52 protein-coding genes (2 of these 52 running past the window's edge) are annotated in these 56699 nt (G+C 65.9%); 27 read left to right on the top strand and 25 right to left on the bottom strand.

What is annotated here, in order from left to right:
• Window positions 1-666: the 5' portion of a two-component system response regulator OmpR gene (gene ompR / locus DXK93_RS20625; protein ID WP_013392162.1), read on the bottom strand. The gene continues 69 nt to the left of window position 1, outside the view; the window shows 666 of its 735 coding nt (coding positions 1-666); it begins with the start codon at window positions 664-666; its stop codon lies off the left edge, out of view.
• Between the two features lie 142 nt (window positions 667-808).
• Here ompR and tsaB point away from each other — a divergent pair, with 142 nt between their 5' ends.
• Together tsaB and DXK93_RS20615 are read left to right on the top strand one after the other, a co-directional pair.
• The gene (tsaB, locus tag DXK93_RS20620) at window positions 809-2059 is read left to right on the top strand and encodes a tRNA (adenosine(37)-N6)-threonylcarbamoyltransferase complex dimerization subunit type 1 TsaB (RefSeq protein ID WP_054450515.1); all 1251 of its coding nucleotides are present in this window, start codon (window positions 809-811) and stop codon (window positions 2057-2059) included.
• Complete coding sequence (locus tag DXK93_RS20615; protein ID WP_119450990.1) at window positions 2056-3039, top strand: uracil-DNA glycosylase; 984 nt, start codon at window positions 2056-2058, stop codon at window positions 3037-3039. Before tsaB ends, DXK93_RS20615 begins: the two co-directional genes overlap by 4 nt.
• 75 nt (window positions 3040-3114) lie before the next feature.
• Here DXK93_RS20615 and lplT read toward each other — a convergent pair whose 3' ends face one another.
• The gene (gene lplT, locus DXK93_RS20610) at window positions 3115-4428 is read right to left on the bottom strand and encodes a lysophospholipid transporter LplT (protein WP_054450519.1); all 1314 of its coding nucleotides are present in this window, start codon (window positions 4426-4428) and stop codon (window positions 3115-3117) included.
• Window positions 4429-4726: 298 nt separating this feature from the next.
• Between lplT and smc the strand changes: the two genes are divergently transcribed.
• From smc to ligA, 3 genes are read left to right on the top strand one after another with little or no spacing between them, the layout of a single operon-like run.
• Window positions 4727-8260, top strand: a complete 3534-nt coding sequence (gene smc, locus DXK93_RS20605; RefSeq protein ID WP_054450521.1) for a chromosome segregation protein SMC — start codon at window positions 4727-4729, stop codon at window positions 8258-8260.
• Between the two features lie 46 nt (window positions 8261-8306).
• Window positions 8307-9386, top strand: coding sequence for a cell division protein ZipA C-terminal FtsZ-binding domain-containing protein (locus tag DXK93_RS20600; protein ID WP_054450522.1), 1080 nt, complete (start codon window positions 8307-8309; stop codon window positions 9384-9386).
• Window positions 9387-11495, top strand: a complete 2109-nt coding sequence (gene ligA / locus DXK93_RS20595) for an NAD-dependent DNA ligase LigA (RefSeq protein ID WP_119450989.1) — start codon at window positions 9387-9389, stop codon at window positions 11493-11495. It abuts the gene before it with no gap.
• Between the two features lie 22 nt (window positions 11496-11517).
• Here ligA and DXK93_RS20590 read toward each other — a convergent pair whose 3' ends face one another.
• A complete protein-coding gene (locus DXK93_RS20590) occupies window positions 11518-12312 on the bottom strand; it encodes an IclR family transcriptional regulator C-terminal domain-containing protein (protein WP_082400663.1) in 795 nt (264 codons plus the stop codon).
• Between the two features lie 149 nt (window positions 12313-12461).
• On the opposite strand from DXK93_RS20590, the gene DXK93_RS20585 reads away from it, so the two are divergent.
• From DXK93_RS20585 to DXK93_RS20570, 4 genes are read left to right on the top strand one after another with little or no spacing between them, the layout of a single operon-like run.
• Window positions 12462-13442, top strand: a complete 981-nt coding sequence (locus tag DXK93_RS20585; protein ID WP_119450988.1) for a tripartite tricarboxylate transporter substrate binding protein — start codon at window positions 12462-12464, stop codon at window positions 13440-13442.
• Between the two features lie 21 nt (window positions 13443-13463).
• Window positions 13464-14612, top strand: coding sequence for a Xaa-Pro peptidase family protein (locus DXK93_RS20580; protein WP_054450530.1), 1149 nt, complete (start codon window positions 13464-13466; stop codon window positions 14610-14612).
• A 20-nt stretch (window positions 14613-14632) separates the two neighbouring features.
• Complete coding sequence (locus DXK93_RS20575) at window positions 14633-15475, top strand: TauD/TfdA family dioxygenase (RefSeq protein ID WP_054451310.1); 843 nt, start codon at window positions 14633-14635, stop codon at window positions 15473-15475.
• Window positions 15476-15484: 9 nt separating this feature from the next.
• The gene (locus DXK93_RS20570; RefSeq protein WP_119450987.1) at window positions 15485-16474 is read left to right on the top strand and encodes an alpha/beta fold hydrolase; all 990 of its coding nucleotides are present in this window, start codon (window positions 15485-15487) and stop codon (window positions 16472-16474) included.
• Window positions 16475-16558: 84 nt separating this feature from the next.
• Here DXK93_RS20570 and DXK93_RS20565 read toward each other — a convergent pair whose 3' ends face one another.
• Genes DXK93_RS20565 through msrB form a run of 4 tightly spaced genes read right to left on the bottom strand, consistent with a single transcriptional unit; the run spans window position 16559 to window position 18654 of the window.
• Entirely contained in the window at window positions 16559-17335 is a 777-nt protein-coding gene (locus tag DXK93_RS20565) for a peptidylprolyl isomerase (protein WP_054450534.1), read from the bottom strand.
• 17 nt (window positions 17336-17352) lie between these two features.
• A complete protein-coding gene (locus DXK93_RS20560; RefSeq protein ID WP_082400667.1) occupies window positions 17353-17622 on the bottom strand; it encodes a BolA family transcriptional regulator in 270 nt (89 codons plus the stop codon).
• 54 nt (window positions 17623-17676) lie between these two features.
• Window positions 17677-18255, bottom strand: a complete 579-nt coding sequence (locus DXK93_RS20555) for a septation protein A (RefSeq protein WP_119450986.1) — start codon at window positions 18253-18255, stop codon at window positions 17677-17679.
• The gene (gene msrB, locus DXK93_RS20550) at window positions 18256-18654 is read right to left on the bottom strand and encodes a peptide-methionine (R)-S-oxide reductase MsrB (RefSeq protein ID WP_054450538.1); all 399 of its coding nucleotides are present in this window, start codon (window positions 18652-18654) and stop codon (window positions 18256-18258) included.
• A gap of 52 nt (window positions 18655-18706) precedes the next feature.
• Here msrB and DXK93_RS20545 point away from each other — a divergent pair, with 52 nt between their 5' ends.
• The 7 genes from DXK93_RS20545 (at window position 18707) to DXK93_RS20515 (ending at window position 25762) form a co-directional block, all read left to right on the top strand.
• Window positions 18707-19384, top strand: a complete 678-nt coding sequence (locus DXK93_RS20545; RefSeq protein WP_054450540.1) for an energy-coupling factor ABC transporter ATP-binding protein — start codon at window positions 18707-18709, stop codon at window positions 19382-19384.
• On the top strand, window positions 19381-19977 hold the full coding sequence (locus DXK93_RS20540; RefSeq protein ID WP_054450543.1) for an energy-coupling factor transporter transmembrane protein EcfT: 597 nt from the start codon (window positions 19381-19383) through the stop codon (window positions 19975-19977). The genes DXK93_RS20545 and DXK93_RS20540 overlap by 4 nt, the downstream gene beginning before the upstream one ends.
• Window positions 19978-20016: 39 nt before the next feature.
• Window positions 20017-20574, top strand: a complete 558-nt coding sequence (locus DXK93_RS20535; protein ID WP_054450544.1) for a biotin transporter BioY — start codon at window positions 20017-20019, stop codon at window positions 20572-20574.
• Window positions 20575-20816: 242 nt separating this feature from the next.
• Window positions 20817-21980, top strand: a complete 1164-nt coding sequence (locus tag DXK93_RS20530) for an ABC transporter substrate-binding protein (RefSeq protein ID WP_054450546.1) — start codon at window positions 20817-20819, stop codon at window positions 21978-21980.
• A gap of 151 nt (window positions 21981-22131) precedes the next feature.
• Window positions 22132-23169 carry a branched-chain amino acid ABC transporter permease gene (locus DXK93_RS20525; RefSeq protein WP_054450548.1) on the top strand — a complete coding sequence of 346 codons (1038 nt, stop codon included), beginning with the start codon at window positions 22132-22134 and terminating at the stop codon, window positions 23167-23169.
• A gap of 5 nt (window positions 23170-23174) precedes the next feature.
• On the top strand, window positions 23175-25010 hold the full coding sequence (locus DXK93_RS20520) for an ATP-binding cassette domain-containing protein (RefSeq protein WP_054450549.1): 1836 nt from the start codon (window positions 23175-23177) through the stop codon (window positions 25008-25010).
• Complete coding sequence (locus DXK93_RS20515; RefSeq protein WP_054450551.1) at window positions 25010-25762, top strand: ABC transporter ATP-binding protein; 753 nt, start codon at window positions 25010-25012, stop codon at window positions 25760-25762. Before DXK93_RS20520 ends, DXK93_RS20515 begins: the two co-directional genes overlap by 1 nt.
• Window positions 25763-25812: 50 nt before the next feature.
• Here DXK93_RS20515 and DXK93_RS20510 read toward each other — a convergent pair whose 3' ends face one another.
• The 14 genes from DXK93_RS20510 to fdxA form a co-directional block, all read right to left on the bottom strand.
• Window positions 25813-26211 (bottom strand): ASCH domain-containing protein, encoded by a 399-nt coding sequence (locus tag DXK93_RS20510; RefSeq protein WP_054450553.1) that lies wholly within the window; start codon window positions 26209-26211, stop codon window positions 25813-25815.
• Window positions 26208-28352, bottom strand: a complete 2145-nt coding sequence (locus DXK93_RS20505) for a phosphocholine-specific phospholipase C (protein ID WP_119450985.1) — start codon at window positions 28350-28352, stop codon at window positions 26208-26210. The genes DXK93_RS20510 and DXK93_RS20505 overlap by 4 nt, the downstream gene beginning before the upstream one ends.
• Window positions 28353-28423: 71 nt before the next feature.
• On the bottom strand, window positions 28424-29269 hold the full coding sequence (locus DXK93_RS20500) for a branched-chain amino acid aminotransferase (RefSeq protein ID WP_054450557.1): 846 nt from the start codon (window positions 29267-29269) through the stop codon (window positions 28424-28426).
• 86 nt (window positions 29270-29355) lie between these two features.
• Window positions 29356-30381: an ABC transporter substrate-binding protein gene (locus DXK93_RS20495; RefSeq protein WP_054450558.1), complete on the bottom strand. Its 1026-nt coding sequence runs from the start codon at window positions 30379-30381 to the stop codon at window positions 29356-29358.
• 106 nt (window positions 30382-30487) lie between these two features.
• Complete coding sequence (locus DXK93_RS20490; RefSeq protein WP_054450559.1) at window positions 30488-31471, bottom strand: branched-chain amino acid ABC transporter permease; 984 nt, start codon at window positions 31469-31471, stop codon at window positions 30488-30490.
• Window positions 31468-32355: a branched-chain amino acid ABC transporter permease gene (locus DXK93_RS20485; RefSeq protein ID WP_054450560.1), complete on the bottom strand. Its 888-nt coding sequence runs from the start codon at window positions 32353-32355 to the stop codon at window positions 31468-31470. Before DXK93_RS20485 ends, DXK93_RS20490 begins: the two co-directional genes overlap by 4 nt.
• Window positions 32356-32452: 97 nt before the next feature.
• Window positions 32453-33667, bottom strand: a complete 1215-nt coding sequence (locus DXK93_RS20480) for an ABC transporter substrate-binding protein (protein ID WP_054450561.1) — start codon at window positions 33665-33667, stop codon at window positions 32453-32455.
• A 62-nt stretch (window positions 33668-33729) separates the two neighbouring features.
• On the bottom strand, window positions 33730-34440 hold the full coding sequence (locus DXK93_RS20475) for an ABC transporter ATP-binding protein (RefSeq protein WP_013392192.1): 711 nt from the start codon (window positions 34438-34440) through the stop codon (window positions 33730-33732).
• The gene (locus DXK93_RS20470; protein ID WP_054450562.1) at window positions 34437-35210 is read right to left on the bottom strand and encodes an ABC transporter ATP-binding protein; all 774 of its coding nucleotides are present in this window, start codon (window positions 35208-35210) and stop codon (window positions 34437-34439) included. The genes DXK93_RS20475 and DXK93_RS20470 overlap by 4 nt, the downstream gene beginning before the upstream one ends.
• A 356-nt stretch (window positions 35211-35566) precedes the next feature.
• Entirely contained in the window at window positions 35567-36202 is a 636-nt protein-coding gene (gene nth / locus DXK93_RS20465; RefSeq protein ID WP_054450563.1) for an endonuclease III, read from the bottom strand.
• The gene (gene rsxB / locus DXK93_RS20460; RefSeq protein ID WP_119450984.1) at window positions 36199-36843 is read right to left on the bottom strand and encodes an electron transport complex subunit RsxB; all 645 of its coding nucleotides are present in this window, start codon (window positions 36841-36843) and stop codon (window positions 36199-36201) included. Before rsxB ends, nth begins: the two co-directional genes overlap by 4 nt.
• A 175-nt stretch (window positions 36844-37018) precedes the next feature.
• Window positions 37019-38245 carry a polyhydroxyalkanoate depolymerase gene (locus DXK93_RS20455; protein ID WP_119450983.1) on the bottom strand — a complete coding sequence of 409 codons (1227 nt, stop codon included), beginning with the start codon at window positions 38243-38245 and terminating at the stop codon, window positions 37019-37021.
• A gap of 212 nt (window positions 38246-38457) precedes the next feature.
• Window positions 38458-39258, bottom strand: a complete 801-nt coding sequence (locus tag DXK93_RS20450; RefSeq protein WP_119450982.1) for a ferredoxin--NADP reductase — start codon at window positions 39256-39258, stop codon at window positions 38458-38460.
• Window positions 39259-39307: 49 nt separating this feature from the next.
• Complete coding sequence (fdxA, locus tag DXK93_RS20445) at window positions 39308-39631, bottom strand: ferredoxin FdxA (protein WP_006389264.1); 324 nt, start codon at window positions 39629-39631, stop codon at window positions 39308-39310.
• A gap of 156 nt (window positions 39632-39787) precedes the next feature.
• On the opposite strand from fdxA, the gene pncB reads away from it, so the two are divergent.
• Entirely contained in the window at window positions 39788-40963 is a 1176-nt protein-coding gene (gene pncB / locus DXK93_RS20440; protein ID WP_054450570.1) for a nicotinate phosphoribosyltransferase, read from the top strand.
• 72 nt (window positions 40964-41035) lie between these two features.
• Entirely contained in the window at window positions 41036-41386 is a 351-nt protein-coding gene (locus DXK93_RS20435) for a RidA family protein (protein ID WP_042796825.1), read from the top strand.
• 95 nt (window positions 41387-41481) lie between these two features.
• Here DXK93_RS20435 and DXK93_RS20430 read toward each other — a convergent pair whose 3' ends face one another.
• Window positions 41482-41991: an NAD(P)H-dependent oxidoreductase gene (locus DXK93_RS20430; protein ID WP_119450981.1), complete on the bottom strand. Its 510-nt coding sequence runs from the start codon at window positions 41989-41991 to the stop codon at window positions 41482-41484.
• Window positions 41988-42821: a zinc-dependent peptidase gene (locus DXK93_RS20425; protein WP_119450980.1), complete on the bottom strand. Its 834-nt coding sequence runs from the start codon at window positions 42819-42821 to the stop codon at window positions 41988-41990. The genes DXK93_RS20430 and DXK93_RS20425 overlap by 4 nt, the downstream gene beginning before the upstream one ends.
• A 105-nt stretch (window positions 42822-42926) precedes the next feature.
• On the opposite strand from DXK93_RS20425, the gene DXK93_RS20420 reads away from it, so the two are divergent.
• Entirely contained in the window at window positions 42927-45194 is a 2268-nt protein-coding gene (locus DXK93_RS20420) for a bifunctional (p)ppGpp synthetase/guanosine-3',5'-bis(diphosphate) 3'-pyrophosphohydrolase (RefSeq protein WP_054450575.1), read from the top strand.
• Window positions 45195-45234: 40 nt separating this feature from the next.
• Here DXK93_RS20420 and DXK93_RS20415 read toward each other — a convergent pair whose 3' ends face one another.
• Window positions 45235-46548, bottom strand: coding sequence for an MFS transporter (locus DXK93_RS20415; RefSeq protein ID WP_059374811.1), 1314 nt, complete (start codon window positions 46546-46548; stop codon window positions 45235-45237).
• 120 nt (window positions 46549-46668) lie between these two features.
• Between DXK93_RS20415 and argE the strand changes: the two genes are divergently transcribed.
• The 7 genes from argE to DXK93_RS20380 all read left to right on the top strand — a co-directional run bounded on the left by argE (window position 46669) and on the right by DXK93_RS20380 (window position 54612).
• Entirely contained in the window at window positions 46669-47820 is a 1152-nt protein-coding gene (gene argE / locus DXK93_RS20410) for an acetylornithine deacetylase (RefSeq protein WP_119450979.1), read from the top strand.
• A 131-nt stretch (window positions 47821-47951) separates the two neighbouring features.
• Complete coding sequence (gene trpB / locus DXK93_RS20405; protein WP_054451311.1) at window positions 47952-49151, top strand: tryptophan synthase subunit beta; 1200 nt, start codon at window positions 47952-47954, stop codon at window positions 49149-49151.
• A 10-nt stretch (window positions 49152-49161) separates the two neighbouring features.
• Window positions 49162-50025 carry a tryptophan synthase subunit alpha gene (gene trpA / locus DXK93_RS20400; RefSeq protein WP_054450579.1) on the top strand — a complete coding sequence of 288 codons (864 nt, stop codon included), beginning with the start codon at window positions 49162-49164 and terminating at the stop codon, window positions 50023-50025.
• Window positions 50026-50060: 35 nt separating this feature from the next.
• Window positions 50061-50936 (top strand): acetyl-CoA carboxylase, carboxyltransferase subunit beta, encoded by an 876-nt coding sequence (accD, locus tag DXK93_RS20395; RefSeq protein WP_054450581.1) that lies wholly within the window; start codon window positions 50061-50063, stop codon window positions 50934-50936.
• 234 nt (window positions 50937-51170) lie between these two features.
• Window positions 51171-51719, top strand: a complete 549-nt coding sequence (locus DXK93_RS20390; RefSeq protein WP_054450583.1) for an acyloxyacyl hydrolase — start codon at window positions 51171-51173, stop codon at window positions 51717-51719.
• A gap of 291 nt (window positions 51720-52010) precedes the next feature.
• Window positions 52011-53018 carry a tripartite tricarboxylate transporter substrate binding protein gene (locus DXK93_RS20385; protein WP_119450978.1) on the top strand — a complete coding sequence of 336 codons (1008 nt, stop codon included), beginning with the start codon at window positions 52011-52013 and terminating at the stop codon, window positions 53016-53018.
• 46 nt (window positions 53019-53064) lie between these two features.
• Window positions 53065-54612, top strand: a complete 1548-nt coding sequence (locus tag DXK93_RS20380; RefSeq protein ID WP_119450977.1) for a UxaA family hydrolase — start codon at window positions 53065-53067, stop codon at window positions 54610-54612.
• 122 nt (window positions 54613-54734) lie between these two features.
• Here the strand turns inward: DXK93_RS20380 and DXK93_RS20375 are convergent, their stop codons facing one another.
• Complete coding sequence (locus DXK93_RS20375) at window positions 54735-55670, bottom strand: dihydrodipicolinate synthase family protein (protein WP_054450588.1); 936 nt, start codon at window positions 55668-55670, stop codon at window positions 54735-54737.
• A gap of 175 nt (window positions 55671-55845) precedes the next feature.
• Here DXK93_RS20375 and DXK93_RS20370 point away from each other — a divergent pair, with 175 nt between their 5' ends.
• Window positions 55846-56699: the 5' portion of a LysR family transcriptional regulator gene (locus tag DXK93_RS20370; protein ID WP_054450590.1), read on the top strand. The gene runs 43 nt beyond the window's last position; 854 of the gene's 897 nt are visible here — the first part of the coding sequence; the start codon lies at window positions 55846-55848; the stop codon falls past the right edge of the window.

Here is a 56699-nt window from a genome sequence, read left to right as displayed (position 1 = left end):
CGGATTCGGTTCGATCAGCTTGCGCAGGCGCGAGATCTGCACGTCCAGGCTACGATCGAAGGCTTCGTATTCGCGGCCGCGCGCCAGTTCCATGAGCTTGTCGCGCGACAGCGGGATCTTGGGGTGGCGCGCGAACACCTTCAGCACCGAGAATTCGCCGGTGGTGATGGGCACCTGTTCGCCGTTGCGCGTGAGCGTGCGGGTGGACAGGTTCAGCGTGTAGGGGCCGAAGGCGATGGACTCGTTTTCCTGGCTGGGGGCGCCGGGATGTTCCTCGGTGCCGCGGCGGCGCAGGATCGCGTTGATACGCGCCAGCAGTTCCCGGGGGTTGAACGGCTTGGACAGGTAGTCGTCCGCGCCCATTTCCAGGCCGACGATGCGGTCGATTTCTTCCGCCTTGGCCGTCAGCATGATGATGGGGGTATTGTCGTGACCACCGCGCAGCCGGCGACAGATGGACAGGCCATCTTCTCCAGGCAGCATCAGATCCAGCACGAGCAGGTCGAAATGCTCGCGTTGCCAGAGTTTGCCCATCTCTTTGGCGTCTTCGGCAACGAAAACGTTGAATCCCTGCTCGGATAAGTACCGACGCAGCAAATCGCGCAAGCGCGGATCATCGTCGACGACGAGGATTTTTCGGGTGGGGGTGGTGTTTTGCGTATTCATGGCCGGAAATGTAACAGTGGCAAGAACCAGCGGCTAGTGGGCGTTCACAAGATATTACACATTGCGAACCATGGTTGAAATCCCCCTCGCATCCCCCTGATAACCGGGGGCGGAGTCGCGGTATTTCGTACAATCTGCATCTATGGAACTAAACCTGCTGGCTTTGGAAACTTCTTCGTCCCGTTGCGGCGTGGCCCTGTTGCGGGCGGCCGATGGCCGCCTGGAGGTCAGCGTCAGGGAACACGAGGGTTCCCAGGAGCACGCGGAAAGGCTCTTGCCCATGGCCAACGAACTGCTGGCGGCGTCCGGACTGGCGCCAGCCGCCTTGCACGCCGTGGCTTTCGGCCAGGGGCCGGGCGGATTTACCGGCCTGCGGGTGGCCTGCGGAGTGGCGCAAGGCATGGGCCTCGGCCTGGGCATCCCCGTACTTCCCATTGTCTCTCATCAGGCGGTCGCCGCACAGGTGGAGGCCACGCCGGCGGACGCGATCGTGGTGGCGCTGGACGCCCGCATGAATGAGGTCTATCTGGCCGTCTACCGCCAGACGGACGTTTCAGATGGCGAAATCTCTTGGGAAGTCCTGCAGGCGCCGTTGCTGATCGCGGCGGCTGAAGTGGTGCCATGGACCGCCCATCACCTGCCGGCATGGTCGGCGCGCGCGGGCCGGCCGCTGGAACCGGTATTGGCCGGCGATGCCTGGGACGCCTACGCGTCCGAAATGGAATATCCCGGCGCCTGGCGCCGCGCCGACGCCAGGCGTCCGGAAGCGGCCAGCGTTGCCCGTTTGGGCCGGCAGGGCTGGCTGCGGGGCGAAGCCGTGGCGCCCGAGTTGGCCGCGCCGCTGTACGTGCGCGACAAGGTGGCGTTCACCACTGCCGAGCGCATGCGGGGCGAGGGCGGCAATCCGAAAGCCCAGCCTTCGCTGGTTCCCGCGGTGCCTCAACCGATGACCGACGCCGACCTGGACGAGGTCGTGGCGTTGGAAGCGCACGTGCAGGCCTTCCCCTGGACCCGTGGCAATTTCGCGGACGCCCTGGCGGCAGGCTACGGCGCCTGGGCGCTGAGGCGCGAGGGCAAGCTGGCGGGGTTCTGCGTGCTCATGTTCGCGCCCGACGTGGCGCACCTGCTGGTGATCGCGGTCGCCAAGCCGCTGCACCGCCAGGGCCTGGGCGGCGTGCTGCTGGACTGGTGCGAGCAGCAGGCGCGTGAGCGCGGCATGGAGGGCGTGCTGCTGGAAGTGCGCCCGTCCAACGAGTCGGCCGTCAGCTTCTACAAACGGCACGGGTATCTGCAGATCGGCGTGCGCCGGGGCTATTACCCGGCCGAGAAAGGCGGCAGGGAAGATGCCCTGGTCATGCAGAAGCGCTTTGCGGCGGATGGAGCGGCGGCATGAGCCAGCCCAACATAGCGCCGCCGCCGGCCGCGCCCCGGGTCAATCCGCTGCAGCGCATCTGGCTGCGCGAGATCGGCATGGAGCGGCTGTGGCTGCGTCCAGCCCCTGCGCCCGGCAAACCGGCGGCCGAGGCGCAAGCCCTTGTTTCCAAGCCGGTTTTGCCGGCTGCGGCCCAGGATCCCGTCGCCGAGGCGCCGCTTGCGCCGCAGCCTGTCGCTCCGGTCGCGTCGGTCCCGGCGGTCCCGGCGCGCGAGGCATCGCCCGCCGCCGCGGCGGCTCCTGCGGAACCCGCTCCCGGCCGCCCCGGCATACCGACGTCGATCCTGAACCGCAAAGGCCCGCCGCCGCCGCCGGCTCCCAAGGCCGAGGCCGAGGCGGCGCCTCCGCCGCCCGTGCCTGTGGCAGAAGCGATCCGGAATTCCACACTGGAAGAAATGCATGACCAGGTCGTGGCCTGTTCCGCCTGCGGCCTGTGCAAGGGCCGCCGCAACGCGGTGTTCGGCCACGGCGGCCAACCTACGCGCTGGCTGGTGGTGGGCGAGGCGCCTGGCGAGCAAGAGGACCGGCAGGGGCAGCCCTTCGTGGGACGCTCCGGCCAGTTGCTGGACGCCATGCTGTCGTCGGTGTCCATGAGCCGCGAGCGCGATGTGTTCATCACCAACGTCATCAAGTGCCGGCCGCCCGGCAATCGCAATCCCAAGCCTGAGGAAATCGCGGCCTGCAGTCCGTACCTGATGCGCCAGATTGCGCTGCTCAAGCCGGAGCGGATCCTGGTGCTGGGCCGTTTCGCGGCCCAGACGCTGCTGGGCACGGACGCCACGATCGGCAGCCTGCGCGGCCGCGTTCACCAGTTGAAGACGGATGAAGGGCGGGAGATTCCGGTAATTGTCAGCTACCACCCCGCCTATCTGTTGCGCAGTCCCAGCGAGAAGGCGCGCGCCTGGCAGGACCTGCGCCTGGCCGTGGCGCAATTGGCCTGAGCCTGGGTTCCATGGTCTTGATGCAATGAAAAACCGGGCGCAAGCCCGGTTTTTCATTGCAGCGGAATCGCGCGCCTAGTGCGTGGAGTCCAGCGCGCGCCCATGGCCTTCCTGGCCGATCTGGTCGTGCAGTTCCGGGTTGGCCTGCAGGTTGCGTTTGCTCCAGCGCATGAAGACCACCATCAGCACGGCGACCACGGTGCCGAAGATCACGATGATGATGTTGATGGGCAACTGCAGCCACAGCAGCAGCGTGTACATGGCGACCATCAGCAGGATGTTGAGCTGTTCGTTGAAGTTCTGCACGGCGATGGAGTGGCCGGCCGACAGCAGCACGTGGCCGCGGTGCTGCAGCAGCGCGTTCATCGGCACCACGAAGAAACCGGCCAGGCCGCCCGTGATCAGCAGCAGCAGGTAGACGCTCCAGGGCGAGTAGACCAGCGGCATCAGCAGCACGACCAGGCCCATGGCGGCGCCGACCGGCAACACGGCCAGCGCGCGGCGCAGCGGAATGCGGCCGGCCAGGATGGAGCCGACGACGGTGCCCAGCGCGGCCACGCCCATCAGCATCGAGGCCTTGTCCAGCTGGTATCCGAGATGGCTGCGGCCCCATTCGATGACGATCAACTGCAGCGTGGCGCCCGCGCCCCAGAACAGGGTGGTGACGGCCAGCGAGATCTGGCCCAGCTTGTCTTTCCAGAGCACACAGACATAGCCCCAGAAGGTGCGGATGAGCCGTACCGGGTTCTTTTGTTGCGGCGGGTAGCGCACGTGGGTGTGCGGAATCAGCAGGTTGCACAGCGCCGCCAGCAGGTACACGAAGGCGATGACCAGGATCGCGGCTTCGGCCGGGGTGTGGACCAGCTTGCCGATGAAGGAATGGCTGAGCAGGGCGGTGGAAACCGAGGACGAGATCAGCAGGCCGCCCAGCACCGTACCCAGGATGATGGAAAAGACCGTCAGGCCCTCGATCCAGCTGTTGCCCTTGACCAGCATGGCCGGGGGCAGCATTTCCGTGACGATGCCGTACTTGGCGGGAGAGTAGGCCGCGGCGCCGATGCCGACGATGCCGTAGGCCGCGCAGACCAGGTAGGTCTGGTATTCGGGGGCGACGCCGATGCTGGCATACGAGAACATCAGCATGCAGCCGGTCACTTTCAGGGCATTGGTGGAGAACATCACGCGGCCCTTGGGGAAGGAGTCCGCCAGTGCCCCGACAAAGGCGGCCAGCACGACATAAGCCAGCGCAAACGACCACTTCATCATGGGCGCCATCCAGTCCGGCCCATGCAGTTCCTGTATCAAGGCGATGGCTGCGATGAACAGCGCGTTGTCCGCCAATGACGAGAAGGCCTGCGCGGCCATGACCAGATAGAAACCACGTTTCAAGAATGTCCCCGTTCTCAGGCCTGGCCCCGGCCAGTCCGCGTGAAAATTTATGTGTCGTGCAAAAAAGTGTCAGGGAGTATAGCCGGACCCCAGACGGCGGCCATTGAGCGTTTGCCCGCGGATTGACCGCCGGCAAGCCTCAGGGACAACACGCCTTGACCCTTGCTGACGTTTGGGGACAGACTGCCTGCGGTATCATACGACCCATATGTGCGCCGGCCCTCCAGGGGCCGGTTTGCAATCTGTGCGGCAGGTCCGTTAACGCCTTTCGTTCAACCCACCCCGTCGTCATCGTACTGTGCGTCTTACTCAGCTAAAACTCGCCGGCTTCAAGTCCTTCGTCGATCCCACCGTGATTCCCGTGCCCAGCCAACTGGTGGGCGTGGTGGGTCCCAATGGCTGCGGAAAATCGAACATCATTGACGCCGTGCGCTGGGTGCTGGGCGAGGCCAAGGCCTCGGAACTGCGCGGCGAGTCCATGCAGGACGTCATTTTCAACGGCTCCGGCAACCGCAAGCCCGCGGCGCGGGCCTCGGTGGAAATGGTGTTCGACAACAGCGAGGGGCGCGCCGCCGGCCAGTGGAGCACCTACGCGGAAATCGCCGTGCGCCGGGTGCTGACCCGCGATGGCACCAGCAGCTACTTCGTCAACAACCAGCAGGTCCGCCGCCGCGACATCCACGACATCTTCCTGGGCACCGGCCTGGGTGCTCGCGGCTACGCCATCATTGGCCAGGGCATGATCAACCGCCTGATCGAGGCGCGCCCCGAAGAACTGCGGGTGTTCCTGGAAGAGGCGGCAGGGGTGTCGCGCTACAAGGAACGGCGTCGCGAGACCGAGAATCGCCTGTCCGACACGCGCGAAAACCTGACCCGCGTCGAAGACATCCTGCGCGAACTCAACAATCAGCTGGAAAAGCTGGAAGCGCAGGCCGAAGTGGCCACGCGCTACCGCGAACTCCAGGCCGACGGCGAAAAGAAGCAGCATGCGCTGTGGTTCCTGAAGGAAACGGGCGCGCGCGAAGAGCGCGCCAAGAAAGCCCAGGAGATGGCCCAGGCCCAGAATGAACTGGAAGCCGCCATCGCCGGCCTGCGGGCGGGCGAAGCTGCGCTGGAATCCCGCCGCCAGGCCCACTACGCCGCCAGCGACGCCGTGCACACCGCCCAGGGCGGGCTGTACGAAGCCAATGCGCAGGTCAGCCGCCTGGAAGCCGAAATCCGTCACGTGGTGGATTCCCGCAACCGCCTGCAGGCGCGTCGCGATCAGCTGCAGCAGCAGATCGGCGAGTGGACCGCCCAGCGCGAGCATTGCACCGAACAGATCGCCCAGGCCGAGGAAGACCTGGCCGCCGGCGCCGCCCGCACCGAAGAGGCGCGCGCCAAGGCCGAGGACGCCCAGGCCGCGCTGCCGGCCGTGGAGCAGCGCGTGCGCGAAGCCGCCTCGGGGCGCGACGAGATGCGCGCCGCGCTGGCCCGCGTCGAGCAGAATCTTGCCCTGGTGGCCCAGTCGCAGCGCGACGCGGACCGCCAGATGCAGGCCCTGGACCAGCGCCGCGAGCGCCTGCAACAGGAACTGCGCGAACTGCACAGTCCCGATCCGGTGCGCCTGGAGCAACTGGCTGGCGACCGAGCCGCCGGCGAAGACCAGCTCGAGGAAGCCCAGGAAGAGCTGGCCACCCTGGAAGGCCGCGTGCCCGAAGCGGACGCCGAGCGCAGCCGCGCCCAGGCCGCCGCCCAGACCGACGTGCAGAACCTGGCGCGCCTGGAAGCCCGCCTGTCGGCCCTCGTGAAGCTGCAGGAAGACGTGCAGAAGCAGGGGGCGCTGGAACCCTGGCTGGCCAAGCATGAACTGGCCGGGTTGTCGCGCCTGTGGCAGAAGCTGCACATCGAACCCGGCTGGGAAACCGCCCTGGAAGCCGCCCTGCGCGAGCGCATGGCTTCCATGGAAGTGCGCAACCTGGATTGGGCCCGCGCCTTCGCCGAAGATGCGCCGCCGGCCCGGCTGGCTTTCTACCAGTTGCCCGCCGCGGCGCCGACGCCCGCCGCGCCCGCCGGCCTGACGTCGCTCGCCAGCCTGCTGCGCATCACCGATCCCGACCTGCGCACGCTGCTGAATGAGTGGCTGGGCGGCATCTACACGGCTACCGACGTGACCCAGGCGCTGGCCATGCGCGCCAGCCTGCCCGCGGGCGGCGCCTGCGTGGTCAAGGCCGGCCATCTGGTCGACGCCCACAGCGTGCGTTTCTACGCGCCGGATTCCGAGCAGGCCGGCCTGTTGGCGCGCCAGCAGGAAATCGAGAACCTGCAACGCGAGATCAAGGCCCAGCAACTGATCGCCGACCAGGCGCGCGCCGCGGTCGCCCGCGCCGAAGCCGCCTGGCAGCAAGTGTCCCAGGCCATCGCCCCGGCGCGCCAGCGGGTGGCCGAGGTCACGCGCCGGGTGCACGACATCCAACTGGAACACTCGCGCCTGCAGCAGCAGGCCGAACAGTCCGGCGAGCGCGCCTCGCGTCTGCGCCAGGACCTGGAAGAGATCAAGGTCCAGGAAGAAGACCTGCGCGCCACCCGCGAAGAGGCGGAAGCCCGCTTCGAGGCGCTGGACGAAGAGCTGGCCGAACACCAATCCCGTTTCGCCGACGCCGAGATCGACGGTGAAACCCTGGCGGCGCAGGCCGAAGCAGCCCGCGCCGGCCTGCGCGAACTGGAACGCGCCGCCCAGGAAGCCGAATTCGCCGAGCGCGGCATCCAGGTGCGTATCACCGATCTGCAGCGCAACCAGCAATTGGCGGCCGACCAAAGCCAGCGCGGCAGCGTCGAGCTGGAACAGCTGCTGGTGGACCTGGCCGAGCTGGACGCCTCGGCGTCCCAGGCTGGCTTGCAGGACGCCCTGGAAGCGCGCGCCGAGCGCGAGGAAGCGCTGTCGCGCGCCCGCCAGGAACTGGAAAATCTGGCGGCCCTGCTGCGCGGTGCGGACGAAGACCGCCTGCAGCAGGAGCAGACGCTGGAGCCGCGGCGCGCCCGCATCATGGAACTGCAGCTGCAGGAACAGGCCGCGCGCCTGGCTGAAGAGCAGTTCACCGAACAGCTGAACGCGCGCGAGGTCGACCGCGAGGCGCTGGCCCAGGATCTGGCCAATCAGCCCGACGAATGGCGCCGCGCCAGCTGGCTGCAGTCCGAAGTCAGCCGTATTTCACGCCAGATCGAAGCCCTGGGCTCGGTCAACCTGGCGGCGCTGGACGAATTGAATACCTCGCGCGAGCGCAAGGGCTTCCTCGATTCGCAGCATCAGGACCTGATGACCGCCATCGAGACCCTCGAGGACGCCATCCGCAAGATCGACCGCGAAACCCGCGAGCTGCTGCAAGAAACCTTCAACGTCGTCAACGGCCACTTCGGCGAGCTGTTCCCCAAGCTGTTCGGCGGCGGCGAGGCCAAGCTGACCATGACGGGCGAGGAAATCCTCGATGCCGGCGTGCAGGTCATGGCTCAGCCTCCAGGCAAGCGCAACAGCACCATCCACCTGCTGTCCGGCGGCGAAAAGGCCCTGACCGCGACCGCCCTGGTGTTCGCGCTGTTCAAGCTCAACCCCGCGCCGTTCTGCCTGCTGGACGAGGTGGATGCGCCGCTGGACGACGCCAACACCGAACGCTATGCGAACCTGGTCGCCAACATGAGCGAGCAGACCCAGTTCCTGTTCATCTCGCACAACAAGATCGCGATGCAGATGGCCAAGCAACTGATCGGTGTAACCATGCAAGAGCAAGGGGTTTCGCGTATCGTTGCGGTAGACATAGACTCGGCCGTCCAGATGATGGCCTCCGAAGCGGCATAAACCCAATATTCAGAAGGGCGTCGGGGTTTCGGCGCGGGATTGATACATGAGTGATTTGCAGATCGGGCTGATAGCCCTGGGCGTATTGCTGATACTGCTGGTGCTGGGATTCAACTGGTGGCAGGACCGGCGCGTCCGGCGCAAGATGCAGACCCATTTCCCCTCCACCGAGCAGGATCCGCTGTTGGGGGCGGGCGCGGCAGCCGGCGCGTCTGCAACCGCGGGCGCAGCGGCGGCGCGCCGTGAGCCTGGCATGGGCGGCGAGAGCGCCCGTGCCCAGCCCGGTCAGCCGGCCCCGGTCGATGCCGGCAGCGATGCCGACGATACCGAAGAACCCGATCCCGCTTGCGAGGTGGTCATCGAGATCAACTTCGCCGACGCCGTGCGCGGCGCCGATTTGCTGCCCTACATGCAAAGCCTGCGCCACGTGGGCCGCAAGCCCATGCGCGTGTTCGCCGAAACCGATCAGCGCCGCCACCGCGCGCGCGTCCACGCCGGCGAATCCTACGCCTCCATGCAGCTGGCCGTGCTGCTGGCCAATCGCAGCGGCCCGCTGACCGCCATCGAATGGTCGCAGGCCTGGGCTCGCGCCCAGGACATGGCCGAGCGTTTCGACGCCACCATCGAAGGTCCGGACCAGCAGGCCGTACTGGAGCAGGGCGCCCGATTGGACGACACCTGCGCCGCCCTGGACACCCAGGTCGGCCTGACCCTGCTGCTGGGTGCCGCCCAGCCCGCCGCCGAGGTCCTGTCCGTGGCGCGCGACATGGGCTTCGTTGCCGACGGCAGCCGCCTGGCCTGGCTGGCGGAAAACGGCGTAGCCCGTTTCACGCTGGCGCGCGGCGACGGTGCGGCATTCGATGCCGGCATGGGCGGCATCGAACGTCTGTACCTGCTACTGGACGTGCCTTGCAGCCCGGCGGACGAGCGCGCTTTCGGCCGCATGGTCGACGTGGGCCGCGACCTGGCCGCTCGCCTGCGCGCGGACCTGGTGGACGACCAGGGCAAGCCGCTGGCCGATGGTTCGGAAACGGTCATCGACGAGCGTCTGCAGGTGCTGTTCGGCCAGCTCGAACAAGCGGGCCTGCCCGCTGGCAGCGAGCGCGCCCTAAGGGTGTTTGCATAAATGAGCGGCGCGACTGGCGGTGAAAACGCGGCGCAGGCCGCGGCGCGCTTGCGCGCCGAAATCGAACAGCACAACGTCCGCTACTACGTCTACGACGATCCGTCGATCTCGGACGCCGAGTACGACCGGCTGATGCGCGAACTGCAGGCGCTGGAGGCCGAGCATCCGGAGCTGGTGACGCCTGAGTCGCCGACGCAACGCGTGGGCGCGGCGCCTGTTTCGGCCTTTGGCAGCGTGCGCCATGTCGTGCCGATGCTGTCGCTGGGCAACGCCTTCGACGAAGAAGACGTGACCGCCTTCGACCGCCGCGTCACCGACACGCTGCGCGGCGCGGGCCTGCTGGGGCCGGCGCAGCAAGCCGATTACTTCTGCGAGCTCAAGCTGGACGGGCTGGCGATCAGCCTGCGCTACGAGGACGGCCGCCTGGTGCAGGCCGCGACCCGCGGCGACGGCCAGACAGGCGAAGACGTCACCTCCAACATCCGCACGATCAAGGCGATTCCGCTGCAGCTCAAAGGGGCATACCCCAAGGTGCTGGAAGTCCGCGGCGAAGTCCTGATGAACCGCGCCGACTTCGAAAAACTGAACCAGGCCCAGGCCAAGCGCGACGAAAAAGTCTTCGTCAATCCGCGCAACGCCGCCGCGGGCAGCCTGCGTCAGCTGGATCCGCGTATCACCGCCAAGCGGCCGCTGCGCTTCTTTGCCTATGGCTGGGGCGAGGTCCAGGGCTTGGCGGGCTCCCAGGGAGGGCTGTTCGCCGAAGCCTCGGCGGGGGCGGCCGAAGCCTCGCAATTGCCCGAGAAATCCCATGGCGCCATGCTGGACTGGCTGGCCTCGCTGGGCCTGCCGGTCAACGTCAAGCACAACCACTGCGCCAGCGGCGCCGAGGGCCTGATGGCCTTCTACGCCAAAGTTGGCAAACTGCGGCCTGAGCTGCCCTACGACATCGATGGCGTGGTCTACAAGGTGGATTCGCTGCCGGCGCAGAAGGTGCTGGGTTTCGTCGCGCGCGCGCCGCGCTTTGCGCTGGCGCACAAGTTCGCCGCCGAGGAAGCCACCACCACCTTGGTCGATATCGAAGTGCAGGTGGGCCGCACCGGCGCCATCACGCCGGTCGCGCGCCTGAAGCCCGTGTTCGTGGGCGGCGTCACCGTCACCAACGCCACGCTGCACAACGAAGACGAGATCCGCCGCAAGGACGTGCGCATCGGCGACACCGTCATCGTGCGCCGCGCGGGCGACGTGATCCCCGAAGTGCTGGGCCCGGTGCTGGATAAGCGCCCGGATGACGCCCGTGAATTCGTCATGCCCACGGCCTGTCCGGTCTGCGGCTCGGCCATCGAACGCCTGGAAGACGAGACCATCGCGCGCTGCACCGGCGGCCTGTTCTGCGGCGCGCAGCGCAAGCAGACGCTGTGGCACGCCGCCAGCCGCAAGGCGCTGGACATCGAAGGCCTGGGCGAAAAACTGGTGGATCAACTGGTCGACAGCGGCCGGGTCAAGACCCTGGCCGACCTGTACAGCCTGCGTCCGCTCGAATTGGTGGGCCTGGACCGCATGGGCCAGAAGTCCGCCGACAACCTGGTGGCCGCCATCGACAAGGCGCGCGCCCCCGGCTTGAACCGCCTGCTGTACGCGCTGGGCATCCGCCATGTGGGCGAGACCACGGCGCGCGACGTGGCGCGCCATTTCGGCAGCATCGACGCCATCATGGACGCCGATGAAGACGCCTTGTCCTCCGTGCCCGATGTGGGGCCGGTGGTGGCGGCATCGATCCGCCGTTTCTTCGCCGAGCAACACAATCGCGACGTGATCGAACAGCTGAAGTCGCAGGGCGTGAATCCCGTGGCCGAGGCTGCGCCGCAGGCTACGACGCTGGCCGGCAAGACCTTCGTGCTGACCGGCACGCTGCCCAATTGGACGCGCGAAGAAGCCTCGATGCGCATCCAGGCGGCGGGCGGCAAGGTCAGCGGTTCGGTGTCTAAGAAGACGGCCTATCTGGTGGCCGGCGAGGATTCCGGCAGCAAGCTCGCCAAGGCCCAGGAACTGGGCGTGGCGGTGCTGGACGAGGACGGCCTGAAAGCCTTGCTGGGCGAACAGGGCGGCTGAGGCCGCCCGCCCAGGCACAGAATCAGATGGTGCTGCGCGGCATCATGTCGCGGATGGCGGCGGCGGCGCGCTGCAAGGCCGGCAGATGCTGTTGCTTCAATTCGTCGGGCTGGCGGGAGCCCAGCACCATGCTGACGCTCAGGCCCGCCACCGCGCGGCCTTCGTGGTTGTACAGCGGCACGGCCACGCCCGCGAAACCATCCACCAATTCGCTGACCGAAATGCAGTAGCCGTCCTGGCGCACCTGCCGGATCAGCTTGCGCAGGGCGCTGCGCGACACGGTCGTGTAGGGCGTCAGGCGCTTCAGGTCCGCGCTTTCCAGATATGCGTCGAGCGCCTCGTCGTCCAGCGTCGATAGCAGCGTGCGGCCCAGGGAGTGGGCGTAGGCGGGCAGGCGGCTGCCCACCGACAGGTCCAGCTTGAGCAGCTTGGGGCCTTCTTCGCGCGCCAGGAACACGACATGTTGCCGGTCCAGCACGCCCAGCGAGCAGGTTTCCCCTACGGTCTGCGCGACTTCGCGCATGGTCGCGCGAGTCAGTTTGGGCAGGCTTAGCGAAGCGAAATACGCATAACCCAGGTCCATGACCTTGGGCGTGGGCGAGAAATTCCTGCCGTCCTGCCGCACATAGCCCAGTTTTTCCAGCGTCAGCAGAATGCGCCGCGACGCCGCGCGCGTCACGTCCAGTTGTTCCGCGGCCTCCTGCACGGTCACGCTGGCCACGCCCGTGGCGTAGATCTGCAGCAATTGCAGGCCGTTGGCCAGGCTGTCGAGAAACTCCTCTTTCCTTTCTTTCGGTTCCGGCAATGTCGTGTCCATGTATCGGCAGTCTTGTCGTTGGAGGCTCGATTGTAGTTTGACATCCGTGGCAATCTTCATAAAATGCCAATTAGCGAACAATTGTTCGTTAATTAGATGGGTCGGCCAGGGCACCCGCCCGGTACGTCCCGCAACAACGGAGACATGCCATGTGCAGGAGACTATTGCGCGCCTTGGGCGCATGCGCCCTGGCGGCGGGGGCGGCGGCCAGTTCCGTCGCCGGCGCGGCCGAGGCCTATCCCAGCAAACCCATCCGCTTCGTCGTGCCCGCCGCGGCCGGCGGACCCACTGAAATCGTCACCCGGTTGCTGGCCGAACGCATGACGCAGAGCATGGGCGTATCGGTCATCGTCGAGGCCAAGCCCGGGGCGGGCGGCAATATCGGGGCGGACGCCGTGGCCAAGGCGGCGCCGGACGGCTACACGATCCTGATGGGCACGATAGGCACCAACGCCATCAACCAGACCCTGTACAAGTCCATGCCGTTCCAGCCGTTGAAGGACTTCACGGCGGTGACGCAGGTCGTGTCGTATCCGCTGGTGGTGGTGGTCAACCCGAAGCTCCCGATCCACTCGGTGGCAGACCTCATCGCCTATGCCAAGGCCAACCCCGGCAAGCTCAACCGCGCCTCGGGCGGCAGCGGCACGTCCATGCACATGTCGGGCGAACTGTTCAACGAGATGGCCGGCGTGCAGATGCAGCACATCCCGTACAAGGGCAGCCTGCCCGCGCTCACGGACGTGATCGGCGGACAGGCCGACCTGGCCTTCGACAGTCTGGTCATCGCCCAGCCGCTGATCAAGTCCGGCAAGCTGCGCGCAATCGCCGTGACCGGGCCGGAACGTTCCCCAGCCGCACCCGACATCCCCACCGTGGCCGAAACCCTGCCGGGCTATGCCATGACGTCCTGGATCGGCGTGTTCGCGCCCGCCGGCACGCCGCGTCCCATCGTCGAACGCCTGCAGCAGGAAATTGCCAAGGCGCTGGCCGATCCCCGCGTGCGCGAACAACTTGTTTCGCAGGCCGCGGATCCGGTGGCCAGCAAGCCCGACGACTTTGCGCGCTTCACAGCCGATGAAACCGAGAAATGGGCGCCTGTCGTCAAGGCTTCCGGCGCATCCGTTTCCTGAATCCCCAAGGAGGAGTGACACATGCAGTCCATCGATTTTCAGGCGCGCCGCAAGCGCGTCGCCCAACACGCGCGCGAACTCGGCTTCGATGCCTACCTGGGCACCCGCCAGGGCGCGCTGCACTACCTGAGCGGCGCATTCATGCCCTGGCGCGGCGCCGTGCTGGTCACGGCTGACGGCCACTGCGAATTCATCTACTGGGCCATGGACGCCTCGCGAGTGCGGGTGGAAGGCCATGAGATGGAAATGTACGAGTTCGAGTTTTCCGACTTTCCGCAACTGATACGCCAGCGCCTGGAGCATCACGGACTGACGCGTGGCAAGGTGGCGCTGGACCTGTCGCACCCCGGGGCGGCGCAGGTGGCGCCGGGCATGCTGACTGCGGCCGAGTACTTCGACCTCACCAGCCATCTGCCCGACATCCGTTTCGCGAACGGCGTGGACGTGATCGACGACGTCATGCTGATCAAGGACGCTGCCGAGATCGAGCGCCTGCGCCATGCGGCGGAAGTCTCGGACTACGGTTTCGAGCAGGGCATGAATGCGGTGCGGGTCGGAGCGACCGAGAACGAGATCGCCGGCGAAATCGAGCGTGCGATCCGGCAACGGGGCAGCACCTGGTCCTGGGCGGTGACTGGCGGTACCGAAGTCGGGGCCGGCGAGCGCACGGGATTCCTGCGCGGCGTGACTCAGCAGGCGACCGACCGCGTCATCCAGCCGAACGAATTCGTGATCCTGGACCTGCATCCCTTGCTGGACCTCTACATGGCGGATACGGCATTGCCCGTGTTCCTGGGCAAGCCCGACCCGGTCCAGAGCAAGCTGATCGATTGCTGGGAAGAGACCGTGCAGACCATGCTGGCATCGTTGACGCCGGGCCGGCCGATAGCGGAGTGCGCCAGCCGCGGCATTGCCGTGTTCGAAAAGCACGGACTGAGCGAGTTCGGTCTGCCCCTGTTCGGCCATGGCCTGGGCACCTGCGCGCGCACCCGGCCCTTCATCAACCTGCGCAGCCGCGACGTCGTGACGCCCGGCATGGTGGTGGCGTTGGGCACGCACCTGTACCGCCCGGGCGTGGGCGGCATGCGGCTGGAGTATCCGGTGCTGATCGGAGAGCACGGCGCCGAGCCGCTGGTGCGCACCGAGGCCCGCGTGCACCGCCTTCCCTGAACCTCTGCCGGAGCCTGATGATGAAAGCGATACCCCTGAGCCCGCTGATCGGCGCGGCCGTCCATGGCGTGGATCTGGAAACCCTGGACGACGCCGCCTTCGCGGATGTGAATGCGCTGTTCCTGCGCCACCAGTTGCTGGTCTTCAAGAACCAGGGCCTCTCGCCCGAGGGCCAGTTGCGCTTCAGCCGCCGCCTGGGCGAGCTGGATATCCACGTGCTGGCCCAGTACAACCATCCCGAGTATCCCGAGATATTCGTGCTTTCCAACGAGGTCAAGAACGGCGTGCCGGCGGGCATCGCCGACGGCGGTTCGTACTGGCATTCGGATTTCGCCTTCCGCGAATGCCCGGCCAAGGCCACCATTCTGAATGCGCAACAGATTCCACCGGAAGGCGGCAACACCCTGTTCGTCAACATGTACCAGGCCTACGAGGAACTGGACGGCGCCGTGCAAAGCCAATTGGCGGGCCTGCGGGCGGTGCACCGCTACCGGCGCAAGAACACCAGGGCCGACGAAGGCACCCAGGTGAAGATGGACGCCAGCCAACTGGCCGGCACGCCTGACGTCGAACATCCCATCGTGCGCACGCATCCCGAGACGGGCCGCAAGGCGCTCTACGTCCATCCCGGCATGACCGCCGAGGTGTCTGGCTGGGGCGAGGCGGACAGCCAGGAATTGCTGGACCGCCTGTTCGCGCATTGCACGCAGGAGCAGTACCAGTACGCGCTGCAATGGGAGCCGGGCGACGTGGTCATGTGGGACAACCGCTGCGTGATGCACAAGGCCACCACCCGTGAACTGCCGGCCAGCATGCGGCGCACGATCTACCGCACCACGGTCATGGGCGAACGTCCCGTCTAGGCGCTGCCGATGTCCACCCGTCAGCCCTCAGGCCGCGCCGGTGGCGTGACGCAGTTGGAAGCCTTGCCTTTGGACGGCGGGGAAACGCTGGCGCCGGTCCGGCTGGCCTGGGCCAGCTACGGTCCGCCGCCGGAGCACGCGCGCGCCGTGGTGTTGCTGCTGCATGGCATATCCGGCAGCCACCAGGCCTTGCTTGCGGCCGAGGGAGAGGTCCATCCCGATGCCGGCTGGGCCAGCCCCTGGCTGGGGCCGGGAGCGGCGCTGGACACGCGCGATACCTGCGTGCTGGCGCCGAACGCGTTGGGATCCTGTTTCGGCAGCAGCGCGCCGATCGGGGCGGCCGCCAGCGCATTTCCTGACATATCGATTGCCGATGGCGTGCACCTGCAGGGGGAATGGCTGCGCGCGATCGGCGTCGAGCGCCTGGATGCGGTGGTGGGTTATTCCTACGGCGGCTATCAGGCCTTCCAGTGGGCCGTGGCCGCGCCGCTGCCCGTCGGGCGGGTGGTGGCGCTGGCGTCGGCGCCGCGCGGCGGCGGCAGCATGGCGGACGCGCAGCGCCTGCGCCGCATCGCCGCCGCCCTCGACGCGGGCGATGCGCATGCCTGGAACGAATGGGTCGAATTGCGCTGCGCAACCCTGCGTCGCTATGGCTACGCGCAATGGCTGGCCGATGCGGGCGAACCCGCCGCGGAGCAGCGCTTGCGGGCCGAGGCGCAGGCCTGGGCGGCGCGTTTTTCACCGTGGTCCATGGCGGCGCTCAGGACGTCCGCCTGCCGCTACGACGTGCGCGACGCGCTGCTGGAAACCGCTACGCCCGTGCGTTGGCTGCGCTGCGTATCCGACGAGCTCTTTGCGCCCGACGATCCGGGCGCGGGGGCGCGGATCGCGTATCCCGCCCATATTGTCCAGACCAGCGTGGCTGGGCGCTACGGCCATCTGTCGCCGCTGCTGGAAGGCCGTCTGTGGGATGCCCAGCTGCGGCAGGCGCTGGCATAGCAGAGGCTGTGCCACCCCGGCGCAGGAAAACCCGGGCGAAAAAATGCCCGCTTGCGCGGGCATTTTTCATCTGTGCGGCAAGGCTTACTGGATCTTGGCCTTTTCGCGCAGTTCCTTCTGGTAGTCGGCCAGGGTTTGCTGGCGCAGCATTTCTTCCAGTTGCGGGCGCACCTGGTCGAGCGGCGGGAATTCCACCGGACGGGTGTCGTCGACCACGATGATGTGCCAGCCGTACTGGGTCTGGACCGGCTTGTCGACCATTTCGCCCTTCTTCAGCTGCGTCACGGCTTGCGCGAACGGCTGGACGTAGTTGGTCGGGGGAGCCCAACCCAGGTCGCCGCCCTTGTCGGCGCTGCCGGGGTCCTTGGAGTTCTTCTTGGCCAGGTCGTTGAACTTGCTCTTGTTGCTCTTGATCTGGGCCAGCAGGTCATTCGCCGTCTTCTCGTCTTCGACGAGGATGTGGCGGACCTTGTATTCCATCTTGCCGGCCTGTTCCTTCTTGATCTTCTCGTATTCGGCCGTGACCTTGGCGTCCGACACGGGGTGCTTGGCCAGGTAGTCGGCCATCAGGGCGCGGACCAGGATGCCTTGGCGGGCCAGTTCGACTTCGGTCTGGACGTCGGCCTGCTTGGCGATACCGCTGGATTCGGCGGCTTGCACGAAGATCTGGCGGTTGATCATTTCCTGCTTGACCTGTTCGCGCAGTTGCGGCGAATCGGTGGCGCCCTGGCTGACCAGCAGCTTGACGAATTGATCCAGGCTCTTCTGCGAGATGGCCTTGCCGTTGACGGTAGCCACGTTCTGAGCGAAAGCCGGCACGGCGATGACGCAGGCCGCAGCCAGCATGACGATGCGTTTCATGAATATCCTTTTACTTTCTATTTGGGAGCCTGGGCATCTAGCGCAAGCGCATGAATCGGATAAGGGATCAAATCTTGCAAATGATGATACACCAGCCTATGCCGCGCAACGGGCGAAAGCCCCGCGAAGCAAGGCGCTACGATGATCACGCGATAGTGGCCGGCGCCGTTTTTACTGCCTTCGTGGCCGGCATGCAAATGCGAGTCGTCCAGAATGTCCAAACTGACAGGTTCCAGGGCGGCTAGCCGCTCCCGGATCAGGGAAATGCGGTCGGTGGTGTCTGACATGAGGAGTGAGGGTTGGTTCCGGCGCGGCGCGCCGGCCATGGATTTCGGAAGGGATCAGGGCTGGGGTGGCGGGGTGTCGGAGGAGGGGGCCTGTTCCTCCGTCTGGATATGCTTGCCCAGCCAGATCGACTGGCCGATCACGAAGACCACCATCAGGCCCATCAGGCCGAAGGCCTTGAAGCTGACCCACTGCGATTCGGTGAAGTGGCCGGAAAACGCCACATACAGGTTGAGCGCACCCGCGATCAGGAAGAAGCCGGCCCAGACCAGGTTCAGGCGTTCCCAGGCGGCGTCGGGCAGCTGGATCTGCTTTTCCATCAGGCGGCGGATCAGGTTGCGGCCGAACAGCAAGCGCGCAAAGACCAGCGCGCCGCCGAACAGCCAGTACAGCACCGTGGGCTTCCACTTGATGAAGACGTCGCTGTGCAGCCAGATCGTGGCCCCGCCGAACACCAGGATGACGGTCAGGTTGATCCAATGCATGGCCTCGGTGGCGCGGCCCGTCGCTTTCAGCCAGACGATCTGCAGCACGGCCGCCGCCATGGCGACGCCCGTGGCGATGAAAATGTCCGTGTACCGATACGCAATGAAGAAAAGGAACAGCGGAAACAGGTCGAACAGGAACTTCTTCATTCAGTCTTCTATGGGTTCAAACGTCATCGACAGGGAATTGATGCAGTAGCGCAGTCCGGTGGGTTCGGGGCCGTCGGGGAAGACGTGTCCCAGATGCGAGTCGCAGACGTTGCACAGCACTTCGGTGCGGACCATGCCGTGGGTGGTGTCGCGCTCTTCGCGCACCAGTTCAGGGTCCAGCGGCTGGAAGTAGCTGGGCCAGCCGCAGCCGGCGTCGAATTTGGTGTCGGAAGCGAACAGCGCCGTGCCACAGCCCACGCAGCGGTAGATGCCGTGAGAGAACGTATTCCAGTAACGCCCGGTGAATGCCCGTTCGGTACCCTTTTCACGGGCGACGACGTATTCTTCGGGGGAAAGCTGGGCCCGCCATTCGGCGTCGGATTTTCGTACTTTGTCCATATGAGCTCTTGGAGTCCCGATGCCCGAAATGGTTCGGGCATAATCCCGCCCCATGTTAATCGAGTTTGACCAGGCGGTTGTTTCCACGCCCCAGGCGCAAGTGCTGAATGGGGTGAGCCTGACGCTGGCCGAACGACGCATCGGCATCGTCGGCCCCAATGGCGCCGGCAAGAGCACGCTGGCGCGCCTGATCAATGGGCTGGTCCTGCCCTCGGCCGGCAATGTGCGGGTGGGCGGGCTGGACACCCGGCGCGACTTGAAGGCCGTGCGCCGCCAGGTCGGGTTCGTGTTCCAGAACCCTGAAAACCAGATTGTCTTCCCCATCGTCCGCGAGGACCTGGCGTTCGGCCTGAAGCATCTGTCCCCGGACCGCCAGCAGCGCGAAGCCCGTATCGATGCGCAGTTGGGCAGCCTGGGCGTCGGTCACCTGGCGGACCGGACCAGCCACACGCTGTCCGGCGGCGAACGCCAACTGGTGGCGCTGGCGGCAGTGCTGGTGATGGAACCGGCGCTGATCGTGTTCGATGAACCCACCACCCAGCTGGACCTGCGCAATCGCAATCGCGTGCGCGACGCCATTGCGGGCCTGCCCCATGATGCCATCGTCGTCAGCCACGACCTGGAGCTGCTGGAGGATTTCGACCGGGTGGTGGTGGTGCGCGACGGTAACGTCGCGGCCGATGACCAGCCGGCCGCCGCGCTGCGTTGGTACCGGGAGCACTGCGCATGATGGAGCCGCTTTACGTCGCGGGAGATACCTTTCTGCACCGCCTGCCCGCCTGGCTGAAGCTGCTGGCGCTGATGGCGGCGGGCGCGGGCCTGTTCCTGCTGCGCGACCCGCGCTGGCTGGCGCCTGCCTTCCTGGCCGCCGCCGCGCTGGTCTGGTCCACGGGCGTGGCCGCGGCTGCCGTCTGGCGGCAGGTCAAGGGCTTGGCCTGGGTGCTGCTGGCCGTCGGCGTGTTCACGGCCTGGTTCCAGGGCGGCCTGGAGGCGCTGGCCGTGCTGCTGCGCGTAGGCGCGATGGTGGGACTGGCCCTGGCCGTCACGCTGGCCACGCGCACCTCGGATCTGATTGCCGTCTGCGAAAAGGCGCTGATGCCACTGGAACGCCTGAGGCTTGTCGATGCCGGCAAGGTTGCGCTGGCCTTGGCGCTGGCCCTGCGTTTCGTGCCGGAGATCTGGCGCAACTTCCAGGAAATCCGCGAAGCCCAGGCCGCGCGCGGCCTGGGCGCCAATCCGGTCGCGCTGATCGTGCCCTTGATCGTGCTGACGCTGAAAAGAGCGCAGGAAGTATCCGAAGCGATAGACGCGCGCAGCCACTGAGGCCCGCGCGCCCAGTTCCATCTCCCAAAGGGGAAAACCGTGAAATCCAGTAATACCGTGCTGATTGCGCTGTTCGCGGCGCTGATCGTCGTCCTGAGCCTGATCCCGCCGATTCCACTGCCCGCCATACCGGTGCCGGTCACGCTGCAAACCTTGGGTGCCATGCTGGCGGGCGCAATGCTCGGACCCGTCCGTGGCGCGCTGGCCTGCCTGCTGTACCTGGCGCTGGCGGCGGTCGGGTTGCCCGTCCTGCCGGGAGGCCGGGGAGGGCTGGGCGCCTTTTTCGGGCCTACCGGCGGCTTTCTCGTCGGCCTGGTGGCGGGCGCCTTCGTGACGGGCTGGCTGGCGCGCAGCCTGGCCGGCCGCGCCGCGGGCGGCTGGGGGAAGTTCGCCGGCTATTTGGCGGCATGCGTGGTGGGCGGCATCGCGGTGGTCTACGCCTGCGGCGTGCCCTGGCTGGCCGCCGTGACGAAAATGGGTTTGGCCAAGGCTGCGATGGCGGTCGCGGTGTTCCTGCCCGGCGACCTGGCCAAGGCCGTGGTTGCCGCCTGGGTGGCGTCGCGGGTGGAGCGCGTGTGGCCGATGTTGGGGCGTTGAGTGGCGCGCCGCAGTCCAAGGGAATCCCCCAACTGACGGCCGCAAAGCTTTTCTAGTACAAGTTCGCCATTAACGAATGCGTTTGCTGAATTGCGTTTTTCGTAGCACATCAGGGAATTACCGGAGTTGCGCATCGTCATTTGATACTGTTTTAACCCTATAATATTTTTTTCTGTATAACTTTAACTAGGCTCGCCCTGCCTCGACCGAGGCGCCTCAGAGCCACCACAGGAGACAAAAACATGCGCAAGCACTTCGGCTTGTCCGCGGCGGCTGCCGCCATTGCCCTGGCCCTGCCGCTACTGGCGAACGCCCAGGTCAAGGTTGGCGTGACCGTGTCCAGCACCGGCCCGGCTGCCTCGCTGGGTATCCCCGAGCGCAACACCGTGGCGCTGCTGCCCAAGGAAGTGGCTGGCCAGAAGATCGAATGGATCGTCCTGGACGACGCCACCGACACCACGCAAGCCGTCAAGAACTCGCGCAAGCTGGCCTCCGACGACAAGGTCGACGTGCTGATCGGCACCTCGGTCACGCCGGGCTCGCTCGCCATGGTCGACGTGGCTGCCGAAGCCAAAGTGCCGATGATCAGCGTGGCCGCCAGCGCCAAGATCGTCGAACCCGTGGACGACAAGCGCCGCTGGGTCTTCAAGACCCCGCAGAACGACGCCCTGATGGCCGGTGCCCTGGCTGACGCAATGGCCAAGTCCAAGGTCAAGACCCTGGGCTTCATCGGCTTTGCCGACGCCTACGGCGACGGCTGGCTGGACGTGATGCAAAAGGCCGCCAAGGCCAAGGGCATCGAGATCGTCGCCATCGAGAAATACAGCCGCACCGACACCAGCGTGACGGGCCAGGTGCTCAAGCTGGTCGGCGCCAAGCCCGACGCCATCCTGATCGCCGGCGCCGGCACTCCGTCGGCCCTGCCGCAAAAGGAACTGAAGGCCCGCAACTACGGCGGCACCATCTACCAGACGCACGGCGCCGCCAACAACGACGTGCTGCGCGTTTGCGGCAAGGACTGCGACGGCATGCTGCTGCCGGCCGGCCCGCTGCTGGTCGCGGCCCAGCTGCCCGATAGCAACCAGGTCAAGAAGTCGGCCCTGGCCTACGTCGAAGCCTATGAAAAGGCCAACGGCGCCGGTTCCACCAACACGTTCGGCGGCCACATGTGGGACGCCGGCCAGCTGGTCGTGGCCGCGCTGCCCGTGGCGCTGAAGTCGGGCGCCAAGCCCGGCACGCCGGAATTCCGCGTCGCCATGCGCGATGCCCTGGAAGGCGTGAAGGACCTGGCCGCGTCGCAAGGCGTGTTCAACATGTCGCCCACGGACCACGCTGGCTTTGACGAGCGTTCGCGCGTCATGGTCAAGGTGGAAGGCGGCAAGTGGGTCTACCAGCCCGGCCTGTAATCCTCCAGGATCGCCCGATCCAAGGGTGTGCAAAGCGCGGCGGCGCCCGCCGCGCGGCACCCTAGCAATGCTTCGCACCGGCCTTTCCGGCCGGTGTGTCGTATCAGTGTCCCGGGTGCGGCCGGAACACCAGAATAAATAAGGTTGTTAGATGGATTCCTCAATTGCGCTGATCCTGCTGCAAGACGGTGTCGTCAACGGCGCCATCTATGCCCTCCTGGGCATGGCTCTGGTGCTGGTGTTCGCCGTTACGCGCGTCATTTTCATTCCCCAGGGCGAGTTCGTGGCGTTCGGCGCCCTGACCCTGGCCATGCTGGTGGACGGCAAAGTGCCGGGCACCGCCTATCTCCTGCCGCTGCTGGGCATCGTCTGCCTGGCGCTCGAGCTGCTGCGCGCGCTGCGCACCCGCAGCGCAGCCGCCTTGCCCAAGGCCATCGCCACCTGTGTGGTTCTGCCGCTGGCGTTGCTCTGGCTGACCGTGACCTACACCGCACCCGGCAATTCGCTGTGGCTGAACATGCTGCTGACGCTGCTGCTGGTGATCCCGATGGGTCCGATGGTCTACCGCATCGTCTACCAGCCGCTGGCCGAAGCCACCGTGCTGGTGCTGCTGATCGTTTCCGTGGCCGTGCACTTCGCGCTCACCGGCCTGGCGCTGGTCTTCTTCGGCGCCGAAGGCTGGCGCACTCCGGCCTTCGTCAGCGGCCAGGTCGACCTGGGCTTCATGACCTGGTCGGCGCAAAGCCTGTTCGTGGTGGCGACATGCGCCATCCTGATCATCGGCCTGTGGCTGTTCTTCGGCAAGACGCTGTATGGCCGCGCGCTGCGCGCCACGGCCGTCAACCGCCGCGGCGCCCGCCTGGTCGGCATCAGCACCACCATGTCCGGCAGCCTGACCTTCACGCTGGCCGTTGCCATCGGCGCCATGTCCGGCATGCTGATCGCGCCCATCACCACCGTGTACTACGACACCGGCTTCCTGATCGGCCTGAAGGGCTTTGTCGGCGCCATCATCGGCGGGCTGGCCAGCTACCCCGTGGCGGCCGCGGGCTCGCTGCTGGTGGGCGTGCTGGAGTCCTTCTCGTCCTTCTGGGCCAGCGCCTACAAGGAAGTGATTGTCTTCACCCTGATTATCCCGGTTCTGGTCTGGCGTTCGTTCAGCACCCATCACGTGGACGAAGAGGAATAAACGTCATGAACCGCATTCTGCTTGCCGTCTTCATCGTCGTCCTGGCGGGCCTGCCACTGCTGCCGGTCACGCCCGAATTCTGGGTGACGCAACTCAATTACATCGGGCTGGCCAGCCTGGTGGTGCTGGGCCTGGTGCTCTTGACCGGCGTGGGCGGCCTGACCTCGTTCGGCCAGGCGGCGTTCGTGGGCCTGGGCGCCTACACCACCGCCTACCTGACCACGCAATACGATGTCTCGCCCTGGCTGGCGTTGCCGGCCGGGCTGATCCTGACGGCCGTCGTGGCCTACCTGCTGGGCGCGATCACCCTGCGCCTGTCGGGCCACTACCTGCCGCTGGGCACCATCGCCTGGGGCCTGTCGCTGTACTTCCTGTTCGGCAATATCGACTGGCTGGGCAAGCATGACGGCATCGCCGGCATCGAGCCCATCAGCATCTTCGGCATGTCCCTGGCCAGCGGCCGCCACATCTATTACCTGATCTGGGTGTTCGTGCTGCTGGCGTTGTGGGCGACCCGCAACCTGCTGAACTCGCGTCCGGGCCGCGCCATCCGCGCGCTCAAGAGCGGCGCCGGCATGGCCGAGTCCATGGGCGTGAACACCGCCGCCTACAAGGTCGTGATCTTCGTCTGGGCGGCGCTGCTGGCCTGCGTCTCGGGTTGGCTCTACGCGCACATGCAGCGCGCCGTCAGCCCCAGCCCGTTCGGCATCAACTACGGCATCGAGTACCTGTTCATGGCGGTGGTCGGCGGCGCCGGCTACGTCTGGGGCGCCCTGCTGGGCTCCAGCGTCATCCTGGTGCTGAAGGACCAGTTGCAGAACTTGCTGCCCAAGCTGCTGGACACCAACGCCAACTTCGAGATGATCGTCTTCGGCGTGCTGCTGATCCTGATGCTGCAATACGCCCGCAACGGCCTTTGGCCGATCCTGGCGGGCTGGTGGGACAGCATCACCGGCGCCGACAGCTCGCGCCGCAATCTGGCGCCGCCCGCGTCCGCGCCGGCCCTGCCGACGCGCGTGCGCCCGCAAGCCGGCCAGGTGGTGCTCGAAGTCGACGCCATCCGCAAGGAATTCGGCGGGCTGGTCGCCGTCAACGATATTTCCTTCAAGGTCGCGTCCGGCGAGATCATGGGCCTGATCGGTCCGAACGGCGCCGGCAAGAGCACGACCTTCAACCTGATCAGCGGCGTGCTGCCGGTGACGCGAGGCAAGGTTACCTTCATGGGCCAGCGCATCGACAGCCGTTCGGCGCGCGACATCGCCAAGCTGGGCGTGGGTCGCACCTTCCAGCACGTGCAGCTGCTGCCCGGCATGACCGTGCTGGAAAACGTGGCGCTAGGCGCGCACCTGCGCTCCGACGTCGGCGTGCTGGCGGGCGCCCTGCATTCGGACCGCGCCCGCGAGGCGCAGCTGCTGCACGAGGCCGCCGAACAGATCAAGCGCGTCGGCCTGGGCGAGTACCTGTACGAGCAGGCCGGCAACCTGGCGCTGGGCCAGCAACGCATCCTGGAAATCGCGCGCGCCCTGGCCGCCGACCCCGTGCTGCTGCTGCTGGACGAACCCGCCGCAGGCCTGCGCTACAAGGAAAAGCAGGACCTGGCGCGCGTGCTGGAACAGTTGCGCGCCGAGGGCATGAGCATTCTGCTCGTCGAACACGATATGGATTTTGTGATGCGTCTGACCAACCACCTCGTGGTGATGGATTTCGGCACCAAGCTGGCGGAAGGCGTGCCGGCCGACGTGCAAAAGAACCCGGCGGTGCTGGAAGCCTACCTGGGCGGCATCGATGATGACCTGCCCGAAGCGGACCAGGCCAAGCCCGTGTCGGCAGGAGGCGTGTGATGAGCGCTCCCGTACTCGAAGTCAGCAACCTGTCCGCCCGCTACGGCAAGGTGGGCGCGCTGGTGGGCGCCTCGCTCACCGTGCCCGCCGGCAGCATCGTCACGGTGATCGGCGCCAACGGCGCCGGCAAGTCCACCATGCTGAACGCCATGATGGGCTCGCTGCCGCAGACCGGCCACGCGGCCGGCACCGTGCAATACGCCGGCACCGACGTATCGGGCTGGCAGGTCGAGCGCCGCGTCGCGGCTGGCATGTCGCTGGTGCCAGAGCGCCGCGAACTGTTCGGCACCATGTCGGTGGAAGACAACCTGCTGCTGGGCGGGTTCCGCCGCTACCGCGCCCGCGAAAGCGGCTGGCGCGACACGCTGAACGAAGTCTTCGACCTGTTCCCGCGGCTGCGCGAGCGCCGCGCCCAGCAGGCCGGCACGCTGTCGGGCGGCGAACGCCAAATGCTGGCCGTCGGTCGTGCATTGATGGCCAAGCCCAACCTGCTGATGCTCGATGAGCCCAGCCTGGGCCTGGCGCCGCGCATCGTGCGCGAGATCTTCCACATCATCGCGCGCCTGCGCGAGACCGGCGTGGCAATCCTGCTGGTGGAACAGAACGCGCGCGCCGCGTTGCAGGTGGCCGATTACGGCTACGTGCTGGAAACCGGCGAAGTCATCCTGCACGGCCCGGCGCGCGAGCTGGCCGGCGACCCGAAGGTCATCGAAAGCTATCTGGGCCTGGGCAAGGGCGGCGAGCAAAGCTGACCGACTCCCAGCACATGAAGAGCCGGACGCCGCAAGGCATCCGGCTTTTTTTATCGTTCGAAGACCTCGACCACCCGGAACCGTTCGCACACCAGCACCAGGTCCGGCGCATAGCCGCCGTTGCGGTCGAAATAAGCGATGTGCGCATCGCGCCATGCCTCGTACGGGCCTTCGCCTTCGGCCAGCGCGAACGCCTCGTCCACCTGATCGAAGCGCTGGATCAGCACGCTGAGCGTCTCGATCACGCAAGCCGGGCGGCCCGAGCCGTCCAGCACGACGTCACGCCGACCGGCCTCGGGCACAGGTTCCTGTTCGTTGAAGTCGCGCAACGCGCCGCAGGTGGCGGTCTTCGTGCCGGCCAGCACCAGCGCAAGCAATTCGTCGGCTAACTCGGGCGAGTCGCCGAACTGGAAGGTCACGGCGTTTTCATAGGGGGCAGGTGGTTTCATGCCTGGGGTATCCATTGCAATATCAGCTCCTGTCCCATCGCGGGATCGGAAGTGGAGGGGGCGCCGGTTTCGATGCGGCCGGCCAGACGCCGCGTGTAGGTTGGATCGCCGCTTTCGCGCACGGTCAGGTCATACCATCCCGCGCTGCGGGTCATGTCCCAGGACAGGCTGACCGTCTCGCCGGGAGCGAGCGTGGCATCCTCTTCCTGGGGATAGCCGTAGGCGTTGGCTTCCACCCGGAATGAACGGGCCTGCGGGGCGGGGTTGCGCAGCGTCAATTGCAGCGATGCGCCAGGCCCCTGGTAGGCGGCCAAGACCTCCAGCGCCGGCAGGCCGGCGCGGCCGGTGCAATGGCGATGGAAGCCGTTGGGACCCAGCACCCACAGGTCGTAGCGTCCATCGTCAGCGGCGGTCTGCCATGCGCCCTCCAGATGCTTGCCGGCTTCCACGGTGTAGCGGCGCGGGCCGCGGTCCAGATGCAGCCGGTCATAGACGTGCAGCACCGCGCCCGCCGTGCCGCTGTTCTCGAAACGCAGCGTGACGCTTGCCGCGTCCGCGCGCGCGTGGACCTGCAACGCATAGGGCAGGGGGCGCGAGGGGCGCGTGCCCGCTTGCTGCCGCGCCGGCCCCGGCTGCAGCGGCGCGGGCGGCGTGATGGTGCCCGGCAGCGCCGATGCGAGGCCGGCGCGTTCGGCGGTGGCTGGAAAGCCGCTGGGCAGGCCTGCGCCGTCCGGCGCGGCGAAATCGAAGATCGAGGTCAGGTCGCCACAGACCGCGCGCCGCCACGGCGAGATATTGGGCTCGGCCACGCCGAAGCGTTGCTCGATGAAGCGCAGCACGGAAGTGTGGTCGAACACCTGCGAATTGACCCAGCCGCCCTTGGTCCAGGGCGACAGCACGTACATGGGCACGCGCGGACCCAGGCCGTAGACGCCGTGCAAATGCGCCAGCGTGTCGTCCTTCTCTGCGCCGGCGACGATCTCGTGATACTCGCCGCGCGTATTTACCGTGGACGCCCCGGCCAGCGCGCCCGATGCATCGCGCGCAGGCGGTGCGGGCGGCGGCATGTGGTCGAAGAAGCCGTCGTTTTCGTCGAACATCAGCAACAGGACGGTCTTGCTCCAGACCTCCGGGTTGGCCGTCAACGCATCCAGCACCCGGGCCGTGTAGTCGGCGCCTTGCGCCGGGCTGGACGGGCTGGGATGCTCGGAGCCGGCCTTCGTGGCGCAGATCCACGAGACCTGCGGCAGCGTGCCGTCCAGCACGTCCTGGCGCAGCAGGTCCAGGCCGCGGGTGGTGAGCGCCTTTTCCTTCAGCGCGGCCGCCGCGCCCGGCGCGCCATGGTAGGCGTCGCGGTAGGCCTTGAAGCCGGCGGTCGGGTTCAGCGAATAATTGTCCGCCATGTTCTGGTAGATGCGCCAGCTGATGCCGGCGGCCTCCAGGCGTTCGGGATAGGTCGTCCAGGTGTAGGCGCGCGCCGGATCGCCGCCCGTGAGCTTGTTGTAGGTATTGCCCAAGGCCGGGCCGTTGCCGCGGCCCAGGCCGTCGTTGGTGCCGGTCCAGACGAACAGCCGGTTGGTGTTGGTGCCGCCGGTGAACGAGCAGTGATAGGCGTCACAGACCGTGAAGGCGCGCGCCATGGCGTACTGGAAGGGCATGTCCTCGTCCGTGAAGTACGCCATCGAATGGTTCTTCTTGGCGGCCGGCCAGTTGCCCATGCGGCCCGCGTCCCAGGCGTCCTGCGCGTTGGACCAGGTGTGCGGCGTGCTGGCCACGCGCATGGTTTCGAAGGCCTCGCGCGTATCCAGATGGAAGGGCAGGACCGTGCGCGGCGCGCCTTCATCGGGTTTGTCGTTGTATTGCGCCCAGACGGTGCGATGGCGCGCGTCGGGGCTATCCGGCACGGGTATGGGAAAGCGGTCGCCAAACCCGCGTACGCCGGCCAGCGCGCCGAAGTAATGATCGAACGCGCGGTTCTCCTGCATGAAGATCACGATATGTTCCACGTCGCGGATCGTGCCCGTGCGCCGCGCCGCGGGGATCGCGAGCGCGCGGCGGATGGAGGCGGGCAGCAGGGCCAGGGCGCTGCCGGCGCCGGCCAGCGTCGCGCCGCTGCGGAGAAAATCACGTCGGGTCTGCATGAGGCATTCCTGAGAACGACGCTGCCCGCACAGGGGCGGGCAGCAGGGAGGGGGCTGAAACGGCGGCGATCCTACTTCGCGCCGGTGCTTTCCGCGTAATCCATGTACAGCTTGTGCGCGCGGCGGGCCATGGGGCCGTATTCCAGCTGGCGGTCTTCCACGCGGTTCACGTGCACCACCTTGCCGTAGTTGCCGGACGAGAACACTTCATCGGCTTCCTCGATGTCGGCGCGGGTCAGGCTGCGTTCCTGCACGTCGACGCCGTCGGCCTTCAACAGCGCCAGCACGCGGCGGCGCGTGATGCCGTTCAGGAAGGTGCCGTTGTCGGCGGGCGTGGACACCACGCCGTTCTTGGCGATCCACAGGTTGCTGGTGGCGAATTCGGCGATGTTGCCCGCGCCGTCCAGCATGATGGCGTTGTCGAAGCCCTTTTCGGCGGCTTCGCGGATGGCGCGCTGGCCGTTGGGGTACAGGCAGGACGCCTTGGCGTCGGTGGGCGCCATGTTGGGCCAGGAACGCGCAAAGCTGGAGAAGCAGGCGGAAAAGCCCTGGTCGCCCGGCATCGGCACCTTGAACACGTGCAGCACGAACTGGGTCTTGTCGGCGTCCGGCAGCAGGAAGCCGTCGGCGCAATAGAACATGGGCTTGATGTAGAGTTCGCTGCCTTGCGGGAACTTGGCTACAGCCTGCAGGCACAGCTTTTGGATCTCTTCCCAGCCGATCTGGGGCTTCATCAGCATTTTTTCGGCCGAGCGCACCACGCGCTGGCAATGCAGATCCAGGTCGGGCGTCAGGCCGCGGAATGCGCGCGCGCCGTCGAACACCATGCTGGCCATCCAGAAGGCGTGGTCGGCCGGGCCGAGCAATTTGGGGTTTTCAGTGGTCCAGTGACCGTTGTGCCAGAACAAGGCATCCATGGTTGTCTTCCTTCACTTGAATTGGGGTGGCGCTATCGGCGCGCCGAAACGTCAGGATACATGAGGCAGCGGCCGGCTTCGCGCCGTCATTCGCGCGCCAGCGCCGCCTGCACGCGGTCGGCTGCCTGCGCCGGCATCCATTGCCGCCAGACCGGGCCGTACTGCTTGAGGAAATAGCGCGCGGCGTCCTCGGGTTCCTTGCCTTCGTTTTCCAGCCAGCCCAGGGTGGCGTCGATGGCGTCGCTGGGCACAGTCAGCTTGCCCAGGAATTCGGCGATCTGCGGCGCCTGTTTCGCGAACTCGGCGTTCACGCCGGTGACGACGGGGTTGGGCTTGAACTCGGTGGGCACGGGATTCGCGCACTTGGGATCGGTCATGCAGGTGTAGGCGGCCTGGTCGAACGCGGGCAGTTCCAGCTTCACTAGATCCAGCGCGCCGACCAGCGAGGTGGGCGTCCAGTAGTAGAAGACGATGTCGCGTTTGCGCTTGTAGGCGGACACGATGGCGGCTTTTTGCGCGGCGCCGGAGCCGGGCGCGAACATCGCGTAGTCCTTATCGAGCTTCAAGGCGCGCAGCAGGTTCTCGTTCAGGGTGCCGCAGGCCCAGCCCGCCGGGCAGCCGTAGATCCGGCCGCGGCCGGGTTCTTCGGGATCGGCGAACACGTCCTTGAAGCGCGCCAGGTCGGCCGCGGACTTCAGCTCGGGATGGCGCTCGACGGTGTAGCGAGGCACGTACCAGCCTTCGCCGGCGTCGTAGACGTGGCCCACGCCCAGCACCTTGCCGCTGGCCAGGGCCTTCTTCCATGCCCCCTCGATCTGGCCGGGCCACACTTCCGGCGTGACGTCGACGTCGCCGCGTTGCAGCGCCGCCAGCATGGGCAGGGTTTCGCCGATTTCGACCGTGGTCTTGCAGCCGTAGCCGTGTTCCAGCACATAGCGTTCGATGCCGGCCAGCACCAGGTTGGATTCCCAGTTCAGGCCGCTGAAGCGGACGGGCCGTTTGACTTCGCATACCGGCGCGGCGGAATCCGCGGCTTGAGCAGCCGCGGGAAGGAGGGCTGCGGCCAGCGCCAGGGCGCCAAGGACGGGGGCGAGCGGATGCGGTTTGCGCATGGTCAGGCACCTGTTTGGTTGGGTGCCGTTCATTGTACGGGCGGCGGCCGCCGCGCCAAATGAAAACGGGGCCGCATAAAGCGGCCCCGTGCTTGCGCTGTCAGGATCAGGCGCGGGCGGCGCGGCGGCGATCGATGAAGGCGCCGACCTCGCCCACGATGCCGCGGCGGAAGGCCAGCACGCAGATCACGAAGATCAGGCCGATCACGATGGTGACCGATTCGCCCAGGCGCAGGAACCAGTCCACGCCGGTCAGGTTGGCCATCATCTGGCCGAAGTCGCCCACCTTGTTTTCCATCAGCACCACGATGAAGGCGCCGAGGATGGGACCGGTCAATGTGCCCAGCCCGCCGATCAGCGTCATCAGGATGACCAGGCCGGACATCTGCCAGGTGGCATCGGACAAGGTGGCCGACACGAAGACCAGGGTCTTGGTGGCGCCCGCCAGGCCGGCCAGCGCGGCCGACAGCACGAAGGCCAGCAGCTTGAAGCGGTCGACGTCGTAGCCCAGCGAGATGGCCCGCGGTTCGTTTTCGCGCAGCGCCTGCAGCACCTGGCCGAAGGGCGAATTCACCGTGCGCCAGATGATGAAGTAGCCGATGACGAAGATGGCCATCACCACGTAGTACAGGTTCAGGTCCTTGGACAGGTCGATCAGCCCGAACAGGGTGCCGCGCGGCACGCTTTGCAGGCCGTCCTCGCCGCCGGTGAACTTCGCCTGGAGGAAGAAGAAGAACACCATCTGCGACAGCGCCAGGGTGATCATGGCGAAATAGATGCCGCTGCGGCGGATGGCGATGGCGCCCATCGCCAGGCCCAGCAGCCCCGCCACGGCCACGCCGAACAGCAGGCCGACCTCGGTGGGGAAGCCCCATACCTTGAGCGCGTGGCCGGTGGCGTAGGCCGCGCTGCCCAGGAAGGCGGCGTGGCCGAACGACAGCAGCCCGGTGAAACCCAGCAGCAGGTTGAATGCGCAGGCGAAGAGCGCGTAGCACATGATCTTCATGGCGAAGATCGGATAGACCCCGATAAAGGGAAGAATGGCCACCACGATGGCCAGTACCGCATAGCCCAGGAATTGACGATTCATTTTTCTTTTCCGAACAGCCCGGCCGGGCGGATCAACAGAACGATGGCCATGATGATGAACACGACCGTGCTGGAGGCCTCGGGCCAGAACACCTTGGTCAGTCCTTCGATCACGCCCAGGCCCAGACCGGTCACGATGGCGCCCATGATGGACCCCATGCCACCGATCACGACCACGGCGAACACGACGATGATGAGATTGGAGCCCATCAGCGGGGAAATCTGCAGCACGGGCGCGGCCAGCACGCCGGCAAAGCCCGCCAGCGCCACGCCGAAGCCATAGGTCAGGGTGATCATGCGCGGCACGTTCACGCCGAAGGCCTCGACCAGGCGGGGGTTTTCGGTGCCGGCGCGCAACAGTGCGCCCAGGCGGGTGCGTTCGATGACGAACCAGGTTGCCAGACACACTACCAGGGAGGCTGCCACGACCCAGCCGCGGTAATTCGGCAGGATCATGAAGCCCAGGTTGGTGGCGCCGCGCAAGGCGTCAGGCGTGGGGTAGGGCTGACCCGAGACGCCGTAGAAGCTGCGGAACAGACCTTCGATGAGCAGCGTCAGGCCGAAGGTCAGCAGCAGCCCGTACAGGTGATCGAGCTTGTACAGGTGTCGCAGCAACAGCTTTTCTATGATGATGCCGAACAGCCCGACGACCAGCGGCGCCAGGATCAGCATGACCCAGTAGTTCAACCCCAGGTACGACAGCCCCATCCAGGCGATGAACGCGCCCAGCATGTAGAGCGCGCCGTGCGCGAAGTTGATGACGTTCAGCAGCCCGAAGATGACGGCCAGCCCGAGCGACAGCATGGCGTAGAAGGAGCCGTTGACCAGGCCTAGCAAAAGCTGGCCGAACAAGGCCTGTATGGGGATGCCGAAAATGTCAGTCATCTTATGAAAATCCTGCGCGTACGGAGGGAAGCGAGCTAATCAAAACGCGGCCCGACGGGTAGGATCGCCGGGTCGCGTCTGGGGCACATGGGCTGGATTACTTCTTGACCAGCTTGCAGGTGGACTCGGACAACTTGGTGTAGACCTCGTCGCCGGGCAGCGTCGCCACGACCTTGTAATAGTCCCACGGGGCCTTGGATTCGGCCGGCGTCTTGACCTGCATCAGGTACATGTCGTGGATCATGCGGCCGTCTTCGCGCACATAACCGCCTTGCGCGAAGAAGTCGTTGACCTTGTTCGACTTCATCCACTTCATGACGGCGTCGCCGTCGTCCGTGCCGGTGGCCTTGATGGCGTTCAGGTAGAAAGCCGTGGCCGAGTAGTCGCCCGCCTGCAGCATGGAGGGCTTGCGGCCGACCTTGGCTTCGAACTTCTTGGACCAGGCGCGCGAGGCGTCGGATTGATCCCAGTACCAGCCGTCGGTCAGGTACATGCCTTGCGTGGCTTGCAGGCCCAGCGCGTGCACGTCGTTGATGAAGACCAGCAGGCCGGCCATCTTCATGGTCTTGGTCACGCCGAATTCATTGGCGGCCTTGATCGAGTTGATGGTGTCGCCGCCCGCGTTGGCCAGGCCCAGGATCTGCGCCTTGGACGATTGCGCCTGCAGCAGGAAGGACGAGAAGTCCGACGCGCCCAGCGGCGCCCGCACCTGGCCCTTGACCTCGCCGCCCGCGGCCTTGACCACGGCCATGGTGTCGCGCTCCAGCGCGTGGCCGAAGGCATAGTCAGCGGTCAGGAAGAACCAGCTCTTGCCGCCGTCTTTCACCACGGCGGAGCCGGTGCCGCGCGCCAGCGCCACGGTGTCGTAGGCGTAGTGCACGGTATAGGGCGAGCATTGGGCGTTGGTCAGGTCCGACGCGCCCGCGCCGATCGCCATGAAGGGCTTCTTCTTCGCGGCGGCCACGCCGGCCATGGCCAGGCTGGTCGACGAGTTGGTGCCGGCGATGATGACGTCCACCTTCTGCTCGTCGAACCATTCGCGCACGCGCGCCGAAGCCACGTCGGCCTTGTTCTGGTGGTCTGCGGAGACGACTTCGATCTTCTTGCCGTTGATCGAACCGCCGGCGTCCTCGATCGCCATGCGCACGGCTTCCAGACCGGCCTTGCCGTCGATGTCCGAATACACGCCGGACATGTCAGTGATGAAGCCGATGCGGATGACATCGTCGGAGATACCTTGCGCGTGGGCGGTTGCCCCAGCAAATCCCAGGCCCGCCATGGCCAGTGCAGCAGTGATGGTGTGCAGCTTCATGGGATGACTCCTCTCTTCCCTACGGTGTAGTGTTGCCGGATTTCCGGCGGATGACACAGGTTCTAGACGCCCAGCAGTTCGTTGAGCGTGTCCTGTTTTTCTGAAAGTTCTGCGGCTTCGAAGTGCTCGACGATCTGGCCGTGCTCCATGACGTAGAAGCGGTCGGCCAGGGGCGCTGCGAAGCGGAAGTTCTGCTCCACCATGACGATGGTGTAGCCGCGCTGCTTCAGCGCCGTGATCATGCGAGCCAGCGCCTGCACGATGACAGGGGCGAGGCCTTCGGAGATTTCGTCGAGCAGCAGCAGGTTGGCGCCGGTGCGCAGGATGCGCGCCACGGCCAGCATTTGCTGTTCGCCGCCAGACAGGCGCGTGCCGGGAGAATTCCGGCGCTCCTGCAGATTGGGGAACATGTCGTAGATTTCTGCCAGCGACATGCCGCCGCCCAGCGAACCGACGACCGGAGGCAGCAGCAGGTTTTCTTCGCAGGACAGGCTGGCGAAGATGCCGCGTTCCTCGGGGCAATAGCCCACGCCCAGATGGGCGATCTTGTAGGTGGGCAGGTCGATGGCTTCGGTGCCATGGATGCGTACCGAGCCCTTGCGCGATCCCGTCAGGCCCAGGATGGCCCGCAGGGTGGTGGTGCGCCCGGCGCCGTTGCGTCCGAGCAGCGTGACCACTTCGCCTTGTCCAACGCGCATATCCACGCCGTGCAGGATATGCGATTCCCCGTACCAGGCCTGCAGGCCCGAAATTTCCAGTGCCGGGGTGCTCATGCGTGCGCTCCTTGAAGTTCGCCGTCGGTGGTGCCCATGTAAGCCTGCATCACGGCCGGATGGCGGGAGACTTCGGCGTACGATCCTTCGGCCAGCACGCTGCCGCGCGCCAGCACAGTAATGGTGTTGGCGATGGAGGACACGACATTCATGTTGTGTTCCACCATCAGGATGGTGCGTCCGGCGCTGACGCGCTTGATCAGTTGCGTGACGCGGTCCACGTCCTCGTGGCCCATGCCTTGTGTGGGTTCGTCCAGCAGCATCAGCTCGGGTTCCATCGCCAGCGTGGTGGCGATTTCAAGCGCGCGCTTGCGGCCATAGGGCAGGTTTACGGTGGTTTCGTTGGCGAAGGCGCCCAGATCCACCTGCTCCAGCAGGTCGCGCGCCGGCTGATTCAGCACGGCGAGCTGCCTGTCGCTTTTCCAGAAGTGGAACGACAGGCCGGTCCTGCGCTGCAGCCCGATGCGCACGTTCTCCAGCACGGTCAGGTGCGGAAAGACCGCCGAGATCTGGAATGAACGGATCACGCCGCGGCGCGCGATCTGCGCGGGCCGCTCGCCGGTAATGTCGATACCGTTGAACTTGATGCTTCCCGACGTGGGAGAAAGAAACTTGGTAAGCAGGTTGAAGCAAGTGGTCTTGCCCGCGCCGTTCGGCCCGATCAAGGCATGAATCTCGCCCCGCTTGATACGCAAATCGACCCCATTGACCGCGACGAATCCGCGGAATTCCTTGGTGAGGCCTTTTGTCTCCAGGATCGTGTCGTCCATGTTCGCTGCACCGGCGTTGTATTTATTTCGGTCTCCACCTGCCGTCGTTGCGCCAGGCCCCCGCAGGGTCCGGAAAACTGTTCAGGAAATCGCAGTTTTCTTATGAGTTGCCGGCGAGTATGCGCACCTATTTATCAAAATTCCATGAGGGTTTGTCATAGGTTTTGCAGTGCGGAATGGGCAATTGTCGGCAGGCCGACAATGCTTGCGCCACAAGGGAATAAAGGCTTTCCATAATGGAAATGCAATGCAGCAAATATGCGTTGATCGTCATCAACGCCTGATGGATTTGAGAGGGAGGGAAAACCCGATTTGCGTGCACCGAATGCCGTGTCGGCGCGTAAGCTAACGCGCCGTCAGGCGGGCGTCTTCTGCTTGAATTCGCAGAGGTCGGAAATGCCGCATTGAGGGCATTTGGGTTTGCGCGCCACGCAGACGTAGCGGCCCAGCAGGATCAGCCAGTGGTGAGCGTCCTGCATGTATTCGCGCGGCACGAACTTTTCGAGTTTCTGTTCGACTTCCAGCACATTCTTGCCGGGCGCGATGCCGGTGCGGTTCGACACGCGGAAGATGTGCGTGTCCACCGCCATCGTGGGTTGTCCGAACGCCGTGTTGAGCACCACGTTGGCGGTCTTGCGCCCAACGCCGGGCAGGGCTTCGAGCGCTTCGCGAGTCTGCGGTACTTCGCCGCCGTGCTGCTCGATCAGGATCTTGCAGGTGGCGATGGTGTTCTTCGCCTTGGTGCGGTACAGGCCGATGGTCTTGATGTAGTCGGCCAAGCCTTCTTCGCCGAGCGCCAGCAGGGCTTGCGGCGTGCCGTAAGCGGGGAAGAATTTGCGCGTGGCGATGTTGACCGATTTGTCGGTCGCCTGCGCCGACAGCAGCACGGCAATCAGCAACTGGAACGGCGTGTCGTATTCGAGCTCGGTGGTCGGATGCGGGTTGGCGGCCTGCAGGCGGGCGAAGATCTCTCGGCGTTTGGCTGCGTTCATGATTGAGTGGGGTTGCGGCGGGCCCGGGCGCGGGCCAGCGCGGATTCAATGGCGGAACGCTTGCGGTCCTCATTGCGCGCCTCGTCGGCGGCGGGAGCGGAAGCGCTGGGCGCGGCAGCCGCTTCGGGCGCCATCAGGCGCGCGTTGTCGGCAGCCAGGCGTTCGGTGCGTGCCAGATGGCTGCGGTGGCGCTGGCGGCTGATGGCGGCATCCTGCGAATTCCAGGCGCGACCTGCCGGCACCATCTGGATGCAATCGACCGGACAGGGCGCCACGCACAGGTCGCAGCCGGTACACCAGTCGGCCAGCACGGTATGCATATGCTTGTTGGCGCCCACGATGGCGTCCACGGGACAGGCCTGGATGCACAGCGTACAGCCGATGCAGTGCGCTTCGTCGATGCGCGCGACCAGCAGCGGGCCGGGTTCGCCGCGGGTGGCGTCCAGCGGCAGGATGGGGGTATCGAGCAGGACCGCCAGCGCGGCGATACCGTCGTCGCCGCCGGGCGGGCAGCGGTTGATCGGGGCGGAGCCGTCCGCGATGGCGTCGGCATAGGGCCGGCAGCCGTCGTATCCGCACTTGGTGCATTGCGTCTGGGGTAGCAAGGCATCGATGCGGTCGGCCAATGAGCGACAGGACATGGATGTGAAGATGAAATCGTGGGACGGGGGCGCGAAAGGCAGGAATCAGGGACCCCAAACGCGAATCGCGCGCAACCCATCAAACAGCGCTGAGATTTCCAGTCACCGCTGTTTGATGGGTTGCGCGCGTCGGAGGTCCGGATTCTAGTCCGGCTTGACTCGCGCTACACCCATCCTACGCAGATTGCCGGATGAATTCGGCAATTTTAGGACAGATCATTTCGCGCCAGCGGCGGCCCGAGAAAATGCCGTAGTGGCCGCAGTTGGGCGCCGTGTAGTGCGTCTTGCGCTCGGCCGGGATGTTCTTGCACAGCTTGATGGCGGCGCGCGTCTGGCCCTGGCCCGAGATGTCGTCCAGTTCGCCTTCGATGGTGAGCAGGGCGACCTTCTTGATGTCCGCCGGACGCACCAGCTTGCCGTCCACTTCCCAGGTGCCGTTGGGCAACTGGAACTCCTGGAACACCATGCGGATCGTGTCCAGATAGAACTCGGCCGGCATGTCCAGCACGGCGTTGTATTCGTCATAGAAGCGGCGGTGCGCTTCGGCGTCGCTGTCGTCGCCGCGCAGCAGGTCCAGGTAGAAGTCGTAATGCGACTTCATGTGGCGGTCGGGGTTCATGGCCATGAACCCGGCGTGCTGCAGGAAACCCGGGTAGACCTTGCGGCCCGCGCCCGGATAGCGCGGCGGCACCGGATGGATGACCTGGTTCTCGAACCAGCTGTAGGGCTTGGTCGTGGCCAGGCGGTTGACCTGCGTGGGCGACTGGCGCGGGTCGATGGGACCACCCATCATCACCATGCTGCGCGGCTGACAGGGATCGTTGGCGGAGGCCATCAGCGAGACGGCGGCCAGCACCGGCACCGTCGGCTGGCACACGGAAATCACGTGCACGTCCGGACCCAGGTGGCGGATGAAATCCTGCACGTAGCGCACGTAGTCGTTCAGATGGAACGGACCGGCCGACAGCGGCACCATGCGGGCGTCGACCCAGTCGGTGACGTAGACGTCGTGGGCCGGCAGCAGGGCGCGCACGGTGTCGCGCAGCAGGGTGGCGTGGTGGCCGGACAGCGGCGCCACCAGCAGGACCTTGGGATCGTCGCGGCCCGTGTGGCGGACATCGCGCTGGAAGTGCAGCAGGCGGCAGAACGGCTTGTCGATGGCCACGCCTTCGATGACGCGGACGGACTTGCCGTTGATTTCGGTGGTGGGCAGGTTCCAGGCAGGCTTCTGGTATTCCTTGCCGATGCGGGTCATCAGCTCATACCCGGCTGCCATCTGGCGGGAGATCGGGGTATAGGCGAGAGGGCTGTAGGGACTGGAAAACAGCTGGGAACCGGCGTCCGTAAATGCAGCGAACGGAGTCAGGAAGGCGCGCTGCATTTCGTGCAATTGATACAGCATTTGAGAAAAGTCCTTCTGGGTCGTGCGTGTGTCCCGATTATTGCTCCGGGCACTAACGATATTTCTAAACAGCCTGAAGAAACGCCGACAAAAAAAGCAAATCTGTTGCTAAAAAGCGACCCAATACCCATTGAGCACCAGTTTAGGGCGCTTTTTACAACGTGCTGTCATACCAAAAGAAGGATTTATGCACTAAGTCGGACGGACCGAAGCTACCAGTAGTTTTCCACTGCCAGGTTGCCGGGGATGCCGCGGCGTCCAGGCTTGAAGCCGCGTTCGCCCAGCAGCTTGCGGGCGTCGGCCAGCATGTCGGGATTGCCGCAAAGCATGATCTTGGCCTGCTCGGGGTCCAGCGACTGGCCTGCGAGCTGCTCCAGGCGGCCGTCGGCGATCAGCGTGGTCAGGCGTTCCTGCGGCATGCCGGGCAGGGCTTCGCGGGTGGCGATGGGCAGGTAGACGAGTTTCTGCGGATCCGCCGCGAAGAACTCGGCCAGCGCCGGCTGGTTGCGCCAGGATTCGATTTCGGTGCGGTAGGCGAGCTCCGCGGCGGTGCGCACCCCGTGCACCAGGATGATGCGGCGGTAGGCCCGCCAGACTGCCGGGTCGCGCAGGATCGAAAGGTAGGCAGACAGGCCCGTGCCCGAGGCCAGCAGCCAGAGATCGCCGCCCGGCGCGAAGCGCTCCAGGGTCAGAAATCCGTAGGGCGTCTTTTCCACATATAGCGAGTCGCCAGGCTGCAGCCGCGCCATGCGCGGACTGAACAGGCCTTCGGGGACCACGATGGAATAGAACTCCAGCCAGGGTTCGTGCGGCGCCGACACCATGGAATAGGCGCGCCACAGCGTGGGTTCGCCTTCCGAGGCGCCGGCTTCCGGCAGACCGACCCGGGCGAACTGGCCCGGCTGGAACGTATACGCGTCGTCGCGCGTCACGCGCACGGAGAACAGCTTGTCAGGCACCCAGGTGTGGACGTGGGTAACGGTCTGGCGCGTGTATTTGGAGTCGTCGGTCATCGGTACATCGCGCGAGGCCGGCCGCCAGGGCGGGGCCGGCGTTCGCGGATTATTTTTCCAGGTATTGCAGCTTGTCCTGCTTGCCATTCCATTCGTCGGCGTCGGGCAGGGGCTTCTTGGCACGGCTGATGCTGGCGAACTCGGGCGAGAGTTCGGCATTCAGGGCGATGAAATTCAACTGGTCCTGCGGCACGTCTTCTTCGGCGTAGATGGCATTGGCCGGGCATTCCGGGATGCAGACGGCGCAGTCGATGCATTCGTCAGGGTCGATCACGAGGAAGTTCGGACCCTCACGAAAACAGTCCACCGGGCACACGTCTACGCAGTCGGTGTACTTGCACTTAATACAGTTTTCGGTGACAACGTGGGTCATTCAGGAACTCCGGGAGCGGCGGCTTTTGTGTCTTGTTGGGCGGATTTTACCCAATGCCGCGCCGATGTGCCGGCAATACCCGTATTGACATAGTGGCCCTTCGCCCTGAACAGCGGGAGCTCTATGCTATGGTGTCGCGAAACGAAACGCGCCATCATGATAATCACTTCGCTGCTCGACACCGATCTGTATAAATTCAGCATGATGCAGGTGGTTCTGCATCATTTTCCCGCTGCCCAGGTCGAGTACCGTTACAAATGCCGCACGCCCGGGGTCGACCTGCGTCCCTACCTGGACGAAATCCGCGAGGAAGTGCATCAGCTATGCCAGTTGCGCTTCACCGAGGACGAACTTAAATATCTGGGCGGCTTGCGCTTTATCAAAAGCGACTTCGTCGATTTCCTCGAACTGTTCCATCTGCCGGAGCGCTGCATTCACATCGGCGTGGGCGATGGGCCGGGCGAAATCAGCATCGAGGTCAAAGGCCCCTGGCTGCATACGATCCTGTTCGAGATCCCGGTGCTGGCCATCGTCAACGAGGTCTATTTCCGCAACACCCGCAAGAATCCCGACTGGGAAGAGGGCCGCAAGCGCCTGCAGTCCAAGATGCACCTGGTGCTGGACGATCCGGCGCTGGCCGATTTCCGCGTGGCTGAGTACGGCACGCGGCGCCGCTTTTCCAAGATCTGGCACGAAGAAATCGTGTCCACCATGAAGTCGCAGATGGGCGTGCATTTCGCCGGCACCAGCAACGTGCTGCTGGCCAAGCAACACGAAGTGCTGCCCCTGGGCACGATGGGCCACGAATACCTGCAAGCCTGCCAGGCGCTGGGTCCGCGGCTGCGCGATTCGCAGGTGTACGCGCTGGAGGTTTGGGCCAAGGAATACCGTGGCGACCTGGGCATTGCGCTGTCGGACGTCTACGGCATGGATGCCTTCCTGCGTGATTTCGACATGTATTTCTGCAAGCTGTTCGACGGCGCGCGGCATGATTCGGGCGATCCCTTCGTCTGGGGCGAGCGCCTGCTCGAGCACTACCGCAAGAACCGCGTGGATCCGCGCGCCAAGACGCTGGTGTTCTCGGATTCGCTGACTTTCCCGCGCGCCATCGAGCTGGCCCGCCAGTTTTCCGGTCGCTGCAAGGTGTCCTTCGGCATCGGCACCAACCTGACCAACGACCTGGGCCACGAGCCCCTGCAGATCGTCATGAAGATGGTCCGCTGCAATGGCCAGCCGGTGGCCAAGGTGTCCGACGCGCCGGAAAAGACCATGTGCGACGATCCGGCCTACCTGGCCTATCTGCGCCAGGTATTCCAGCTGCCCCCCGCCTGACGGCGGCTCGGGGTAAATTGCGGGTTCTTCAGTATCGTTCCACCCAACCCACTCGAATCTAGGGGACTATTCATGAGCAGCATCAAGCGCTTCCACGTGGCCAAGCGCCTGTCCGACATGGCCGTGTACAACGGCGTCGCGTACCTGGCCGGCCAGGTGCCGGACGATTCCACGCTGGACATCACCGGCCAGACCGAACAGGTGCTCGCCACGATCGACCGCCTGCTGGCCGAAGCCGGCACCGACAAGACCAAGATCCTGATGGCCCAGATCTACGTGGCCAACATGAAGGAATTCGATGGCATGAACAAGGCCTGGGACGCCTGGGTCGCCGACGGCAATTCGCCTCCGCGCGCCACCGTCGAAGCCCGCCTGGCCAATCCGGACTACAAGGTCGAAATCGTCGTGACGGCTGCCGTCTAAGACGCCTGCCGCGTCGGGCGCCCCGGGCGCCTGATGCGTGCACGGGGGCGGGCTGGCGCGTGCGCCACCCGTCTCATCATCCCGCGTTGTGCCGGCTACTGCCCGAGCAACAGCGTCGCGGCCAGCAGGCCGCCCAATTCCTCGCATTTCGCAATATCCGCGCCGGCCACGATCTTGGGCGCCAGGATCTGCTGCGCCGTCTGCGCACCCATGTTGACGATGAGCGCCGGCGCCAGCGCGTTGAGCCGCCAGCCCGTGCAGATGCGCTCGACCTGCCGCGCCGCACCCGCGCCGTCGCTGCCCGCGCTGATGGCGCAGGCGTAGGGCAAGCCTTGTATCCGGTCCAGCACCGCGTAATAGTTGCGGTCGAAGAATTCCTTCATCTCGCCGCTCAGCGAGGCCAGGTTCTCGGGAGCGCAGAACAGGTAGGCCTGGCTGGCGAGCATTTCTTCGGCCTGCGTGTCGGCGGCGCGCCGCAAGACCACGTCCAGGTCTGCCGTCTGTTCCAGTTGCGCGGCGGCCGCGCGCGCGCCGCGCGCAGCGGCTTCGGCCATCTGCCGCGCGGCGCCGGTGCGCGAATGCCACACGATCAGCAGCTGTTTCATGCGTAGCGTTCCAGCGGATCCTGCCGGTAGTAGGCCCGCAGCAGCCCATACCATTGCGGCAGCGCTTCGTGCATGGGGTAGGGATCCACGAAGAAGTGTTCCGAGCTGACCGCGAAGAACTCGGCTTCGTCGGTGGCGGCATACGGGTCCATCGGCAGTTGGCCGTACCAGGCGTCGGCGGCCTCGCTTTCCGGATCCACATCATGCGGGATGGCGGCCTCGACCGCATCCACGGCAGCGATGAAGCGGTCCAGGCTGTCGTCCAGGATGCGGCGCCAGGCCTGTGGCTTGAGTTCGGGGTGCGCGGCCAGCGAGGGCATGCCGTCGGCATAGCCCGAACGCAGGTCCAGCTTGTGGGCGAACTCGTGGATGACCACGTTGAAGCCGCCGTCGGAGAACTGCGTGTCTTCCCAGGACAGCACCAGCGGCCCGCCTTCCCAGGCTTCGCCGGCGGCGTCCTCCAGGTATTCGTGCACCACGCCGTCATCGTCCTGGCGCGAGCGCGGGATGCGGAAGCTGGCGGGGTACACGATGATCTCGTCCCAGCCTTCGTACAGTTCGGGCGCCAGGTTGAGGATGGGCAGGCTGGCCTGGGCCGCGATGCTCAGGCGCATGAAGTCCGAGACCTCCAGTCCTTGCGCGCCGTTGATGTGCTTGCTGGCCAGCAGCCAGGCCGAACGCGCCTGCAACTGGGCCGCTTCATCGGCTTTCAATGCCGCCAGGAACGGGTGGGCGTCCAGCACCTGTTGCCACAGTTCCGGGGAGATGCGGGCCTGCATTTCGGCCACCGCGGAGGGGCGGGCGCCCCGGCCCTTGAGCCAGCGCAACATAAGCTTCGGTTCCTTCCATATGCCGGGGCTAGCGGCTGCTTTTGGTGTCTACAAACCCTAGTGTAGAGTGTCGGGATATCAAACTACATCCGCCTGCCGTCCGTCATGTCCGCCCCGCCTGTTCCCGACGCGCCTACGCCTTTCGACGCTACCTGGCGCCAGGAGGTAGGCGCCGGCCTGGATGCCGAGGGCGTGGCGCTGATCGACCAGGCCGTGGCCTGGGCCGAACCGCGTTTCGAAGGGCAGCAGGCGCTGACCGGCGAACCCCTGGCCGGACACGGCGCGGGCGTGGTCCGCATCCTGGCGGCCTTGCATACCGATGCCGCCACCCGCGCCGCGGCGCTGCTGGCTGCCTTGCCGACCGACCTGATGGCGCCCGCGCCGTCCCTGCGCAGCGATCCGGTCGCGGCCGCCTTCGGTCCCGAGATCGCGCGGCTGGTGCAGGGCACGCGCGCGCTGCTGCGCCTGGGCGTGGTGGCGCGGCAGGCGAGCGACGCCGCCGCCGAAAGCGGCTCGCAAAAGGAAATGCAGCGCAAGATGCTGCTGGCCATGGCGGCCGACCTGCGCATCGTGCTGATGCGGCTGGCCTCGCGCCTGCGCACCTTGCGCTGGCACGCGGAAAGCAAGGCGCCGTGCTCCACCGATTTCGCCCGCGAAACCCTGGACCTGTATGCGCCGCTGGCGAACCGCCTGGGGATCTGGCAGATCAAGTGGGAAATGGAAGATCTGGCGTTCCGCTTCCTGGAGCCCGACAAGTACAAACAGATCGCCCGCCTGCTGGAAGAAAAGCGGGTGGAGCGCGAAGCCTTCATCGCCGGCGCCATCGAACGCCTGCAGACGGGGTTGGCCAAGGCGGGCGTCGAGGCCGAGGTCAGCGGCCGGCCCAAGCACATCTACAGCATCTGGAACAAGATGCGCGTGAAGCGGCTGGATTTCTCGCAGATGTACGACCTGCGCGCGCTGCGCATCATCGTTGACGACGTGCGCGCCTGCTATACGGCGCTGGGCATGGTGCACGAAATGTGGACGCCGATCTCGGAAGAATTCGACGACTATATTTCGCGGCCCAAGCCCAACGGCTACCGCTCGCTGCACACGGTGGTGGCCGACGACGACGGCCGTCCCTTCGAAGTGCAGATCCGCACGCGCGAGATGCATCAGTTCGCCGAATACGGCATGGCCGCGCATTGGCGCTACAAGGAAGCGGGCGCCAAGGGCGGCCAGGTGGCGGCCTCCAGCGAATACGACCGGCAACTGGCGTGGATGCGGCAACTACTGGCCTGGAACAGCGATGTCGAGGGCGGCGGCGAACCCGCCCAGCCCGCGCCCGCCAAGCCGGCATCGGGCAGGCAGCGCGGCCCGGCGGCGGCGCCGGCCCATACCGATGAGCGCATCTACGTGCTGACGCCGCAGGCGCGCGTGATCGAACTGCCCGCCGGCGCCACGCCGGTCGATTTCGCCTATCACCTGCACACCGACCTTGGCCACCGTTGCCGCGGCGCCCGCGTCGACGGGCAGATGGTGCCGCTGCAGACCCATCTGTCCACCGGCCAGACCGTGGAGATCATCTCCGCCAAGTCCGGCGGGCCGTCGCGCGACTGGCTCAACCCGCAGCTGGGCTTTCTGGCCAGTCCGCGGGCCCGCGCCAAGGTGCGCATGTGGTTCAACGCGATCGAATTGCAGCAGCGCATCACGCAGGGCCAGGCGCTGGTCGAAAAGGAATTGCAGCGGCTGGGCAAGACTGCCGTCAATCTGGAACAGCTGGCGCAGAACCTGGGATTCGCCCGCGCCGACGACCTGTACGTGGCGGCGGCCAAGGAAGAATTCAGCCTGCGGCAGATCGACACCCTGTTCCAGCAGCCCGGGCCGGTCGTCGAGCCGCAGCCGGCCGCCTTGCGCCATGCCAGCGCCGGCAGCGCCGAGAAAAGCGGCAAGAGCGGCGTGCTGGTGGTGGGGGTGGGGTCGCTCTTGACGCAGCTGGCGCGCTGCTGCCGTCCGGCGCCGCCCGATCCGATCGCCGGCTTTGTCACGCGCGGACGCGGGGTGTCGATCCACCGCAGCGATTGCCACAGCTATCTGGCGCTGGCCGCGCGAGAGCCGGAGCGCGTCATCGAGGTGGCCTGGGGCGAAACCGCCGACACGTTCTACCCGGTGGACATCAGTGTGCGCGCGCACGACCGTTCCGGCCTGTTGCGGGACCTGTCCGAAGTCTTTGCGCGGCTGCGCCTGAACGTGGTGGGCGTGAACACACAGAGCAAGCAGTCGCTGGCCCATATGGTGTTCACGGTGGAAGTGCGCGGCGGGGAATCGCTGTCGCGCGCGCTGGACGCCCTGGCCGAAGTGCCGGGCGTGTCGTCGGCGACACGCCGCTAGGCGGGAAACCCGGGCCGGGCGGCCCGGGCGGGGGCAGGACTCAGTTGTCCAGCTCTTCGTGCGCGCGGTCGCGCATGTAGAACGCGGCGATCAGCCCCAGCGCCACGCCGAACATCACGTAATAGGCGGGCGCCATCGGCGAGCCGGTGGTCTTGATCAGCCAGGTCACGATGAACTGCGCGAAACCGCCGAAGATCATCACGGCCACGTTGTAGGCCAGGGACAGGCCCACCGAGCGCACGCGCGCGGGGAACAGTTCCGCCATCACCGTGCTGAACACGCCGAAGAATGCCGACACGAACAGGCAGACCACGACCTGCACGGCCAGCAGGCGGCCGATGGACGGCGCGTCCGACAGCCAGTAGTACAGCGGATACAGCACGATCAGGTAGCCGATGAGCGAGCCGATCACCAGGGGGCGTCGGCCGATGCGGTCGGACCAGGCGCCCATGAAGGGCGTCAGCAGCACCATCAGCGCCGCGCCCGCCATCTGCACCAGGAAGGTCTGGTTCAGCGGCAGCTTCAGGATCTGCGTGGAGTAGGTCACCAGATACGTGAAGGTGATGTAGATGGACACGGTCGCGGTGACGACCAGGCCCACGCCGATCAGCGCTTCGCGGGTATGCGTCTTCAGCATCTGGCCCAGGCTCAGGCGCTGCACGTCGCCGCGGGCGGCGGCTTGGCGCTCTTCTTCCTTGATCTGCTTGAACGCGTCGGTTTCATCGACGTTGCGGCGGATATAGATGGCGATGGGGACAATGACCAGGCCGAACGCGAACGGCAGGCGCCATGCCCAGTCGGCGATCTGTTGCGGGGTGAAGAACTCGGTGATGAGCGTGCCGCAGGCCGCGCCGATCAGCAGCGCCAGCATCTGGCCGGCCATCTGCCAGGAACCGTAGAAGCCGCGCTTGCCGTTGGGCGCCATCTCGATCAGCAGCGCCGTCGAGGTGCCGAATTCGCCGCCGGCGGAGAAGCCCTGCAAGAGGCGGGCGATCAGGATGAAGATCGGGGCCAGGATGCCGGCCGCGTGGTAGGTGGGGGCCACGGTGATCAGCGCGATCGACACGGCCATCAGCGAGGTCACCATGACCATGGCGGCCTTGCGGCCTTTCTTGTCGCCGTACAGGCCAAGGATGATGCCGCCCACGGGGCGCATGAAGAAGCCGACGCCGAAAATGGCGGTGGTCATCAGGATGGCGTTCAGCTCGCTGCCGGGAACGCTTGGGTCGGTGGGGAAGAACAGCTTCGAGATGATCGGCGTCATGAACGCGAACACCAGGAAGTCATACCATTCGAGGGCATTGCCTATTACTGCCGCCACGATGTTGCGTGTGGGAACTGCTTTGTGCTGCACGGTTTCTCCTTGGGGTTTGCCTAACCGGGCGACATTCTAGGCGCTTCGCGCGCCGGACCACGCCGAGACGCGGAGGCGCGCTGGCCTTACACTCCTGTTTTTCCCCAAGAGAGTAGTGACATGAACGCGCGCACCTGGCTGGAAACGCTGGTTGGCTTTGACACCACCAGCCGCAATTCCAATCTTGCCCTGATCGAAACCGTCCGGGATTGGCTCAAGGGCCAGGGCGTCGACGCATGGCTGGCGCACAATCCGGAGCGCACCAAGGCCAACCTGTTCGCGACCTTGCCCGCCCAGGACGGCGGCATGCAGGGCGGCATCGTGCTGTCCGGCCACACCGACGTGGTGCCGGTCGACGGCCAGGAATGGAGCACGGATCCGTTCAAGCTCGTCGAAAAGGACGACCTGCTCTATGGCCGCGGCAGCTGCGACATGAAGGGTTTCATCGCCAGCTCGCTGGCAATGGTGCCGGAATTCCTGGCCATGCCGCGCAAGAAGCCGATGCACCTGGCGTTCTCGTATGACGAGGAAGTCGGCTGCGCCGGCGCGCCCTACATGCTGGCAGACCTGCACGAACGCGGCATCCGCCCCGAAGGCTGCGTGGTGGGCGAGCCCACCGGCATGCAGGTGGTGGTGGCGCACAAGGGCATCAACCTGTTCCGCTGCAAGGTGCACGGCAAGGCGGCGCACTCGTCGCTGACCCCGCGCGGCTGCAACGCCATCGAATATGCCGCCCGCCTGATCTGCCGCATCCGCGACCTGGCCGACAGCTTCAAGGCCAACGGCCCCTACGACCAGTTCTACGACGTGCCGTTCTCCACGATGACCACCAACCAGATCCGGGGCGGCATCGCGGTCAATACCATCCCCGAACTGTGTGAATTTACCTACGAATTCCGTAACCTGCCCGGCATGCAGCCCGACGAGATCCAGGCAGAAGTTGAAAAATACGTGCGCGAAGAGCTCCTGCCGCGCATGAAGGCCGAATTCGACGGCGCCAGCATCGAAATCGAGACGGGCGCGGCCGCGCCCGCCCTGGAAGCGTCCGAGGAAGCCGCCATCACCCAGCTGGTGCGCGCCCTGACCGAAGACCGCGCCACCCGCAAGGTTGCCTACGGCACCGAGGCTGGCCTGTTCCAGGGCATCGGCATCCCCACCGTGGTCTGCGGCCCCGGCCATATCGAACAGGCCCACAAGCCCAACGAGTACGTCGCGCTGGACCAGTTGGCCGCCTGCGACACCTTCCTGCGCCGCCTGGGGCAGTCGCTCTGAGGGCAGGCTGACGGTTCCCGGGGCGGCTGGGGCGTTGCCCCCGGCCGCTGCCGGCGTCAGGTAAAATGACGGGTTGCAAACCGGATTTGCGGCCGGCAGTGGCCTGCCGCGATACCCGGGGGAGATGCTTGGTGAAACCTTACGACTTTCCGGATGCCCAGGGCCATTTTGGCCCTTATGGCGGTGTTTTCGTGGCGGAAACGCTGATGCACGCGCTCGACGAGCTGCGCGCGGCCTATGACCATTACCGTGTCGACCCCGCCTTCCAGGAAGAGTTCAACTACGAACTCAAGCATTTCGTCGGCCGGCCCAGCCCGGTCTACCACGCACGCCGCTGGTCTGAAATGGTGGGCGGCGCCCAGATCTGGTTCAAGCGCGAAGACCTGAACCACACCGGCGCCCACAAGGTCAACAACTGCATCGGCCAGGCCTTGCTGGCCAAGCGCATGGGCAAGCCGCGCGTCATCGCCGAAACCGGCGCCGGCCAGCACGGCGTGGCCACCGCCACGGTGGCGGCCCGCTACGGCATGGAATGCGTGGTCTACATGGGCAGCGAAGACGTCCGCCGCCAGGCCTCGAACGTCTACCGCATGAAGCTGCTGGGCGCGACGGTGGTGCCGGTCACGTCCGGTTCGCGCACCCTGAAGGACGCGCTGAACGAAGCCATGCGCGACTGGGTTACCAACATCGAAAACACCTTCTACATCATCGGCACGGTGGCGGGTCCCGACCCCTATCCCCGCATGGTGCGCGATTTCCAGACCGTCATCGGCAACGAATGCCTGACGCAGATGCCCGAGGCCACCGGCCGCCAGCCCGACTACGTCGTGGCGGCGGTGGGCGGCGGCTCCAACGCCATGGGCATCTTCCATCCCTACATTCCGTACGAAAATGTGCGCCTGATCGGCGTCGAGGCGGCGGGCGAGGGCATGGACAGCGGCCGCCATGCCGCTTCCCTGGCCGCGGGCCAGGTGGGCGTGCTGCACGGCAACCGCACCTATGTCATGCAGGACGCCGACGGCCAGGTTCAGGAAACGCATTCGGTCTCCGCCGGCCTGGACTATCCCGGCGTGGGCCCGGAACATGCCTGGCTGAAGGACTCCGGCCGCGCCGAGTACGTCGGCATCACCGACGCGGAAGCCCTCAAGGCCTTCCACGATTGCTGCCGCATCGAAGGCATCATGCCCGCGCTGGAGTCCTCGCACGCCATCGCGCAAGCCGTGAAGATGGCCGCCACGCTGCCGCGCGACGCCGTCATCCTGGTCAACTTGTCGGGCCGTGGCGACAAGGACATGCATACCGTGGCCGAACAGGCCGGCATCGAGCTCTGAGGCCCTGTCCATGACCACTCGCATCGACCGCATTGCCGCCGCTTTTGCGCGCACCGCCGAATCCGGCCGCGCTGCGGCGCTGATTCCCTACATTGCCGCCGGCGATCCTTCGCCCGCCGCGACCGTTCCCCTGATGCATGCGCTGGTCGAGGCCGGCGCCGACGTCATCGAACTGGGCGTGCCGTTCTCCGATCCCATGGCCGACGGCCCGGTGATCCAGCGCGCCGCCGACCGCGCCATCGCGCAAGGCGTGGGCCTGGCCCGCGTGCTGGAGCTGGTGGCTGAATTCCGCCAGCGCGACGCATCCACGCCGGTGGTGTTGATGGGTTATGCCAACCCGATCGAACGCATGGGCCAGGCCGAGTTCGCGCGTCGCGCCGAGCAGGCGGGCGTGGACGGTGTGCTGGTGGTGGACTATCCGCCCGAAGAAGTCGTCGAGTTCGCCGCCACGCTGGGCGGGCACGGCATTGCGCCCATCTTCCTGCTGGCGCCCACGTCCACGGAAGCGCGCATCAAGGCCGTCGCCGAAGTGGCGCGGGGTTACGTGTACTACGTGTCGCTCAAGGGCGTCACGGGTTCGGGCTCGCTCAACACTGACGACGTTGCCGAGCGCCTGGCCGTGATCCGCCGCCACGTGCGCGACATTCCGGTGGGCGTGGGCTTCGGCATCCGCGACGCCGAAAGCGCCCAGCGCGTGGCGCGCGCGGCGGATGCCGTCGTGATCGGCAGCAAACTGATTGAAACCATGGAGCAGGCGGCGGCGAATGCCCCCGCGGCCCAGAAAACCGACGCCGCAGTCACCGCCGCCAGCGGCTGGCTGCGCACCATCCGGCAAGCGCTGGATCAAGTAAAACGAGCAAGCGCGTCGGCCTGAGCGGCGGGCGTGACCTCATACGGGATGAATAATCAATGAGCTGGATCGAAAAACTCCTGCCTCCTCGCATCAATAAAACCAGCGAAAGCGGCCCCCGCCGCGTTCCCGAAGGCCTATGGGTGAAATGCCCGTCGTGCGAATCGGTGCTGTACAGCGAAGACCTCGCGGCCAACCTGCACGTCTGCCCCAAGTGCGACCACCACATGCGCATCGGGGCCCGTGCCCGCATCGACTCGCTGCTGGATGTCGAGGGCCGCGTCGAGATCGGCCAGACCACGCGTTCGGTCGATACGCTGAAGTTCAAGGACACCCGCAAGTACCCCGAGCGTCTGCAGGAAGCGGTCAAGCAGACCGGCGAAACCGACGCGCTGGTGGTCATGAGCGGTTCGATCCGCGGCGTATCCGCAACGCTGGCCTGCTTTGAATTCGAATTCATGGGCGGCTCCATGGGCTCGGTGGTGGGCGAGCGCTTCGCGCGCGGCGCCCAGGCCGCGCTGGACAACAAGACGCCCTTCATCTGCGTGGCTGCCTCGGGCGGCGCGCGCATGCAGGAAAGCCTGCTGTCGCTGATGCAGATGGCCAAGACCAATGCCATGCTGACCCGCCTGTCGGCGGCCGGCCTGCCGTTCATCAGCGTGTTGACCGACCCCACCATGGGCGGCGTGTCAGCCAGCTTCGCCTTCATGGGCGACGTGGTCATCGCAGAACCCAAGGCGCTGATCGGCTTTGCCGGCCCGCGCGTGATTGAACAGACCGTGCGCGAAAAACTGCCGGAAGGCTTCCAGCGCGCCGAGTTCCTGCTGCAGAAGGGCGCCATCGACATGGTCGTGGACCGCCGCCAGCTGCGCGAGGAAATCGCCCGCCTGCTGGCCTTGCTGACCAATCAACCGGCGGACGTGGTTACGGCCTGAGTTTGCCCGGGCCTGCGCCTGAGGGGACGGGCCAGACGAACAGCGCCAAGATGCCGCCGGCAGCCCAGGGCTTCCGGCGGCATTGTCATATGCGGCCCCGGGGCCGCATATGACGAACAATTTGCGGAACAGTGTTTTCCATCCGCAATGTTGCCTGCGTGCGACAAAGCTTGAGCCTTCCGGCCCGGATTTTGCTATGTTGCGTACTAGGTTTGAAATCTACGGAGTTTTCCAATGCAGTTGACCAAGAAGAAGATGCTTACCGGCCTTGTGGGACTTGCCCTGGCTGCAACCGCGTCGCTGGCAAGCGCCCAATCGTCCGAGGGTACTCAGGGCGGCGTCAGCGTGCATTACGGCATTGGAGACCACTATCAGCGCCTGACGATCAACTACGAAACGGCTTCGGTCTGGACCTACCAGTTCGGTGGCAACTGGGGCCGGCTGGACCTGACGCCCGAACTCGGCGCGTCGTACTGGAAGGCGAGCGGCTCGCGCTCCCCGGGCCATGTCTGGCAGCTCAACGCCATCCCGATGTTCCGCTGGTGGACCGGCGAACGCTTCTACATTGAAGCGGGTATTGGCGCCACGCTCTTCTCCAGCACGCGTTTCGCCGACGAGAACATCAGCACCGCTTTCCAGTTTGGCGACCACATCGGCATGGGCTTTCTCGTGACGCCGAACAATCGCATCGGCCTGCGCTATTCGCACTTCTCGAACGCCAGCATCAAGCGCCCGAACCCGGGCCTGGACGTGGTGCAGCTGACGTACACCTACCAGTTCTGATCACGCCATATATGTGGGCGTGGCGCGGCCCCAAGGGCCCGCTGCACAGACAGATCCACCCTCAGGGGTGGATTTTTTTTGGGCTGCTGTGCTGCGTTGCGGCAAGTCTAATTTGATACATCAAAAATATTATGTTCTGACGCTGCGTATACATACTTGTTGGTAGGGAGTGCAATCGCCAGAATGCTCTGGCACTGCACAACACACAACGAGCCGCCGCGCGGCTCCGCTTCCCGGCACGCTTGGCTGCGGCCGGGGAGGGGCGCGACGATGGCATACGGAGACCAACGCATGAACACCCCCTGTACGCCCGCGCGTCCCCTGACGCGCATGACGGTAGCCCTAGGCCTGGGCCTCGCGCTGTCCTGCGGCTCATCCGCCACCATGGCCGAGGAGTTTCCTAACAAGCCGCTGCGCATGGTCGTGGGCTTTGCCCCGGGAGGCGGCGCGGACATCGTGGCGCGCCTGGTCGGCGCCAAGATGGCCGAAAGCCTGGGGCAGCAGGTGGTGGTCGAAAACCGGGCCGGCGCTACCGGCACCATCGCCGCCGACAACGTCGCCCGTTCGCCTGCCGATGGCTACTCGCTGTTCCTGGGTTCGCAGTCCACCATGGTGGTGGCGCCTTCGCTGTTCCCGTCCTTGCCCTTCAAGCCCGAGAAGGACTTTGCGCCGGTATCGCAGATCGTGACCATGCCGCTGATCCTGGTGGTCAATCCAGTCTTGGTGGATGCCAAGACCGTACAGGAGCTGACGGAGCAGATCCGCAAGGCCGGCGATGGCGCAATGAGCTATGCCTCGTCCGGCCAGGGCGGCCCGCAGCACATAGCCGGGGAGCTGTATGCGCACATGGTGGGCACCAAGGTGACGCATGTGCCGTACAAGGGCGAATCGGCCGCCATGGCCGACGTGCTGGGCGGGCACGTGCCGTACATGTTCGCCAATCTGCCTGTGGCCTTGCCTCACATCGCATCGGGCAAGGTCCGGCCGTTGGCCATTACCAGCCTGAAGCGCGACCCCAAGGCGCCGCAAATCCCGACCCTGGCCGAGTCCGGGTTCAAGGACTTCGAAGTGTCGACCTGGTATGGCGTGTTCGCACCGGCCAATACGCCCAAGCCCGTGGTGGCCAAGCTTTCCGATTCCATCCGCGCCGCCGTGCAGCAGAACGATATGCAGGCCAAGCTCAGCGAGCAGGGCTTCACAGTGGTGGGCAGCGATTCCGATACCTTCACGCGTTTCGTGGGTTCGGAGCTGCCGCGCTGGTCGGTGCTGATCCGCGACATAGGCATCAAACCCGAATAGGCGTCCAGCCCGCGCGGGCGAGCCTTTATCCCTACGAGATCCAGACATGATCGATTTCACTGAAAAACGTGCAGCCGGCCCCGTCATCCGGCTGCATTCCGCGGACAACGTCGTGGTGGCGCGCGTGCCCATCGGCATAGGCATGGCCGTACCCTCCGAAGGCATCGTCAGCCGCAGCCAGATCCCGGCCGGGCATAAGATCGCGGCGCGCGACCTGCGCGCCGGCGAGCCCATCCTCAAGTACAACGTCTGCATCGGCTTTGCAGCGGGCGACATTCCGGCCGGCACCTACGTCCATTCGCACAACATGGACTTCCAGGAGTTCGACCGGGACTACGCGCACGCCCGCGATTACGTGGCGACGCCGGTCCTGCCCGAGTCCGAGCAGGCGCGCTTTCTCGGCATCGTGCGCGCCAACGGACAGGTCGCCACGCGCAACTACATCGGGGTCATGGCGACGGTCAACTGTTCGGCGACGGTGGTGCATCGCATTGCCGAAGCTTTCACGCCGCAGCTGATGGCCGCCTATCCCAATGTGGACGGCGTGGTGGCGTTGAGCCATGGCATGGGCTGCGGCATGGAAATGTCCGGCGAACCCATGGATTTGTTGCGCCGGACGATGGGCGGTTACGCCTGTCACGCCAACTTCGCCGCCGTGCTGATCGTCGGGCTGGGCTGCGAGCGCAATCAGCTGGATGCCTTGCTCAAGGACCAGGGCCTGGAGGCGGGCGCGCGGCTGAAGACTTTCATCATGCAGGAGACCGGCGGCACGCGCAAAACCATCGAGGCGGGCGTCGCCGCGGTGCAGGCGCTGTTGCCCGAGGCCAATCGGGTCGAGCGCGTGCCGGTGCCGGCGCGGCATCTGACGGTGGGCCTGCAATGCGGCGGTTCGGACGGCTTTTCCTCCATCACCGCCAATCCCGCATTGGGGGCGGCCATGGACATCCTGGTGCGCCACGGCGGCACCGCCATCCTGTCCGAAACGCCTGAGATCTATGGCGTGGAGCACACCTTGACCGCGCGCGCCCGCAACCGCGAGGTCGGCGAAAAGCTGGTGCAGCGCATCCGCTGGTGGAAGGAAGAGTACTCGCCGGGGCGCGACGTGCAGATCAACGGCAAGGTCAGTCCGGGCAACCAGATGGGCGGATTGGCCAACATCTTCGAGAAGTCGCTGGGCTCTTCGATGAAGGGCGGCACCACGGCGTTGATGGAGGTCTACCGCTACGCGGAGCCGGTGCGCCAGCCCGGCATGGTGTTCATGGACACGCCGGGCTTCGACCCCGTGTCCGCGACCGGACAGATCGCCGGCGGGGCCAACATGATCTGTTTCACCACCGGGCGCGGTTCGATGTTCGGCGCCAAGCCCGTGCCCTCGATCAAGCTGGCGACCAATACGCCGATGTATGAAAGGCTGACGGAGGACATGGACGTCAATTGCGGCGACATCCTGGACGGCACCGCGACGCTACAGGAAGTGGCGCAGCGCATCTTCGAGGAAATCCTGCTGGTGGCCTCCGGCACGCGCAGCAAGAGCGAGCTGCTGGGACTGGGCGATCACGAGTTCGTGCCCTGGAACATCGGCGTGGTGAGCTGAGCGGCACCGCCAAAAGAAGCGCCCCGGCGCACGGCTTCAGGTCGCCGTGCGCCGGGGCGCTTCGTGCTGCGGATATTGCGCTGTTCAATCCCACGGACAACTAGCACCCGCGGGATTGGGCGCTAGTTGTCCGCCAGGGTCTGCGCGCCGGGCATGTCGAAGCCGTTCTCATCCAGGGCGGCCTGCAAGGCGGTGCGCTGTTCAGCGTTCAGTTCCACGAGGGGCGGGCGTACCGTCGCCCAGGCCGGATCGCCGGATTTCCAGGCAATCGCGGCCTTCATCGCGGGGATCATGGGGAATTTGCCGAACACGTTGCGGGTCGCGTTCAGACCGGCCTGGCGGGCGTCGGCGTCGGCTTCCTGCCAGCGCTGCTGCAGGGCGACGATGGGGCCCGGATTGACGTTGCCGGTGGCGGTGATGCAGCCCACGCCGCCCGCGCGCAGGGTCTGCAGCAGGAAGGCTTCGCTGCCCGCGTAGACCTTGAAGCCGCGCGGCGCGAAGCGTTCGATCATGGCCGCCGTGTTGTTCCAGTCCCCACCACTGTCCTTTACGCCGGCGACCTGGCCGGGATAGCGGTCGAGCAGGCGGTCGATCAGGTCCAGGCTCAGCGGCACCTGGCTCACGGGAGGGATGTGATACAGGTACATGCGCAACCGGTCGTCGCCCACGCCTTCGATCAGTTCGGCGTAGTAGCGGAACAGGCCTTCGTCGCTCACGCCCTTGTAATAGAAGGGGGGCAGGACCAGCACGCCCATGCTGCCGCTGCGCACGGCGTGGCGGGTCAACTCGATCGCGTCGGGCAGCGCGCAGGCGCCCGTGCCGGGCATCAGCGCCGACGGTTCCACGCCCGCTTCCAGCAGCGCGTCCAGCAGGCTGCGCTTTTCCGACAGGGCGAGCGAGTTGGCTTCCGAGTTGGTGCCGAATATGGCCAGCCCGACGGATTGTTCGCGCAGCCAGCGGCAGTGCTTCACATAGCGTCCCAGCGCCGGGCGATAGGCTGCGTCGAATGGCGTCAGGACCGGAGAAAAAACGCCGGGAATGCTGGCTTGGGTGCTCATTGTCTCTACTCGTTTTCTGATGAATGAAAAGGACGCGCCACGGGGCGCAGCGGCAACGTCTGATTCTGGCACCGAAGCGGCCAGTGAACATCTGCTGTTTAATTGCTTCAATCCATAAAATTGTTGTGGTTTGCCCTGGCGCAAACCATGCCTGCAGAAAAAGAGGGGGGACGCTTTGGATACGCGATATGTGCAGAGCTTTGTGTCGGTGGTCGAATGCGGATCGCTGGCGGAGGCCGCGCGCCGGCTGGACCTGACCCCCGCTGCCATTGCGGCGCGGGTGCGCACCCTGGAGGAAGAGCTGGGCGCCACGCTCATCAAGCGCGTGGGCCGCAGCGTCAAGGCGACCGAAGCGGGCCTGAAAGTGCTGGAACGAGCCCGCAGCGTGCTGCGCGAAGTGCGCGACCTGCGGGCCAGCGCCAGCGACGACGCGCCCTTGGGCGAGTTGAGGCTGGGCGTGTCGGTGTCGGCGCTGACGGGCATCATGCCCACCGTGCTGGCGCGCCTGTACCGGCGCCTGCCCAAGCTGGCCGTTTTCGTGGAGCCAGGCACCTCCAATCACCTGTACCACCGGGTGATCAACGGCGACCTGGACGCGGCCTTCATCGTCAAGCCGCAATTCAACCTGTCCAAAGGCTACGCCTGGAAATTGGTGGCGGAAGAGCCTCTGGTGGTGCTGGCGCCGCCCGATACCGTGAGCAATGACGCCCACGAGCTGATGAGCACGCAGCCTTTCATACGCTATGACCGCAACGTCTGGGGCGGCCGGCTGGCGGACCAGTATCTGCGCCAGCACGGCATCGTGCCGCGCGAGCGCCTGGAGGTCGACGGCCTGATGGGCATCGCCTGCATGGTGTCGGAAGGGCTGGGCGTGTCGCTGGTACCCGATTGGGCGCCGGATTGGGTGGACAGCCGGCGCGTCAAGCGAGTGCCGCTGCCGGGGCGCGCGCCTCTGCGCTGCATGGGGATCATCTGGGCCCGGCATATGCCGCATTCGGCGTTGGCGGAAGCGTTCGTCGAAGAGGCCGG

Origin of the sequence: Achromobacter sp. K91 (assembly GCF_003576205.1) — a bacterium.
Classification (GTDB): Bacteria; Pseudomonadota; Gammaproteobacteria; order Burkholderiales; family Burkholderiaceae_B; genus Achromobacter; species Achromobacter aegrifaciens.
This window is presented reverse-complemented; position numbering and strand designations above follow the sequence as displayed.

Coding starts and splice junctions, on each gene's coding strand:
- tsaB (WP_054450515.1), top strand. CDS start 809: ATGGAACTAAACCTGCTGGCTTTGGAAACTTCTTCGTCCCGTTGCGGC.
- DXK93_RS20615 (WP_119450990.1), top strand. CDS start 2,056: ATGAGCCAGCCCAACATAGCGCCGCCGCCGGCCGCGCCCCGGGTCAAT.
- DXK93_RS20600 (WP_054450522.1), top strand. CDS start 8,307: ATGAGTGATTTGCAGATCGGGCTGATAGCCCTGGGCGTATTGCTGATA.
- ligA (WP_119450989.1), top strand. CDS start 9,387: ATGAGCGGCGCGACTGGCGGTGAAAACGCGGCGCAGGCCGCGGCGCGC.
- DXK93_RS20590 (WP_082400663.1), bottom strand. CDS start 12,312: ATGGACACGACATTGCCGGAACCGAAAGAAAGGAAAGAGGAGTTTCTC.
- DXK93_RS20585 (WP_119450988.1), top strand. CDS start 12,462: ATGTGCAGGAGACTATTGCGCGCCTTGGGCGCATGCGCCCTGGCGGCG.
- DXK93_RS20580 (WP_054450530.1), top strand. CDS start 13,464: ATGCAGTCCATCGATTTTCAGGCGCGCCGCAAGCGCGTCGCCCAACAC.
- DXK93_RS20575 (WP_054451310.1), top strand. CDS start 14,633: ATGAAAGCGATACCCCTGAGCCCGCTGATCGGCGCGGCCGTCCATGGC.
- DXK93_RS20570 (WP_119450987.1), top strand. CDS start 15,485: ATGTCCACCCGTCAGCCCTCAGGCCGCGCCGGTGGCGTGACGCAGTTG.
- DXK93_RS20565 (WP_054450534.1), bottom strand. CDS start 17,335: ATGAAACGCATCGTCATGCTGGCTGCGGCCTGCGTCATCGCCGTGCCG.
- DXK93_RS20560 (WP_082400667.1), bottom strand. CDS start 17,622: ATGTCAGACACCACCGACCGCATTTCCCTGATCCGGGAGCGGCTAGCC.
- DXK93_RS20555 (WP_119450986.1), bottom strand. CDS start 18,255: ATGAAGAAGTTCCTGTTCGACCTGTTTCCGCTGTTCCTTTTCTTCATT.
- msrB (WP_054450538.1), bottom strand. CDS start 18,654: ATGGACAAAGTACGAAAATCCGACGCCGAATGGCGGGCCCAGCTTTCC.
- DXK93_RS20545 (WP_054450540.1), top strand. CDS start 18,707: ATGTTAATCGAGTTTGACCAGGCGGTTGTTTCCACGCCCCAGGCGCAA.
- DXK93_RS20540 (WP_054450543.1), top strand. CDS start 19,381: ATGATGGAGCCGCTTTACGTCGCGGGAGATACCTTTCTGCACCGCCTG.
- DXK93_RS20530 (WP_054450546.1), top strand. CDS start 20,817: ATGCGCAAGCACTTCGGCTTGTCCGCGGCGGCTGCCGCCATTGCCCTG.
- DXK93_RS20525 (WP_054450548.1), top strand. CDS start 22,132: ATGGATTCCTCAATTGCGCTGATCCTGCTGCAAGACGGTGTCGTCAAC.
- DXK93_RS20520 (WP_054450549.1), top strand. CDS start 23,175: ATGAACCGCATTCTGCTTGCCGTCTTCATCGTCGTCCTGGCGGGCCTG.
- DXK93_RS20515 (WP_054450551.1), top strand. CDS start 25,010: ATGAGCGCTCCCGTACTCGAAGTCAGCAACCTGTCCGCCCGCTACGGC.
- DXK93_RS20510 (WP_054450553.1), bottom strand. CDS start 26,211: ATGAAACCACCTGCCCCCTATGAAAACGCCGTGACCTTCCAGTTCGGC.
- DXK93_RS20505 (WP_119450985.1), bottom strand. CDS start 28,352: ATGCAGACCCGACGTGATTTTCTCCGCAGCGGCGCGACGCTGGCCGGC.
- DXK93_RS20500 (WP_054450557.1), bottom strand. CDS start 29,269: ATGGATGCCTTGTTCTGGCACAACGGTCACTGGACCACTGAAAACCCC.
- DXK93_RS20495 (WP_054450558.1), bottom strand. CDS start 30,381: ATGCGCAAACCGCATCCGCTCGCCCCCGTCCTTGGCGCCCTGGCGCTG.
- DXK93_RS20490 (WP_054450559.1), bottom strand. CDS start 31,471: ATGAATCGTCAATTCCTGGGCTATGCGGTACTGGCCATCGTGGTGGCC.
- DXK93_RS20485 (WP_054450560.1), bottom strand. CDS start 32,355: ATGACTGACATTTTCGGCATCCCCATACAGGCCTTGTTCGGCCAGCTT.
- DXK93_RS20480 (WP_054450561.1), bottom strand. CDS start 33,667: ATGAAGCTGCACACCATCACTGCTGCACTGGCCATGGCGGGCCTGGGA.
- DXK93_RS20475 (WP_013392192.1), bottom strand. CDS start 34,440: ATGAGCACCCCGGCACTGGAAATTTCGGGCCTGCAGGCCTGGTACGGG.
- DXK93_RS20470 (WP_054450562.1), bottom strand. CDS start 35,210: ATGGACGACACGATCCTGGAGACAAAAGGCCTCACCAAGGAATTCCGC.
- nth (WP_054450563.1), bottom strand. CDS start 36,202: ATGAACGCAGCCAAACGCCGAGAGATCTTCGCCCGCCTGCAGGCCGCC.
- rsxB (WP_119450984.1), bottom strand. CDS start 36,843: ATGTCCTGTCGCTCATTGGCCGACCGCATCGATGCCTTGCTACCCCAG.
- DXK93_RS20455 (WP_119450983.1), bottom strand. CDS start 38,245: ATGCTGTATCAATTGCACGAAATGCAGCGCGCCTTCCTGACTCCGTTC.
- DXK93_RS20450 (WP_119450982.1), bottom strand. CDS start 39,258: ATGACCGACGACTCCAAATACACGCGCCAGACCGTTACCCACGTCCAC.
- fdxA (WP_006389264.1), bottom strand. CDS start 39,631: ATGACCCACGTTGTCACCGAAAACTGTATTAAGTGCAAGTACACCGAC.
- pncB (WP_054450570.1), top strand. CDS start 39,788: ATGATAATCACTTCGCTGCTCGACACCGATCTGTATAAATTCAGCATG.
- DXK93_RS20435 (WP_042796825.1), top strand. CDS start 41,036: ATGAGCAGCATCAAGCGCTTCCACGTGGCCAAGCGCCTGTCCGACATG.
- DXK93_RS20430 (WP_119450981.1), bottom strand. CDS start 41,991: ATGAAACAGCTGCTGATCGTGTGGCATTCGCGCACCGGCGCCGCGCGG.
- DXK93_RS20425 (WP_119450980.1), bottom strand. CDS start 42,821: ATGTTGCGCTGGCTCAAGGGCCGGGGCGCCCGCCCCTCCGCGGTGGCC.
- DXK93_RS20420 (WP_054450575.1), top strand. CDS start 42,927: ATGTCCGCCCCGCCTGTTCCCGACGCGCCTACGCCTTTCGACGCTACC.
- argE (WP_119450979.1), top strand. CDS start 46,669: ATGAACGCGCGCACCTGGCTGGAAACGCTGGTTGGCTTTGACACCACC.
- trpA (WP_054450579.1), top strand. CDS start 49,162: ATGACCACTCGCATCGACCGCATTGCCGCCGCTTTTGCGCGCACCGCC.
- accD (WP_054450581.1), top strand. CDS start 50,061: ATGAGCTGGATCGAAAAACTCCTGCCTCCTCGCATCAATAAAACCAGC.
- DXK93_RS20390 (WP_054450583.1), top strand. CDS start 51,171: ATGCAGTTGACCAAGAAGAAGATGCTTACCGGCCTTGTGGGACTTGCC.
- DXK93_RS20385 (WP_119450978.1), top strand. CDS start 52,011: ATGAACACCCCCTGTACGCCCGCGCGTCCCCTGACGCGCATGACGGTA.
- DXK93_RS20380 (WP_119450977.1), top strand. CDS start 53,065: ATGATCGATTTCACTGAAAAACGTGCAGCCGGCCCCGTCATCCGGCTG.
- DXK93_RS20375 (WP_054450588.1), bottom strand. CDS start 55,670: ATGAGCACCCAAGCCAGCATTCCCGGCGTTTTTTCTCCGGTCCTGACG.